Origin of the sequence: Nocardioides ureilyticus (assembly GCF_051280745.1) — a bacterium.
GTDB lineage: Bacteria > Actinomycetota > Actinomycetes > Propionibacteriales > Nocardioidaceae > Nocardioides.
In genome coordinates this window covers 1-55,076 of sequence record NZ_JBNCOG010000013.1, presented here as the reverse complement: position 1 = coordinate 55,076, position 55,076 = coordinate 1, and the positions used below count along the sequence as shown (strand labels likewise).

57 protein-coding genes and 1 riboswitch (1 of these 58 running past the window's edge) are annotated in these 55,076 nt (G+C 73.7%); of the genes, 30 read left to right on the top strand and 27 right to left on the bottom strand.

Translation table 11 applies throughout. The features are described from left to right. Positions 1-763, bottom strand: the 5' portion of a protein-coding gene (locus ACSMHG_RS09325) for a hemolysin family protein (RefSeq protein ID WP_435744023.1). Its footprint begins 560 nt before the window's first position; 763 of the gene's 1,323 nt are visible here — the first part of the coding sequence; it begins with the start codon at positions 761-763; its stop codon lies off the left edge, out of view. 117 nt (positions 764-880) lie between these two features. Between ACSMHG_RS09325 and ACSMHG_RS09320 the strand changes: the two genes are divergently transcribed. After that, on the top strand, positions 881-1,294 hold the full coding sequence (locus tag ACSMHG_RS09320; protein ID WP_435744021.1) for an Rv3143 family two-component system response regulator: 414 nt from the start codon (positions 881-883) through the stop codon (positions 1,292-1,294). Position 1,295: 1 nt separating this feature from the next. Then, positions 1,296-2,321, top strand: coding sequence for an anthranilate phosphoribosyltransferase (gene trpD / locus ACSMHG_RS09315; RefSeq protein ID WP_435744019.1), 1,026 nt, complete (start codon positions 1,296-1,298; stop codon positions 2,319-2,321). A 16-nt stretch (positions 2,322-2,337) separates the two neighbouring features. Here the strand turns inward: trpD and ACSMHG_RS09310 are convergent, their stop codons facing one another. From ACSMHG_RS09310 to ACSMHG_RS09295, 4 genes are read right to left on the bottom strand one after another with little or no spacing between them, the layout of a single operon-like run. Beyond that, positions 2,338-2,961 (bottom strand): hypothetical protein, encoded by a 624-nt coding sequence (locus ACSMHG_RS09310; RefSeq protein ID WP_435744017.1) that lies wholly within the window; start codon positions 2,959-2,961, stop codon positions 2,338-2,340. Further along, positions 2,958-4,364 carry a hypothetical protein gene (locus tag ACSMHG_RS09305; RefSeq protein WP_435744015.1) on the bottom strand — a complete coding sequence of 469 codons (1,407 nt, stop codon included), beginning with the start codon at positions 4,362-4,364 and terminating at the stop codon, positions 2,958-2,960. The genes ACSMHG_RS09310 and ACSMHG_RS09305 overlap by 4 nt, the downstream gene beginning before the upstream one ends. Before the next feature lie 27 nt (positions 4,365-4,391). Then, the gene (locus tag ACSMHG_RS09300) at positions 4,392-4,670 is read right to left on the bottom strand and encodes an Lrp/AsnC family transcriptional regulator (RefSeq protein WP_435744013.1); all 279 of its coding nucleotides are present in this window, start codon (positions 4,668-4,670) and stop codon (positions 4,392-4,394) included. 33 nt (positions 4,671-4,703) lie between these two features. Further along, positions 4,704-6,485, bottom strand: a complete 1,782-nt coding sequence (locus tag ACSMHG_RS09295) for a DEDD exonuclease domain-containing protein (protein WP_435744011.1) — start codon at positions 6,483-6,485, stop codon at positions 4,704-4,706. A gap of 107 nt (positions 6,486-6,592) precedes the next feature. On the opposite strand from ACSMHG_RS09295, the gene ACSMHG_RS09290 reads away from it, so the two are divergent. Next, on the top strand, positions 6,593-7,849 hold the full coding sequence (locus ACSMHG_RS09290; protein WP_435744009.1) for an NYN domain-containing protein: 1,257 nt from the start codon (positions 6,593-6,595) through the stop codon (positions 7,847-7,849). Here ACSMHG_RS09290 and ACSMHG_RS09285 read toward each other — a convergent pair. Next, a complete protein-coding gene (locus ACSMHG_RS09285; protein ID WP_435744006.1) occupies positions 7,821-9,173 on the bottom strand; it encodes a hypothetical protein in 1,353 nt (450 codons plus the stop codon). The two genes, ACSMHG_RS09290 and ACSMHG_RS09285, sit on opposite strands and share 29 nt — an antisense overlap. A 74-nt stretch (positions 9,174-9,247) precedes the next feature. On the opposite strand from ACSMHG_RS09285, the gene ACSMHG_RS09280 reads away from it, so the two are divergent. From ACSMHG_RS09280 to ACSMHG_RS09265, 4 genes are all read left to right on the top strand, one after another. After that, positions 9,248-9,454, top strand: a complete 207-nt coding sequence (locus ACSMHG_RS09280; protein WP_435744003.1) for a hypothetical protein — start codon at positions 9,248-9,250, stop codon at positions 9,452-9,454. A 148-nt stretch (positions 9,455-9,602) separates the two neighbouring features. Next, positions 9,603-9,769, top strand: a riboswitch (cyclic di-AMP (ydaO/yuaA leader). 12 nt (positions 9,770-9,781) lie between these two features. Then, the gene (locus tag ACSMHG_RS09275) at positions 9,782-10,771 is read left to right on the top strand and encodes a C40 family peptidase (RefSeq protein WP_435744001.1); all 990 of its coding nucleotides are present in this window, start codon (positions 9,782-9,784) and stop codon (positions 10,769-10,771) included. 40 nt (positions 10,772-10,811) lie between these two features. After that, entirely contained in the window at positions 10,812-11,990 is a 1,179-nt protein-coding gene (locus ACSMHG_RS09270) for a hypothetical protein (RefSeq protein ID WP_435743998.1), read from the top strand. Continuing rightward, complete coding sequence (locus tag ACSMHG_RS09265; protein ID WP_435743995.1) at positions 11,987-13,219, top strand: M48 family metalloprotease; 1,233 nt, start codon at positions 11,987-11,989, stop codon at positions 13,217-13,219. The genes ACSMHG_RS09270 and ACSMHG_RS09265 overlap by 4 nt, the downstream gene beginning before the upstream one ends. Before the next feature lie 40 nt (positions 13,220-13,259). Here ACSMHG_RS09265 and ACSMHG_RS09260 read toward each other — a convergent pair whose 3' ends face one another. From ACSMHG_RS09260 to ACSMHG_RS09220, 9 genes are all read right to left on the bottom strand, one after another. Beyond that, positions 13,260-13,475: a Flp family type IVb pilin gene (locus ACSMHG_RS09260; protein ID WP_435743993.1), complete on the bottom strand. Its 216-nt coding sequence runs from the start codon at positions 13,473-13,475 to the stop codon at positions 13,260-13,262. 179 nt (positions 13,476-13,654) lie between these two features. Then, positions 13,655-14,308, bottom strand: a complete 654-nt coding sequence (locus tag ACSMHG_RS09255) for a response regulator (protein ID WP_435743991.1) — start codon at positions 14,306-14,308, stop codon at positions 13,655-13,657. Beyond that, positions 14,305-15,873, bottom strand: a complete 1,569-nt coding sequence (locus ACSMHG_RS09250; protein ID WP_435743989.1) for a sensor histidine kinase — start codon at positions 15,871-15,873, stop codon at positions 14,305-14,307. The genes ACSMHG_RS09255 and ACSMHG_RS09250 overlap by 4 nt, the downstream gene beginning before the upstream one ends. Further along, positions 15,870-16,796 (bottom strand): type II secretion system F family protein, encoded by a 927-nt coding sequence (locus ACSMHG_RS09245; RefSeq protein ID WP_435743986.1) that lies wholly within the window; start codon positions 16,794-16,796, stop codon positions 15,870-15,872. Before ACSMHG_RS09245 ends, ACSMHG_RS09250 begins: the two co-directional genes overlap by 4 nt. 1 nt (position 16,797) lies before the next feature. Next, positions 16,798-18,705 (bottom strand): type II secretion system F family protein, encoded by a 1,908-nt coding sequence (locus tag ACSMHG_RS09240; protein ID WP_435743983.1) that lies wholly within the window; start codon positions 18,703-18,705, stop codon positions 16,798-16,800. Continuing rightward, complete coding sequence (locus ACSMHG_RS09235; protein ID WP_435743981.1) at positions 18,705-20,228, bottom strand: TadA family conjugal transfer-associated ATPase; 1,524 nt, start codon at positions 20,226-20,228, stop codon at positions 18,705-18,707. The genes ACSMHG_RS09240 and ACSMHG_RS09235 overlap by 1 nt, the downstream gene beginning before the upstream one ends. A gap of 4 nt (positions 20,229-20,232) precedes the next feature. Then, positions 20,233-21,432, bottom strand: coding sequence for a CpaE/TadZ family protein (locus tag ACSMHG_RS09230; RefSeq protein WP_435743978.1), 1,200 nt, complete (start codon positions 21,430-21,432; stop codon positions 20,233-20,235). A gap of 6 nt (positions 21,433-21,438) precedes the next feature. Beyond that, on the bottom strand, positions 21,439-22,179 hold the full coding sequence (cpaB, locus tag ACSMHG_RS09225; RefSeq protein ID WP_435743976.1) for a Flp pilus assembly protein CpaB: 741 nt from the start codon (positions 22,177-22,179) through the stop codon (positions 21,439-21,441). Positions 22,180-22,443: 264 nt separating this feature from the next. Then, positions 22,444-24,246, bottom strand: a complete 1,803-nt coding sequence (locus ACSMHG_RS09220; protein WP_435743973.1) for an AMP-dependent synthetase/ligase — start codon at positions 24,244-24,246, stop codon at positions 22,444-22,446. Positions 24,247-24,417: 171 nt separating this feature from the next. Between ACSMHG_RS09220 and ACSMHG_RS09215 the strand changes: the two genes are divergently transcribed. The 5 genes from ACSMHG_RS09215 to ACSMHG_RS09195 are packed head-to-tail and all read left to right on the top strand — an operon-like array spanning position 24,418 to position 28,459. Then, on the top strand, positions 24,418-24,864 hold the full coding sequence (locus ACSMHG_RS09215) for an SRPBCC family protein (protein ID WP_435743971.1): 447 nt from the start codon (positions 24,418-24,420) through the stop codon (positions 24,862-24,864). Between the two features lie 8 nt (positions 24,865-24,872). After that, a complete protein-coding gene (locus ACSMHG_RS09210) occupies positions 24,873-26,060 on the top strand; it encodes an ArsA family ATPase (protein WP_435743969.1) in 1,188 nt (395 codons plus the stop codon). After that, a complete protein-coding gene (locus ACSMHG_RS09205) occupies positions 26,057-26,512 on the top strand; it encodes a hypothetical protein (protein ID WP_435743967.1) in 456 nt (151 codons plus the stop codon). Before ACSMHG_RS09210 ends, ACSMHG_RS09205 begins: the two co-directional genes overlap by 4 nt. Further along, positions 26,509-27,450 (top strand): ROK family glucokinase, encoded by a 942-nt coding sequence (locus tag ACSMHG_RS09200; protein WP_435743965.1) that lies wholly within the window; start codon positions 26,509-26,511, stop codon positions 27,448-27,450. Before ACSMHG_RS09205 ends, ACSMHG_RS09200 begins: the two co-directional genes overlap by 4 nt. Before the next feature lie 19 nt (positions 27,451-27,469). Further along, positions 27,470-28,459, top strand: a complete 990-nt coding sequence (locus ACSMHG_RS09195; protein ID WP_435743963.1) for an ROK family protein — start codon at positions 27,470-27,472, stop codon at positions 28,457-28,459. A 22-nt stretch (positions 28,460-28,481) separates the two neighbouring features. On the opposite strand, the gene ACSMHG_RS09190 is transcribed toward ACSMHG_RS09195, so the two are convergent. Both ACSMHG_RS09190 and ACSMHG_RS09185 read right to left on the bottom strand, forming a co-directional pair. Beyond that, entirely contained in the window at positions 28,482-28,946 is a 465-nt protein-coding gene (locus tag ACSMHG_RS09190; RefSeq protein WP_435743961.1) for a hypothetical protein, read from the bottom strand. A gap of 10 nt (positions 28,947-28,956) precedes the next feature. Next, the gene (locus ACSMHG_RS09185; RefSeq protein ID WP_435743959.1) at positions 28,957-29,727 is read right to left on the bottom strand and encodes an alpha/beta hydrolase; all 771 of its coding nucleotides are present in this window, start codon (positions 29,725-29,727) and stop codon (positions 28,957-28,959) included. Positions 29,728-29,785: 58 nt separating this feature from the next. Between ACSMHG_RS09185 and ACSMHG_RS09180 the strand changes: the two genes are divergently transcribed. From ACSMHG_RS09180 to ACSMHG_RS09165, 4 genes are read left to right on the top strand one after another with little or no spacing between them, the layout of a single operon-like run. Further along, the gene (locus tag ACSMHG_RS09180) at positions 29,786-30,574 is read left to right on the top strand and encodes a lysophospholipid acyltransferase family protein (protein ID WP_435743956.1); all 789 of its coding nucleotides are present in this window, start codon (positions 29,786-29,788) and stop codon (positions 30,572-30,574) included. Then, the gene (gene macS / locus ACSMHG_RS09175; protein WP_435744142.1) at positions 30,571-31,737 is read left to right on the top strand and encodes a MacS family sensor histidine kinase; all 1,167 of its coding nucleotides are present in this window, start codon (positions 30,571-30,573) and stop codon (positions 31,735-31,737) included. The genes ACSMHG_RS09180 and macS overlap by 4 nt, the downstream gene beginning before the upstream one ends. Beyond that, complete coding sequence (locus ACSMHG_RS09170; protein WP_435743954.1) at positions 31,734-32,264, top strand: flavin reductase family protein; 531 nt, start codon at positions 31,734-31,736, stop codon at positions 32,262-32,264. Before macS ends, ACSMHG_RS09170 begins: the two co-directional genes overlap by 4 nt. A 17-nt stretch (positions 32,265-32,281) precedes the next feature. Continuing rightward, the gene (locus tag ACSMHG_RS09165; RefSeq protein ID WP_435744140.1) at positions 32,282-32,911 is read left to right on the top strand and encodes a response regulator; all 630 of its coding nucleotides are present in this window, start codon (positions 32,282-32,284) and stop codon (positions 32,909-32,911) included. Positions 32,912-32,940: 29 nt separating this feature from the next. Here the strand turns inward: ACSMHG_RS09165 and ACSMHG_RS09160 are convergent, their stop codons facing one another. Then, positions 32,941-34,140: an oxygenase MpaB family protein gene (locus ACSMHG_RS09160; protein ID WP_435743952.1), complete on the bottom strand. Its 1,200-nt coding sequence runs from the start codon at positions 34,138-34,140 to the stop codon at positions 32,941-32,943. Positions 34,141-34,198: 58 nt separating this feature from the next. Between ACSMHG_RS09160 and ACSMHG_RS09155 the strand changes: the two genes are divergently transcribed. After that, a complete protein-coding gene (locus ACSMHG_RS09155) occupies positions 34,199-34,804 on the top strand; it encodes a TetR/AcrR family transcriptional regulator (protein ID WP_435743950.1) in 606 nt (201 codons plus the stop codon). Between the two features lie 29 nt (positions 34,805-34,833). Next, on the top strand, positions 34,834-35,730 hold the full coding sequence (locus tag ACSMHG_RS09150; RefSeq protein WP_435743948.1) for a hypothetical protein: 897 nt from the start codon (positions 34,834-34,836) through the stop codon (positions 35,728-35,730). Positions 35,731-35,744: 14 nt separating this feature from the next. Here ACSMHG_RS09150 and ACSMHG_RS09145 read toward each other — a convergent pair whose 3' ends face one another. Together ACSMHG_RS09145 and ACSMHG_RS09140 are read right to left on the bottom strand one after the other, a co-directional pair. Continuing rightward, positions 35,745-37,220 (bottom strand): FGGY family carbohydrate kinase, encoded by a 1,476-nt coding sequence (locus tag ACSMHG_RS09145; RefSeq protein ID WP_435743946.1) that lies wholly within the window; start codon positions 37,218-37,220, stop codon positions 35,745-35,747. Continuing rightward, entirely contained in the window at positions 37,217-38,047 is an 831-nt protein-coding gene (locus ACSMHG_RS09140) for a DUF1028 domain-containing protein (RefSeq protein WP_435743943.1), read from the bottom strand. Before ACSMHG_RS09140 ends, ACSMHG_RS09145 begins: the two co-directional genes overlap by 4 nt. A 156-nt stretch (positions 38,048-38,203) precedes the next feature. On the opposite strand from ACSMHG_RS09140, the gene ACSMHG_RS09135 reads away from it, so the two are divergent. Then, entirely contained in the window at positions 38,204-39,232 is a 1,029-nt protein-coding gene (locus ACSMHG_RS09135) for a 6-phosphofructokinase (protein WP_435743941.1), read from the top strand. A gap of 10 nt (positions 39,233-39,242) precedes the next feature. Here the strand turns inward: ACSMHG_RS09135 and ACSMHG_RS09130 are convergent, their stop codons facing one another. Further along, positions 39,243-40,016: an endonuclease/exonuclease/phosphatase family protein gene (locus ACSMHG_RS09130; RefSeq protein WP_435743939.1), complete on the bottom strand. Its 774-nt coding sequence runs from the start codon at positions 40,014-40,016 to the stop codon at positions 39,243-39,245. 45 nt (positions 40,017-40,061) lie between these two features. Here ACSMHG_RS09130 and ACSMHG_RS09125 point away from each other — a divergent pair, with 45 nt between their 5' ends. The 4 genes from ACSMHG_RS09125 to ACSMHG_RS09110 all read left to right on the top strand — a co-directional run bounded on the left by ACSMHG_RS09125 (position 40,062) and on the right by ACSMHG_RS09110 (position 44,568). Continuing rightward, on the top strand, positions 40,062-40,625 hold the full coding sequence (locus tag ACSMHG_RS09125) for a nucleotidyltransferase family protein (protein ID WP_435743937.1): 564 nt from the start codon (positions 40,062-40,064) through the stop codon (positions 40,623-40,625). Positions 40,626-40,670: 45 nt separating this feature from the next. Then, positions 40,671-42,128, top strand: coding sequence for an APC family permease (locus tag ACSMHG_RS09120; protein WP_435743934.1), 1,458 nt, complete (start codon positions 40,671-40,673; stop codon positions 42,126-42,128). Positions 42,129-42,244: 116 nt separating this feature from the next. Further along, positions 42,245-43,561, top strand: coding sequence for a class II 3-deoxy-7-phosphoheptulonate synthase (locus ACSMHG_RS09115; RefSeq protein WP_435744138.1), 1,317 nt, complete (start codon positions 42,245-42,247; stop codon positions 43,559-43,561). A 14-nt stretch (positions 43,562-43,575) separates the two neighbouring features. Further along, positions 43,576-44,568: a threonine aldolase family protein gene (locus ACSMHG_RS09110; protein ID WP_435743931.1), complete on the top strand. Its 993-nt coding sequence runs from the start codon at positions 43,576-43,578 to the stop codon at positions 44,566-44,568. A 13-nt stretch (positions 44,569-44,581) separates the two neighbouring features. On the opposite strand, the gene ACSMHG_RS09105 is transcribed toward ACSMHG_RS09110, so the two are convergent. Genes ACSMHG_RS09105 through pknB form a run of 3 tightly spaced genes read right to left on the bottom strand, consistent with a single transcriptional unit; the run spans position 44,582 to position 48,467 of the window. Continuing rightward, positions 44,582-45,499 carry a DMT family transporter gene (locus ACSMHG_RS09105; protein WP_435743928.1) on the bottom strand — a complete coding sequence of 306 codons (918 nt, stop codon included), beginning with the start codon at positions 45,497-45,499 and terminating at the stop codon, positions 44,582-44,584. Beyond that, positions 45,496-46,389: a deoxyribonuclease IV gene (locus tag ACSMHG_RS09100; protein ID WP_435743926.1), complete on the bottom strand. Its 894-nt coding sequence runs from the start codon at positions 46,387-46,389 to the stop codon at positions 45,496-45,498. The genes ACSMHG_RS09105 and ACSMHG_RS09100 overlap by 4 nt, the downstream gene beginning before the upstream one ends. A 17-nt stretch (positions 46,390-46,406) precedes the next feature. Next, a complete protein-coding gene (gene pknB, locus ACSMHG_RS09095; RefSeq protein WP_435743923.1) occupies positions 46,407-48,467 on the bottom strand; it encodes a Stk1 family PASTA domain-containing Ser/Thr kinase in 2,061 nt (686 codons plus the stop codon). Positions 48,468-48,599: 132 nt separating this feature from the next. Here pknB and ACSMHG_RS09090 point away from each other — a divergent pair, with 132 nt between their 5' ends. Genes ACSMHG_RS09090 through ACSMHG_RS09080 form a run of 3 tightly spaced genes read left to right on the top strand, consistent with a single transcriptional unit; the run spans position 48,600 to position 49,725 of the window. Then, the gene (locus tag ACSMHG_RS09090) at positions 48,600-48,971 is read left to right on the top strand and encodes an Rv2175c family DNA-binding protein (RefSeq protein ID WP_435743921.1); all 372 of its coding nucleotides are present in this window, start codon (positions 48,600-48,602) and stop codon (positions 48,969-48,971) included. 20 nt (positions 48,972-48,991) lie between these two features. Further along, a complete protein-coding gene (locus ACSMHG_RS09085; protein WP_435743919.1) occupies positions 48,992-49,390 on the top strand; it encodes a guanyl-specific ribonuclease in 399 nt (132 codons plus the stop codon). Further along, positions 49,387-49,725, top strand: coding sequence for a barstar family protein (locus tag ACSMHG_RS09080; protein WP_435743916.1), 339 nt, complete (start codon positions 49,387-49,389; stop codon positions 49,723-49,725). The genes ACSMHG_RS09085 and ACSMHG_RS09080 overlap by 4 nt, the downstream gene beginning before the upstream one ends. Before the next feature lie 32 nt (positions 49,726-49,757). Here ACSMHG_RS09080 and ACSMHG_RS09075 read toward each other — a convergent pair whose 3' ends face one another. Continuing rightward, positions 49,758-50,825, bottom strand: coding sequence for a polyprenyl synthetase family protein (locus tag ACSMHG_RS09075; protein ID WP_435743913.1), 1,068 nt, complete (start codon positions 50,823-50,825; stop codon positions 49,758-49,760). 64 nt (positions 50,826-50,889) lie between these two features. On the opposite strand from ACSMHG_RS09075, the gene metF reads away from it, so the two are divergent. Then, on the top strand, positions 50,890-51,780 hold the full coding sequence (gene metF, locus ACSMHG_RS09070) for a methylenetetrahydrofolate reductase [NAD(P)H] (protein WP_435743911.1): 891 nt from the start codon (positions 50,890-50,892) through the stop codon (positions 51,778-51,780). A gap of 28 nt (positions 51,781-51,808) precedes the next feature. Here the strand turns inward: metF and ACSMHG_RS09065 are convergent, their stop codons facing one another. Further along, entirely contained in the window at positions 51,809-53,113 is a 1,305-nt protein-coding gene (locus tag ACSMHG_RS09065; RefSeq protein WP_435743909.1) for a phytoene desaturase family protein, read from the bottom strand. Between the two features lie 87 nt (positions 53,114-53,200). Continuing rightward, positions 53,201-53,674, bottom strand: a complete 474-nt coding sequence (locus ACSMHG_RS09060; protein ID WP_435743907.1) for a YbaK/EbsC family protein — start codon at positions 53,672-53,674, stop codon at positions 53,201-53,203. A gap of 65 nt (positions 53,675-53,739) precedes the next feature. On the opposite strand from ACSMHG_RS09060, the gene ACSMHG_RS09055 reads away from it, so the two are divergent. From ACSMHG_RS09055 to ACSMHG_RS09045, 3 genes are all read left to right on the top strand, one after another. Then, positions 53,740-54,189: a hypothetical protein gene (locus ACSMHG_RS09055; protein WP_435743905.1), complete on the top strand. Its 450-nt coding sequence runs from the start codon at positions 53,740-53,742 to the stop codon at positions 54,187-54,189. A gap of 110 nt (positions 54,190-54,299) precedes the next feature. Continuing rightward, positions 54,300-54,752: an SAV_6107 family HEPN domain-containing protein gene (locus ACSMHG_RS09050; RefSeq protein WP_435743902.1), complete on the top strand. Its 453-nt coding sequence runs from the start codon at positions 54,300-54,302 to the stop codon at positions 54,750-54,752. Between the two features lie 71 nt (positions 54,753-54,823). After that, positions 54,824-55,076: class I SAM-dependent methyltransferase (locus ACSMHG_RS09045; RefSeq protein WP_435743900.1), on the top strand; the 253-nt coding region annotated here is incomplete at its 3' end.

The window sequence follows — 55,076 nt, the reverse complement described above, 5'->3', positions numbered from 1 at the left end:
AGCTCTCGCCGGTCACCGGGTAGCGCGACCACGGGAGGTCGTGGATGCGCTGGGCCGCCTCGGCGAGGGTGAGGTCACCGTCGATGAAGGCGACCTCGCCGCGCGGACGCATCGCCTCCCGGACGTTGGTCCGCGAGGCTGCGAAGACCGCGCCGAGGAGGCCGCGCTCCTGCGCGTCCAGGGACTCGTGGGTGCTCACGATGTCGCGCAGCTCCTCCTCGGACAGCTCGTCGCCCGTCGCGGAGGGATCGCCGCCGAGCAGCCGGACCACGCCGTCGGTGGACTTCGACAGCAGCCAGATCACCGGCCGCATCAGGCTGGCGAAGCGGTCCAGCGGGGGGCCCACGGCCAGCGCGACCTGCGCCGAGCGCTGGAGGCCGATCCGCTTGGGCACCAGCTCGCCGAGGACCAGGGAGAGGTACGCGATGAGCAGCGTCATCGCCACGAGGGCGCCGGTGTCGGCTGCGGCCTCGGGAAGCCCCACGTCGACGAGGTACGGCGCCACGTCCGGGGCGAGGGTGGACCCGCCGTACGCCGCGGAGAAGAAGCCGGCGACGGTGACACCGATCTGCACGGCCGCGAGGAACCGGTTGGGGTCCCGGGCGATCGAGGCGACGCGGGCGCCGCGACCGCCGCGCTGCTCCAGCTGGTTCACCTGGCTGGCTCGGAGCGAGACGAGCGCGATCTCGGTGCCGGCGAAGAGACCGCCGACGATCACGAAGAGCAGGACGAACCCGAGGTTGACGAAGGTCTGGGCGTCCACGCGGAGAACCTAGCCAGGAGCCGGTGAGCCGGTCGCCGAGCGTGCGAGCCGGCGGTGTCGACGCCGCCGTGACGTGGGTCATGCGCGGGGGACGGCGCCGCGTCGTACGATCCCCGGGTGACCGACTCGAAGACCGCTCCGCTCAAGGTGCTCGTCTACAGCGACGACGTGAACACCCGCCAGCAGGTGATCCTGGCGCTCGGCCGCCGGCCGCACCCGGACCTGCCCGAGCTGGAGTACGTCGAGGTGGCCACCGAGCCGGTCGTCATCCAGAACATGGACGCCGGCCACATCGACCTGGCGATCCTCGACGGCGAGGCCGTGCCCGCCGGCGGGTTGGGCATCGCCAAGCAGCTCAAGGACGAGATCTACGAGTGCCCGCCGGTGCTGGTGCTCACCGGGCGCCCCCAGGACGCCTGGCTCGCGACCTGGTCGCGGGCGGAGGCGGCGGTGCCGCACCCGCTCGACCCGATCCAGCTCGCGGAGACCGTGGTGGCGCTGCTGCGCTCGCGGGTCCCCGCCTCCGCCTGAGGTGTCGAGCTGGGCGGAGGTCCTCGGCGCGCTCGTCGCGGGGGAGGACCTCGGCGCCGAGCAGGCCGCCTGGGCGATGGGCGAGGTGCTCGCCGGGGAGGCGACGCCCGCCCAGATCGCCGGCTTCGCCGTCGCCCTCCGGGCGAAGGGCGAGACGACCGCGGAGATCTCCGGGCTCGCCGAGGCGATGCTGGAGCGCGCCAACCCGATCTCGGTGCCCGGGCGGCTGCTGGACGTCGTCGGCACCGGCGGTGACCGCTCGTTCTCGGTGAACATCTCCACCATGGCGGCGATCGTGGCCGCCGGCGCGGGCGCGCGCGTCGTCAAGCACGGCAACCGCTCCGCCTCGTCGAAGTCCGGCTCCGCCGACGTGCTCGAGGCGCTCGGCATCCGGCTCGACCTGCCGGTCGAGCGGGTCGCCGAGGTCGCGGTCGAGGCGGGGATCACCTTCTGCTTCTCGGCGGCGTTCCACCCGGCGATGCGGCACGCGGCGGTGCCGCGGCGCGAGCTCGGCATCGGTACGTCGTTCAACTTCCTCGGCCCGCTCACCAACCCCTCGCGCCCGGCCGCCCAGGCGATCGGCTGCGCCGACCCACGGGTCGCCCCCGTCATGGCCGGGGTCTTCGCGGCCCGGGGCGTCGACGCGTGGGTCTTCCGCGGCGACGACGGGCTCGACGAGCTCACCACCACGACGACCTCGCGGCTGTGGCGGGTCCACGGCGGCCAGGTCGCCGTCGAGACGGTCGACCCCACGGCGTACGACCTGGCGCCGGCGACCGCGGAGGACCTGCGCGGCGGCGAGCCGGCGTACAACGCCGAGGTCGTGCGGCGGCTGCTGGCCGGCGACCGGGGGCCGGTGCGGGACGCCGTGCTCCTGAACGCGGGCGCCGCCCTCGCGGTGCACGGCTCGCCGGCCGAGCCGGTGTCCGCCTCGCTCGCCGCCGGCATCGCGCGTGCCGCGGAGGCCGTCGACTCGGGCGCTGCTGCGGACACGCTCGAGCGGTGGGTCGCCGCCACCGCCGCCTGAGCTGGCTGGAGTCGCCCTACAGCTCCAGCACGAACTGCCGGCCGTCGCGCCGGAAGCCGACGTGCTCGTAGTAGGCGCCGACCATGTGCGGGGAGGTGACGACCCGGCGGATCCCGAGGTCGCGCAGGACGCCGCTGCGGCGCCAGACGAACTCGCCGGGGGCGAAGTCGCGGTAGCGCGGGGTCACGTAGTCGAGCTGGACGTGGGCCGTCTCGCCCTCGACCCGGAGGACGACCACACCGACGGTCTCGTCGCCCTTGAGGACGACGAACGCGTGCTGACCAGGGGCCGGCGCGGGCTCGGCGTCCGGCTGGAACCGGCGGATGTCCTCGGCGTGCGTGCGGAGCACGTGCCGGAAGTAGGCGTCCTCCGGCCGCACCTCGACCACCTCGAACACCGCATCGTCGTGGCGCTCACGGAGCAGCCGCACGATCCAGTAGAGGTTGATGACGCACAGCACGGCGTTCATGGCCACCATCGGCCACACCGCGATCAGCGCGTTGAAGACGACAAGCACCACGCACGCCGCCAGGTTGAGGGTGCGGAACCGGAGCAGGCGAGCCTGCAGCAGCGAGTAGACGAGCAGCGCGCTCCCGCCCCAGCCGACGATGTCGAGCCAGTGCTCCTCCAACCAGGTCACCGGAGAAGGGTAGGGGCGCCGGTCCAGTCCTCGGGCGCGACCAGAAGCCGGATCTCTTCGGATGAGTGGACGACGTGCCACCCGGTCTGCTCCACGAGGGCGTAGGCGAGGGGAGCGTCCGGGGGCAGCAGTGCGTGCCGCGCGCCGGTCTGCCTGACCAGGTCGTCCCACCCGGGCTCGACGTCCCGGATGTCGCTGTTCCGCTCGAGCTCCTCCAGCGTGAAGGTGTCCGCATACCCGTGCGTCACGAGGTCGAGGTGCGGATAGCGCCACATGAGGTAACCGCCCGTGACCCAGTCGCTGAGGACGGGCGTCCCCGCTGGGAGCTGCGACAGCGCGGGATCCACCCAGGCCGGCTGGGTCGGCGCCATCGGCTGGGTCGTCGTCAGGGCGGCGAGGAGGCCGAGAGATGCGAGTGCCCCACCGGCGACCACGGCGCGGTCGACGATCCGGGGCGCGGCCGGTGGGCCGATGAGCCGTTGCAGCGCGGCTGCCGCGACCGGGGCCCCCATGGCGGCTCCGACGGGCACCGTACGGAGCGAGTAGAGCGCCCAGCCGGTGGCCAGGCCGAGCAGCAGCACGTCGGTCCACCGGTTCGGGCCGTGGCGGAGCATGACGAGGAACGCCGGGGCGAGCAGGGCGACGACCGCCAAGCCGCTGATGGACGTGAAGTCGGTCGGACCCCACTCCGAGAAGTAGTGGCTGCGCTCGCCCACCGCCGTCACGGCGCCGTAGACCCGGGGCCCCACGGGGGTGGCGGCCGGGACCACGGCCGCCAGCCCCACGACGACCAGGTGACCGCGGAGCTGCCGGATCGGCGTCCGCTCGAGGGCCAGGCCGACGACGAAGGCGCAGCCGAGCACCAGCCCGACCGGCCACATGCCGTGGCACATGGCCCAGAGCCAGACGAGGGGCACCAGGAGCCACGGGGGTCGCCCGCTCTCCCGGGCCCGGGTCCACAGACCCACCGAGACGACGACGAAGAGGTAGCTCAGGACCTGGGGCCGTCCGGACAGGAACGGCCACGACGCCAGCACGGTGAGCGCGGTGACCGCGGCGGCCGGCGGGGCATCGGCTCGCATCCGGGAGACCAGGTACACCGCGACGGCGAACACGATCGCCACGGCTCCGGCCAGCCATGCCACGGCCCAGAGCCCGAACGTCTCGGACGCCCACGCCATGACCACCTGCGGGAGCCACTGGGTCGGCACCCAGTCCTCGGTGGCGTACGGCGTGATGCTCCCCGGGTCGCGGAGGGACCAGCGCTCGATGAACTCGCGGCCGAAGCGGAGGTGGAAGTAGGTGTCGGCGTTGATGATGGGCCGGGCCGCCGTGCGGGCGACGGCGGCGAGCAGGACGAGGACGATCGCCCAGGGGACCCACCAGCGCACGAGGCGGGTCACCACGGGAAGGGACCTCCGCGCCGGTCGTCAGTCAAGACCGAGGGAGAACGCCGACTCCAGGTCGTGCTTCGAGTAGGCGCGGAAGGCGATGTGGGTCTCGGTCGCGGTGACGCCGGCGACCTTGTTCAGCCGGTCGGCAACGACGCCTGCGACGTCGTCGTGGTCGCGCACCCGCACCAGGGCGATCAGGTCGATCTGGCCGGTCACCGAGTAGACCTCGCTCACGCCGTCGAGGGCGGCGATCGCCTCGGCCACCTCGGGGATGCGGGCGACGTCGGCCTTGACGAAGACGATGGCGGTGATCATGCGGCTGACCTTAACCGGCAGGCGAGCGCGATCTCAGCGGGTCGGCTGGTGCGCCGGCGCGAGGGCGCGTCGGTCGTCGAAGGGGACGAGCTCCTGGCGCGACCGGGCGACCGCGTCGTGGACCGCGAGGTGCCGGGTCGCGCCGTTGAGCGGGCAGCTCCACTCGCCGTCGACGTCGACGAGGCGGACGCCCTCCGACTCCAGCCACCGAAGGATCCGCTCGGTCTCCTCGGCGGAGGCGGCTGGGACGGGTCCTGGGCCGCCGCCGACCGTCTCCGCCGCGGCGCGGAGCGAGGCGACGTACCCGTGCGCGTCGGCGCCGGGCGGGATCACGCCCGCCGCGGCCAGCCGCCCGTGACGCACGACGTGGACGGCCCAGCGGCCGTCGTCCTGGCGCCGGGCGGCGACCACCTCGGGGCAGCGGGTGAGGGCCGACAGGCGTTGGGTCCGGCTGGCGGCGCGGATGAAGGCGGCCAGCCGGTCGCGGTGGACCCCCGCCTCCTCGAACCGCTCGTCGTCGGCCAGCGCCTCCATCCGCGCGTTGATCCGCTCCACCACCCGGTCGGGCCGACGCAGGAGCGAGTCGCGCAGCTGGTGGACCACGGCGGCGTACGCGTCGTGGTCCACGCTGCCGTCGCACGGGGCCAGGCAGCGACCGAGCTCGGCCAGCACGCAGGCGGCGCGGGACGGCGTCCGGCCGAACCGGTCGGAGCACTGTCGCACGGGGAACGTCTCGTGCAGCGCGGCGAGGCACTTCTCCGCCACCTTCCGCGACGAGAACGGGCCGAGGTAGTCGGCCTCGTCGTCGAGGACGCGCGGGACGAGGGAGAGCCGCGGCCAGTGCTCGCGGGTGAGCTTGACGAAGGTGGTCTTCTCCGGGAAGCGCGAGCGACGGTTGTACTTCGGCTTGTGCTCGGCGATCAGCCGGAGCTCGCGGACCTCGGCCTCGAGCGCCGTCGCGCACTCGATGCCGGTGACCGCGCTGGCGAGGTTGACCATCTCGCCCATCCGGGACCGGGTCTCGGAGGCGGTGAAGTAGGTGCGGACGCGGGTGCGCAGGTCCTTCGAGGTGCCGACGTAGAGGACGCGCTGCTGCTCGTCCCGGAAGAGGTAGACCCCGGGTGCATGGGGGAGCCCCTCGGCGAGGTGGCGCTTGCGGCGTTGGGCGGTGGTGACCCGGCCGGAGAAGGTCTGCAGCTCCTCCAGGGTGTGCACCCCGAGACCCCCCAGCCGCTCCATGAGCCCGTGCAGGACGTCGACGGTCGCGCGGGCGTCGGAGAGCGCCCGGTGGTTGGGTGTGGTCGTCGACCCGAACGCCCGGGCGAGCGAGGCGAGCTTGCAGTTGGGCGCGTCGTCCCGGGTGATCACCCGGCGCGCCAGCTTCGCCGTGTCCAGCACCTCGAAGGCCGGCCAGGCGCGCTGCTGCTGCTCGCAGAAGTGGCGGAGGAAACCGACGTCGAACGGCGCGTTGTGGGCGACCAGGACCGTGCCCGCCGCGAACTCCAGGAAGGCGGGCAGGGCGGAGTCGATCGACGGCGCGTCGGCCACCATCGCGTTGCTGATGCCGGTCAGCACCGCGATGAACGGCGGGATCGCCTGGTGCGGGTTGACCAGCGTCTGGAACTCGCCCAGCACCTCGCCGCCGCGGACCTTGACGGCGCCGATCTCGGTGATCATCGAGCCGCCGGCGGCCGAGCCGCCGGTCGTCTCCAGGTCGACGACGGTGAAGGTGGTCTCCCGCAGCGGGCGCCCCAGCTGGTCGAAGGTGCGTTGCGACTCCCAACGGGACGTCGCGGCGGGGGCCGTGCTGCTCATGGGGCGGAAGGTACGTGCGAGCGCCGACAGTCCGGCGGCGACGCGCGGCACGTGCCGCCTTCCGCGCGGCATAGGCTCGTGGACGTCGTCCAGCAACCGTCCCGGAGGTGACCGTGGCCGCGCCCGCGTTCCCGGCGCTCCCCGAGCTCCCCGAGCCCGTGCGCGCCCGCGTGCTGACGGCCGCTGCCGACGTGCTCCCCGCGCTCGGGCAGCTGCCGCCGGCGCTGCGGCGGGTCGCGTCCTTCGCGCCCGCGCGCCGGGCCAAGCTCGGGGCGTCGGCGATCGGGGCGGCCCTGGCCGACGACGACCTGCGGGCCCGCGTGGGAGCCCAGGTCGCCGCACGCCTGCCGTCGACCGAGGCCCCGGTGGAGCGCGCTGTGCTGCTCTGGCTCGCCCGTCCCGAGGGTGGTGAGGGCGAGCTGGGCGAGCTCCTCGCCGGGCTCGCGGAGCCCGACCCGAAGCGGGTCGCCTCCGAGGTGGAGCAGCTCCGGGACCGGCTCACCGGCGCGGAGCGTGCTGCGCGTGAGCAGCGGGCGCTCCACCGTGCCCAGGTCGACGAGCTGAAGGCGGAGAACGCCACGCTCCGTCGTCGCCTGGGGGAGGCGCGGGCAGGGGAGAAGGCGGCGCGGGCCGCGGTGGGGGAGGCCGCCGAGAAGGCCGACGCCCTGCGGCGGGACGCCGAGGCCGCGGCGGCGAGCCTCGACAAGGAGGTGCGCCGGCTCCGGGCCCGGGTGGCCGAGCTCGAGGCGGACGTCTCGGCCGGGCGGCGTGCGGCGCGCGCGGACCGGGACGAGGCGACGGTGCGTGCCCGGGTGCTGCTGGAGACGGTCATCGACGCGGCGGCAGGCCTGCGGCGCGAGCTGGCGCTGCCGTCCGTCACCGGCGCACCCGGGGACCGGGTGGAGGCCGAGCTCTCGGCAGGCAGCGAGGGCGGCGGCCGAGCGCTCACCGGAGCGTCGGCGGGGCTGCTGGAGCAGTACCTCGCCATGCCCCGTGCCCGCCTGATCGTCGACGGCTACAACGTCAGCAAAGCGGTGTGGCCCGGCTCGCCGCTCGAGGCCCAGCGGATCCGGCTCGTCAACGGGTTGGCGCCGCTGGTGGCGAGGACCGGGGCGGACACGACGGTGGTCTTCGACGCGGCGAACGCGGCGACGCGGCCGGCGGTCGGGGCTCCGCGGGGCGTCCGGGTCTACTTCAGCCCGGAGGGCGTAATCGCCGACGACGTGATCCGCGACCTCGTCGCGGCCGAGCCGGCCGGCCGGGTGGTGGTCGTGGTCACGGGGGACCAGGCGGTGCTGAGCGACGTCACCCGAGCCGGCGCGCGTGGCGCCTCGGTCACTGCGCTCGCGGCGCTGCTGCACTGAGGCCGCGCGCCCGTGGGCTGGCCAGCAGCCGGCTGAGGAGCACGGCGTTGCCGACGGCGAGCGCCAGGACAAGCCACAGGGTCGGCGCCGCGTTCAGCGCCCGCCAGGCGCTGTTGGTCTGCCACGGCTCGTTGGCCGTGAAGCCCTCCGACACCGCGCCCAGGGCGATGACACACGCCTGGGCGGCGCACAGAGCGACCAGTAGCGCGCGTGGGGCCCGAGCAGACCGGAGGGCGACGGTCGCGGCCGGGACGGAGGCGGTGAGCACCTCCAGACCGTGCCGGTAGCCGTAGAACCCGTCGCCGCCCATGTAGGGGCTCACCTGGGCCTGGACCACGGTGTACACGAGGCCACCGGCGAGGAGCGCGACGGACCAGTCGGGCAGGGTGCGCCGGCTCCGGCCGATCGCGAGCACGGCGAGGAGCGCGACCGGCGTCCAGACGAACAGGCCGCGGTCGGGGGAGACCCACATCCCGAGGTGGTTGACCAGTGCTCCGGCGAGCCCGCCGACCGTCTCGGACGAGTTCTCCGCGTACGCAGCGACGTCGTAGGGACCGCTCGGGCGCCACGTCCCGTAGAGCCAGTGACTCCACGTGCTGGCGAGGACGACACCGACGGCACTGGTGCCTCCCACCTCCAGGCAGACCCGCCACGACCTGCGTCGCGCCGCGACGACCAGCCCCAGGGCCGCGACGATCAGGGCGCAGTGCGCCCGGCCCCAGATGGCGACCGCGCCGAAGAGCCCGGCGAGCACCCACCTGTCGCGTGCGGCGGCGTACGCCATCCCGGCGATGCCGACGATCGTGACCGTGTGGGTCCACATGCCGTCGGCGGCCACCGACCAGACGGGTGTGGCGAAGGCGAAGACGGAGGACCCTGCCAGTGCCGCGCCCCGGGACACCACGGTCGACAACGCGAGGAACAGCATCGCGACGGCACCGGCTGCCAGTGCCGCCGCGGTGAGCCGCGCCGGCAGGTGGCTCATCACCGGATCGTCCGACACCCAGGAGTAGACCGTGTACGCCGGCACCGCCGCAGCGACCACCCCGGGCGAGCGGCCGACGACCAGGTCGCCGTCGGGCTGCTCCACGAGCCACTCCTCGGGCGTCGAGAACCGTTCCTGGAAGCCCGCGGTCAGCAGTGCCGGATCGACGTCGTCGAGCGACGGATCCCCGGTCAGCCCGATGCGCCACGCCTGGACATGAGCGCCCCGGACGTCGTGAGAGGTGTCTGCGGCGGTCGTCATCGCGAAGATGCCGAAGCAGATCCCGAAGAGCACGCCGCCCTGGACGGCGAGGCGCTGCAGGGAGGAGAGATGGCGCATGGCTCACGATTCCGACGGGAAGCAGATCCGGTCCATTCAAGCCGTTGTCGGTGCGCTCTGTGATGGTCTTCGACATGACGACACGGATCGACTGCGACACCTGCGTGGTCCGCGGGCTGGCCTGCCACGACTGCGTGGTGACGGTGCTGCTCGGACCCCCGCCCGAGCTGACCTTCGACGACGACGAGCGGCGGGCGCTGGACGTGCTGGCCGGGAGCGGCCTGGTGCCGCCGCTGCGCCTCGTGCGACCGGTGGACGGCTACGACGCGGAGTCCGCCTGAGCCGGTCGCCGGGCACAGGGCGGGGCGGTGTGCCCGAGATCTCCGGGGACGAACCGGAGAAGTTTGGCCGCCGGCCCGGGCGACGACTAACCTGCTGCCTCAGGCGCTCGTCGCAGTGGACCACCCGGTTCGCGCGGGCGTCGCGTCGAGTTCCGACCCGCCTCGGTGGGCCGGGAGCCGGGGAACCACCGGCGCCGCCCGCGGCGCCACTGGGGTGAATCACCCGCGAGACGTCGCAGTGCGGCGGGGAGCGGGCGTAGGGCCTGTCGTGCCCGAACCCGTCAGCTCACCCGGTAGGCGTACGACACACGAGGAGACCGCCCGCCCGTGCTCAACGGCCGCAAGCGCATCGTCACCACCCTCACCGGGCTCACCCTCGTCGGCGCCATCGGCCTCGGCCCCTCCGGACCCGCCCAGGCCGAGCCGGACATCGACGACGTCCAGGCACGCGTCGAGCGGCTCTACCACCAGGCCGAGCAGGCCTCCGAGCGCTACAACGACGCGCGGATCGAGCTGCGTGAGCTCAACCGGGACCTGCGTTCGCTGGCGGCCGACGAGGACCGCCAGGACGACCGCCTCGAAGCCGTGCGCGAGCAGGTCGAGCGCTCCGTCGTCCGCCAGTACCAGGGCCAGAGCCTCTCCGCGGTCGGCCAGGTCCTCGTCTCCGAGGACCCCCAGGGCTTCCTCGCCGAGCTCTCGACCATGTCCGCCTTCGACGACCTGCAGAACCAGATGTTCGGCGACTACACCACCGAGCTGAAGGCCCTCGACATCCGGCGCCGGGCCACCGAGCAGCGCGCCGACGAGGTGGCCGACGTCGAGCAGCAGCTCGCCGACGAGAAGGCCACGATCGAGGCGAAGCTGCGAGAGGCCGAGTCCCTCCTCGGCCGGCTTGAGGAGGAGGAGCGCCAGGCGCTCGTCTCGCGCTCCACCACCCGCGACCCGGCGCCCGCCGACGTGCCCGCCTCCGGACGGGCCGCCGCCGCCGTCGCCTACGCGATGGCGCAGGTCGGCGACGCCTACGTCTACGGCGCCGCCGGCCCGAACGCCTTCGACTGCTCCGGCCTCACGATGATGGCCTGGGCGCAGGCCGGCGTCGCACTGCCGCACTCCTCCAGCGCCCAGTTCGCCTCCGGCGCCCGCGTCTCCGAGAGCGACCTCCAGCCCGGCGACCTGGTCTTCTACTACAGCCCGATCAGCCACGTGGGCATGTACATCGGCAACGGGATGATCGCCCACGCCGCCAACCCCGGCACGGGGGTCAACGTCGCCGGCCTCCACTCGATGCCGTACGTCGGCGCGGTGCGCCCTGGCTGAGCCCAGCACGGCCCGCGAGGCCGGCCACCCACGTCGCTGGGTGGCCGGCCTCGTGGCGTTCACGCTGGCTGCGGTGGCTCTCGTCGGCTGGTACGTCGGGCGTGACGACGCATACGTCGCCACGCCCGGTGGCAGGGGCCCGGAGGCCCTCGGGCGCGCGTCGGTCACCAGCGCCCTCGAGCGGCTGGAGGACGCCGTGACGGACCGCGACGTGGCGGCGGTCGGCGACCTGGGCGACGAGGAGCTGCTGGAGGCGGTGGTCCGCAACGCCGACCGGCTGGAGGTGGCCGACTTCTCGCTCCGGTACGTCGACGACGTCGCGCCCACGGAGGACGGGGCACTGGTCGCCGTCGAGGCGACCTGGCGGTTCGAGGGCTTCGACGAGCGGCCGGCCAGCACCGAGGTCGAGGTCCGGCTGGCCGCCGACGGCACGGAGGCCGACGTCGTCGACATCGGCGGCGGCTCGGGCCGGACCCCGTTGTGGCTCGACGGCCCCGTCGGCGTGCGCCGCTCGCCCGGCGTGCTCGTGCTGGGGGACCCCGACGCGGACCTCGACGCGGTGGCCGCTCGGGCCCGGGCCGCGGTGCCGGTCGTCCGCGACGTCCTCGAGGACTGGAGCCCGAGCCTCGTCGTCGAGGTCCCGTCCAGCGGAGGGGCGCTCGACCGGTCGCTGGGCGCCGAGCAGGAGCAGTACGCAGCCATCGCCGCCGTCACTGCCGCGCCGGACGGCTCCGTGGCGCCGGACGCGCCGCTGCACGTCTACGTCAACCCCGACGTCCTCGGCTCGCTGCGCCCGCAGGGTGCCCAGGTGGTGATCAGCCACGAGGCCACCCACGTGGCCACGCGTGCGCCGCTGAGCGACCTGCCGCTGTGGCTGCTCGAGGGGTTCGCCGACTACGTCGCCCTCGCGGGCGTCGACCTGCCGCTCTCGACCACGGCCGGCCAGGTGGTCGAGCAGGTCCGCGAGGACGGCCTCCCGACGGCTCTGCCAGGTCCGGCGGAGTTCGACACCGGCGACGCGCACCTGGGCGCGGCCTACGAGGCCGCCTGGCTCGCCACCGTCGTCCTCGCCGACCGGGTCGGGGAGGGCGGCCTCGTGCGGTTCTACCGGCTCGCGGAGCGGCGCGGCGTCGACGACGCCCTCCGAGCGGTCGCCGGATGGACCGAGGCCCAGCTCGTGGAGGCGTGGCGGCAGCGCCTGTCAGACTTGGCGGCGTGACACCCGCCGCCCGCCGTACCGCCTGGGTGATGGTGGTCGGCGGCGGCCTCCTCCTCGTCGCGCTGGCCTGGTGGCTGGTGCCGTGGGACCCGGTGCCCGGTGGGCCGGTCGAGCCGGTGCGCGCTGAGGACTACTTCACCGCCGACCACCTGGCCCGCGCGGAGGAGTACTCGCGGTGGGCCCGGCTGTGGAGCTGGTCGTCGCTCGCGGTCTCGATCGCGGTGGCGTGCTGGCTCGGCTTCAGCCGCCGCGGCCGGGCCTGGGCGGAGCGTGCGCCGGGACCGTGGTGGGTCCAGGTCGTCGTGCTCGTCGTGGCCGTCGAGCTCACCCGACGACTGGTCACCCTGCCGTTCGCCCTCGCCCTGGAGGACCATCGGCGCGACCACGGCCTCTCGACCCGGTCGTGGGCCGGCTTCGCGGCGGACCTGGTGCGCAGCGAGCTGCTCGGCATCGTCGTGATGTCGCTCGTGCTGCTGGTCGTCGTCGGGCTGGCCCGGCGCCTGCCGCGGGTGTGGCCCGCGGTGGTCGGGGGAGCGCTGGCGGTGCTGGTGGTGCTGGGCTCGTTCGTCTACCCCGTCGTGGTCGAGCCGGCCTTCCACGACTTCACCCCGCTGGCGGACGGGCCCCTCAAGGACGGCGTCATCGAGCTTGCCGACGAGATGGGCGTCGAGGTCGAGCAGGTGCTGGTCGCCGACGCGTCACGTCGCACGTCGACGCTCAACGCCTACGTCTCGGGCTTCGGCTCGACGCACCGGGTCGTCCTCTACGACACCCTGGTCGAGGACGTGCCGACCGACCAGGTGCTCTCCGTCGTGGCGCACGAGCTGGCCCACGCCGCGAACGACGACGTCCTGGTCGGCACCGCGCTCGGCGCGGTGGGGGCGCTGGTCGCCGTCGGGGCCCTGGGGCTCTGCGCCGGCGGGCTGGCGCGTCGGGGCTTCCCGGGGGCCGATCGGGCGGCCGTGGTGCCGGCCGCGCTGGCGCTCGTCGCGGTGGCGTCGTTCCTGGCGCTGCCTGTGCAGAACGGGATCAGCCGGCAGGTCGAGACGCGGGCGGACGTGGAGGCGCTCGAGGCCAGCGGCGAGGCGGACTCGTTCGTCAGCATGCAGGTCCAGCTGGCGACACGATCGCTCGCCGACGTGTCCCCGCCGACGGTCTCCGGTCTCTTGTTCGCCAGCCATCCCAGCTCGCTTGCCCGGCTCGCCGTGGCTTTTCATGTGCGGGGATGACGAAGGCCCCGGGGTATCCCGGGGCCTTCGACAGGTGGAATCAGGAGGAGCAGGTAGACGGGCCGGACGTCTTGGCAGCGACCGTCGTGCAGGTCTCGGTGAACGCCTCCTTGACGACCGGGCCGAGGGCGAAGACGGCGACGACGATGAGGGCGGCGATGCCGGCGATGAGCAGGCCGTACTCGACGGCGGAGGCGCCGCGCTCCTCCATCTGGGCGAGGCGGGCGTTGAGCAGGGTGCGCAGGTAGTCGACCATGATTGGTTCTCCTTGAGGACGTGACGGGGGTGGTTCTCCGGCGTGAGGCCGAAGAACCTCACAAGGAAAATCTTCCCGCAGTCACGCCTTTACCGGGCCGGAATCCCGTGTCGACCTGCATAGCCCGTTCGGACTACCCCGTCCCGGCGGCAGTCGTGACCCAGGTGGGCGTCGGCCCGTCAGGAGTCGGCGGGCTTGACGCTCGAGAGCAGCCCGATCCGCATGGCGGTGACCAGGGCCTGCGCCCGGTTCGCGGCGCCGAGCTTCTGGTAGATCTTCGCGATGTGCGACTTGGCGGTCGACTCGCTGAGGTAGAGCTTCTCGCCGATCTGCGCGGCGCCGAGGCCGTCGGCGAGGAGCAGGAGCACCTCGTGCTCGCGGTCGGAGAGCTTGGTGGACTCCGTGGCCTGCCGCCGCATCATCGCGCCCACCAGCCCGGTGCAGATGAAGGAGCGGGGCGAGACCGCGGCGTGCCGGGCGGCCTTGACGACCTCGCTCGACGGGGCGTCCTTGCCGACGAAGCCGGAGGCGCCGGCCTGCATGGCGGCGAAGATCTGGTCGTCCCCGGAGTGCATGGTCAGCACGATCAGGCCGGTGGTGTCGGAGGTCTTGCGGACGGCGCGGACGATGTCGAGGCCGGTGCCGTCCTGCAGCTGCAGGTCGGTGACGACGACGTCGGGGGAGAGCTCGTCGTACTTGCGCAGCGCCTCGGCGACCGTGGCGGCCACGCCGACGATGGACATGTCCTGCTCCATGTCGAGGACTCCGGAGAGCCCGTCGCGGATCAGCTGGTGGTCGTCGACCAGGAGGACGCGGGTGTGTCGATCGCTCATGCCTTCACCTTCTCGGGTTCCAGGTCGACCCCGGACGGGAGGTCGGTACCCACCGCCACGGTGACCATGAGGCCGCCGTCGGGGGAGGGGTCGATGGCCAGCCTGCCACCGATGAGCGTGGCGCGCTCGTGCATGATCTTCAGCCCGTGCGAGTCGCTCCGGGGAGCCTGCATCCCCCGCCCGTCGTCGGAGACCGTGATGATCGCCCGCGGGGCGTGCACCCGGCAGTGCACGTCGATGACCGACGCCTGCGCGTGCTTGATCGCGTTGTTCATCGCCTCCTGGGTGATCCGGAACAGCTCCGCCTCCACCTCCGGGCGCAGCCGCGTGGTGTGCTCCTCGAGCGTGACCTGGATCGGCACCCCCGACACCTCGCTGAGGTTCCGCGCGACGGAGCTGATCGCGGCACCGAGGCTCGGGCTCTCGCCGATGCTGGTGCGCAGGGTCAGCACCGACTGCCGGACCTCGCCCACGACCTCGGACACGCGGTCGCGCAGCATGCCGATCCGCTCGGCCTGCTCGGGCGAGGACGGCTGGGCGGCGAGGGCGTCGACGAGGTAGCCGAGGGAGGCGATGTCCTGGGCCACGCCGTCATGCATCTCGCGCGCCAGCCGGCGACGCTCGTCGGCGGTGGCGGCGTCGCGGAAGGAGGAGAACAGCAGGGCGGTGTCGAGGTGGACCGCACTCGGCGCCAGCCGCCGCTGGAGCTCGAGGATCCTGCTGGACAGGTCCAGCCGCGCGGGGTCGAGGCGGTCGGAGAGGATGCCCGCGACGACGGCGGCGTCGTCGAGCGGGATGGCGAAGGCCCCTCCGGCGACGACCGGCTCCCGGTTGGCCCACGCCTGGCGGGCGATCCCCTCGCAGTCGGAGCCGTCGGCGACCTCGAGGTTCTTCTCCACCAGGGGGGTCAGCTCCGGGCCCCGGGGCACGTACAGCACCAGGGCCGTGGTCGGCAGCTCGTCGCGTACGGTGCTGACGATGGCGCCGCCGAGGGCCGCCGGGTCGAGCCCGGAGCTCAAGCCCCCGGAGAGGTCGATCAGCTGCCGCAGCAGCGTCTGGGCGTAGTGGTAGGGGGCGAGCGGGTCCGCGGACCGCTCGATCGCCGAGTGCAGGAAGGTGGCGATGAAGCCGAGGCCGAGGCCGGTGATGCTCCAGGTGAACATGCCGATCGCCTGGTCGGCGTGCAGCCCCTCGTAGGCGAAGACGGACACACCGACGAAGGTGACCAGCTGCGCCGACATGGCCAGGACCACGCCGTGGATGCCCCGGTGCAGGCCGGCGGTGAAGGGCGGGACGGCCAGGGCGGCGAGGATAACGAGAACGTCCTGGGAGGTCAGGCCGCAGGCCAGGCCGACGACGACCGCGTCGAAGGTGGTGGCGACGAACGTCGAGACGCTCGGCCGGAACTCCGCGAGCTGGACCACGGCCCAGGTCGAGCCGATGGCCAGCAGGGCCAGCAGCAGGGTGACGTCGCGGGTGACGACGACCGGGACGAGGAGGGCGAGCAGGACGAAGCCGCGCGCCGCCAGGGTGAGGCGTGCGAACGGCAGGTCCGGAATGGTCACCCCATGTTCTCCATGATGGAGATCACGGCTGGTCCCATGACCGCGATGAAGAGGCAGGGCAGGATGCAGAAGATCAGCGGGACGGTGATCTTCACCGGCACCTGCTGGGCCTTGTGCTCGGCGCGCTGCCGCCGTTTGACCCGCATCTCGCCGGACTGCACCCGCAGCACCTGGCCGATGGGGATGCCGAAGGAGTCGGCCTGCACCATGGCGCCCACGAAACCCTTGAGGTCGTCGACGTTCGTGCGGTCGCCCAGCGCGCGCAGCGCGGCGGCACGGCCCTGCCCGATCTGCATCTCCCTCAGTACCCGGGAGAACTCCTCGGCCAACGGGCCCTCGGTGTTTCGTGCCACCTGCTGCAGCGCGGCGTCGAAGCCGAGGCCGGACTCCACGCTGATCGTCATCAGGTCGATCGCGTCGGCCAGCTCGCGCTGCATGCGCTCGGTGCGGTCGTAGGTCTTCTGGTACAGGTACAGGTCCGGGGCGAAGAATCCCGCGACCAGGCCGCCGGCCACCATCAGGATCTTCATGGGCAGGCCCACGCCGAGCAGCAGGCTGAATGCCAGCCCGACGGCGGCCAGCGCCAGGGCGCCGATGACCTTGCCGGAGACCACCCGGTCGACCGACCAGTCCCGCGGGTTGCCCGCGAAGTCGAGCTTCCGGCGGATGCGCTCGGCGGAGTCGGCCCCGGTCAGGCGACGTCCCACCTTCAGCGCCCGGGCCTGGAGCGGCTCGAGCACCCGCTCGGCGAACGGGCGGTCGAGCTCGTCGCGGAGCTCCTTCGGCGCGATCGAGATCGCCTGGATCGCCGCGAGCGAGCGGGCGACCCCGGAGGTGGCCGACTCGGCCGGCGCCAGCGCGGTCGCGAGGAGGACGAGGGCGACGACGACGAGGACGACGCCGAGGATCAACAGCAGCGTCATCTCACACCTCCACCTTGACCAGCTTGCTCATCCAGAACACGCCCACGCTGAGGATGACCCCCGCGCCGATGAGCATCAGTATGCCCAGCGGCTCGGTGAACATCACGATGACGTAGTCGCGCTGCGTGAAGAAGAGGTACAGCATGAACAGCGGCGGCAGCCCGCCGAGGACCCATGCGGACAGCTTCCCCTCGGCGGCGAGCGCCGCGACCTGGCGGCGCAGGTACTCCCGCTCACGCATGGTCGCACCGACCGTGTCGAGCAGCTCGCCGAGGTTGCCGCCGACCTGGCGCTGGATCTTGATCGCCATGACGACCCACTCGAAGTCCTTGGAGTCGAACCGCTCGGCGACGCCCTCGAGGGCGTCCTCCAGGGGGATGCCGAGCCGGGTCTCGACGAGCACGCGCTTGAACTCGGTGGAGACGGGGTCGCTGCCCTCCCGGACGATGGTGTCGACCGACTGGGCGAGGGACAGTCCGGCGGCGAGCGAGCCGGACATGAGCTGCAGGGTGTCCGGGAGGAGCGCGTTGAACTTCTTGCGCCTCCGCGACCGCCGCAGTCCGAGGTAGACCCACGGCCCGACCGCGCCCAGCGCGGTGAAGAGCAGGCCGATGACGAGGTTGCCGCCACCCAGCAGCAGCCCGACCAGACCGGCGGCGACGAGGATCGCCGCGTGCACGAGCAGCCACTCCGCGGACTTCAGCTCGCTGCCGGCAGCCTCGAGACGGTGGGTGATCCGGGCGTCGACGGACTTGTTGCGTCGCAACACGTTCGCCGCGGCGTCCTTGGCATGGGTGAGCGCCTGGTCGGTGTCGACCTTAGGGCCGGCGGGCGCGCCGCCGGCCTTGCTGCGTGCGGTGTACTCGGCGAGCCGCTCGAGCGGGTCCGGGCGGCCGGCGGGTGCCGGCACCAGCAGCACGGCGCCCGCGAGCAGACCGAGACCGAGGGTGCCGACCCCGGCGTACATCACCCAGTCCGGTGGCACCCAGCCGGCGTTGTCGACGACGGCCGGAGCCGCGGTCGGGGCGGACGGGACGGAGTCCTGCACGGTGGTGAAGGCGCGGGCGACGACCGGCCCGGCCCCGGTGGGCAGCGTGACCTCGACGCTGGCCTCGGTGGTGGTGACGCCGTCGGGGACCGACGTGCTCACGGCGACCTGGCGGGCCAGCGCGTCGGCCTCGGCCGAGAACGTCTCGGCCAGTGCCGTGCGGCTCGCCTCCACGACCCGTCCGGAGGCGGCGCCGGCCAGCTCACCCAGCGACGCGAGCGCCTCCTCGCGCTGCTCGAGCGCGACCACGTCGAGCAGCACGCCCGAGTCGGCCACCGCCGCGGTGACCTCCTCCAGCGGCGTTCCGGAGGTGTCCGCGCCGTCGGAGAGCACCAGCAGCGTGCGCTGGCCCTCGGCACCGGCCATGTCCACCGCGGCGAGGACGCCGTCGTACAGCCTGGTCCGGCGGCTCAGCTCGAGCGAGCGGATGACGTCGCGCGCCGCTCCGCGGTCGGTGGTCGGTGCGAGCGCCTCCTCGACGTCGCTGTCGAAGGTGACGATGCCGAGCTCGACGTCCTCCGGCAGGGTCCGGGCGAAGGTGAGCGCCGCCATCTTCGCCGACCCGAACCGGTCGCCGCGCATGGAGTTGCTCGTGTCGATCGCCAGCACCGCGGTGCGCTGCACGGCGGTGGACGTCCCGGCGGGGACGGCGGTCGCCGGGGCCTCCCGGCCCGCGATCGTGACGGTCACCCCGTCCAGGTCGACGTCGGCACCGGCGGGGACGGAGACGAGGACCTGGAGGCCCTCCTCGGTGGTCTCGACGTGCGCGACCGACCCGTCCGCGGCGGACGCGGCGGTGGGCGCCAGGACGGCGAGCAGCGCCGCGCCCAGGGCGAGCAGCAGGACGACCAGGCGGCGCATCAGATCCGGTCCGTCACGAACAGCATCGGGTCGACCGTGACGTTGGCGTAGGCCATCTTCTCGAGGAACTTCGGCCGCAGCCCGGTCGCGCGCAGCCGGCCCAGCGTCCGGCCCTCGGCGTCGAAGCCCGCCGTGTTGTCGAAGACGAAGATGTCCTGCAGCGTGATGACGTCGCCCTCCATCCGCTCCACCTCGGTGAGGTGGGTGATCCGACGCGAGCCGTCCTTGAACCGGGTCTGGTGGACGATGAGGTCCACCGCGGAGGCGACCTGCTCCCGGATGGCGCGCACCGGCAGGTCCATGCCGGCCATCAGCACCATCGTCTCCATGCGCGAGAGCGTGTCGCGCGGACCGTTGGAGTGCAGGGTGCAGATGGAGCCGTCGTGGCCGGTGTTCATCGCCTGGAGCATGTCGAGGGCGGAGGCGTCGCGGACCTCGCCGACGATGACCCGGTCGGGTCGCATGCGCAGGCTGTTCTTGACCAGGTCGCGGATCGAGATGGCGCCCTTGCCCTCGATGTTCGCGGGCCGCGACTCCAGGCGGACGACGTGGTCCTGCTTGAGCTGGAGCTCGGCGGCGTCCTCGATGGTGACGATCCGCTCGTCGTCCGGGATGAACGACGACAGCACGTTCAGGGTGGTCGTCTTGCCGGCGCCGGTGCTGCCCGAGACGATGATGTTCAGCCGGCCACGCACGCAGGCGTCGAGGAAGTCACGGGTCTGCGGCGTGAGGGAGCCGAACTTGACGAGGTCCTCGGCGGTGAGGGGGTCGGTGGCGAACTTGCGGATGGTGAGCGCGGAGCCGTCGACCGCGAGCGGCGGGACGACGGCGTTGACGCGGCTGCCGTCGGGGAGCCGGGCATCGACCATCGGGCTCGACTCGTCGACCCGGCGACCGATCCTGGAGACGATCTTGTCGATGGTCCGCCGCAGGTGGGCCTCGTCGACGAAGTGGGCGTCGACCGGCGTGAGGCGGCCGTTCTTCTCCAGCCAGATCGAGTCGTAGCCGTTGACCATGACCTCGGAGACGTCGGGGTCCCGCAGGAACGGCTGGATCGGCCCGTACCCGAGGATGTCGTCGCTGATCTCCTGGGTCACCCGGGCCCGGTCGCCGCTGCTCAGCGGCCGGTCCTGCGAGGAGATGACGTCGGCCAGGACCGTGCGGACCCGCTGGTCGAGCTCGTCCTGGTCCATCTCGGAGTCGTAGAGGTGGGGGCCCAGCTGCTGGAGCAGCTCGGCGTGGACGCTGCCCTTGAGCTCCTCGATCCGGTCGGTCTGCGAGCCGCCGAGCGTACGGCGGACCGGGGCGTCGGCCTTCTTGCGGGCGTTCGTCGTGGTCGGGGCGGCGTCCGCGGGCGGGGCGATCACCACCGTGTCGACGGTCCCGGAGCCGGCGGCACGGGCATCGGTCGGGACGTCGGCGCGGTGCTCGCCCGACCCGGTCGCGGGGTCCTGGGGCGGGGTCGGACCGTCGGCCGGGGCGGCGCGGCGGGCGGCGGCGATGCGGTCGGAAAGAGAGGTCATGGCGTCATCTCCGGAGGCGGAACCGGCGGGCGACCCGGTCGCTCTCGGTCGTCTCGACAGCGGTCTGGTCAGGGGTCGAGGCGGACGTCGGTGCCGCGACCGAGTCGCCCGCGAGGTGGGCGGCCAGCTCGCGGATCGCGGTGCTCGACTGGTGGGTGGGCTTCTCCAGCACGATCGGCGTGCCGGAGTTGGTGGCCGCGGCGATGTCGATCGAGCTCTCGACCCGGGCGGCGACGCCCATGCCGAGGATCGCCTCGACCTTGTCCGGCCCGATCCCGACCGCGTCGTCGGCCCGGTTCAGCAGCAGGTGCCGGTGGTCCTGGGCGATGTTGAGCATCTCCATCGTCTCCAGCGCGACCTTGACGTTCTTCAGCGTGGGCACATCGAGCGTGGCGACGATCACGCACTCGTCGGTCTCGTCGAGCGCCGTGAGCGTCTGCTCGTCGAAGGCGGGCGCGGTGTCGACGACGATGTAGTCGTAGTTCTCCCGCAGCGTCCGCAGCACCCGGGTGACCAGCTGTGCGCTCACCCGCTCCCGGACGTCGGGGTGGGGCGGCGCCGCCAGCACCATCAGCGACTCGTGGTGCCGGGTGAGCAGCCCCTCGAGCATGGCCACGTCGAGGCTGTCCTCCGCGCCCACGGCCTGCTCGATCGAGTGGGTCGGGAAGAGCTGCATGGTGATGGCGACGTCGCCGAAGGCGAGGTCCAGGTCGACGAGGCAGACCTTGCGCGCGCCCCGGTCGGTGAGGGCCAGCGCCAGGTTCACCGCCATGGTGGTCTTGCCGACGCCGCCCTTGGGGGAGAAGACGGTGACGACCTTGCCGACGTGTGCGGCGCCGGAGGGGCCCCGCAGCGCCACGTGCAGCTGGTAGGCACGGGCGACCGCGGCCTCGACGGCCGGCAGGTCCTCGGTCTGCGCCACGTCCCGGGCGCCGGCCTTCATGGCGCTCGTCAGGGTGGCCGTGTCGAGGGTGCCGCGGACCAGCACGACGCTCACGGTCGGCCGGGTGGTCCGCAGCGACTCGCAGACGCCGACGGCCTCCTCCAGCGAGACGTGCGGGCCGAGCACCACGACGTACTCGTCGCTGTGCTGGGTCAGCCAGGCCAGCATCCGGTCGACGGACCCGACTCCCTGGGCGCCGGTGGGCAGAGCCGCGAGCAGGGAGGCGAGGGTCTCGTTCTCGGGATCGACGACGACGGGCACGTCGACCTACCCGAAGAGGTTCTGGGTGGTGACGCCGGGCCCGCGCCGGACGGTGGTGTCCTCGCCGACCAGCGCGAACGCGAGCTCGCCGTTGCCCTGGGCGAACATGACCCGCTCGGCGTCGTCCTGGCTCAACGCCAGGGTGATGAGCGTGCGCGGGAGCTGCTCCACCGTCTGCTGACCCGTCTGGTCCGTGGTGGTGGTCGACACCGGGGTCGTCGAGCCGACGGCGAGCACCGTGGCCTTGGGCAGCAGCAGCCGGGTGAACGGTTGGCCGGTCGTCGGCTCGCTGCCGTTGAAGAACACGGCGACCTCGGACCCGGGGTTGACGAAGCCGGCGACCCGCGCGGTGTCGGTGAGGTTGACCGTGGCGGTGACCTGGCCCTTCTGCAGCTGCAGGCCGGTGTCGGCGGAGACCGCCGTGGCGCCGCCGAACTTCGACGGGATCAGCTGCTCGCCCGGGTAGATCGGCACGAGCGCGAGCTGGCCCTCGATGGTGGACGTCTCGGTGAGCGCGCCGGGCAGCAGCTGGTCCTGCGCGACGGGCTGGAGGACCACCTTGCCGCCCGCCAGCGCGTCCTCGATCGACTCGCCCTTGGCGATCGGCGTGGTCACGCGCAGCACGTCCGTGGTCTCGAAGCGCTCCTGCGCGCGGGTGTCGGCTCCGCGCACGTAGAGGAACACCAGCACCACACCGAACGTCGCGACCAGCGCGGCGGCGATGAGGAGGATCCTTCGTCGGTCCATCAACAGGTTCCCGTCTGTGGGGACCGTCGGTTGCTCCCCCGGCGGCCCGGCCAATTCCCATGCGGCCGCGGCCGGTCTTCCCTCCCGAGCCGGTCGCAGCGGACTCTCATGCTAGGGACGGTGCCGGGTGTTGCGGCTGGGATTGGCCGAACCGCCCGGCTTGTCACCCGAAGGGTGGACCGCGTAGTCCGAACGGGTGGTATGGACCACCGACCACCGACCAGCGGGCGACCCGGCCGATGGGCCGGCTGGCAGGCGGGTGGCTCAGCCGTACAGCGCCTCGACGTCGTCGCGGAACTGCCGCATGACGACGCTCCGCTTGAGCTTGAGGCTCGGTGTCAGCTGGCCGCCCTCCTCGGTCCACTCGGCGTCGAGGACGCTGAACTTGCGGATGGACTCGGCCTGGGACACCGCCTTGTTGGCCTCGTCGACGGCCGTCTGGAGGGCCGCGCGCAGGTCGGCGTCGTCGACCAGGTGCGCGGGGTCGGCGCTCTTGCCGTGAGCCTCGGCCCAGGCCGGCAGCGACTCGCGGTCGAGCGTGAGGAGCGCCCCGATGAACGGCTGGCCGTCGCCGACCACGAGGCACTGGTCGACGAGCGGATGCGCCCGGAGGCGGTCCTCGAGCACGGCCGGGGCGACGTTCTTGCCGCCGGCGGTCACGATGATCTCCTTCTTGCGCCCGGTGATCCGGACGAAGCCCTCGTCGTCGACCTCGCCGACGTCGCCGGTGTGGAACCAGCCGTCTGCCTCGAGCACCTCGCGGCTCGCGTCCTCGTTCTCCCAGTAGCCGGCGAAGACCTGCCCACCCCGGAAGAGCAGCTCGCCGTCGTCGGCGATCCGCACCGCGGTGCCGGGCAGCGGGCGGCCGACCGAGCCCACCTTCTGCGCGTCGGGGAGGTTGACCGTGAGCGCCGCCGTCGTCTCGGTGAGGCCGTAGCCCTCGAGGACGGTGAGGCCGATGCCGCGGTAGAAGTGGCCCAGCCGCTCGCCGAGCGGCGCGCCTCCGGACACCGCGAACCGGCACTCCCCGCCGAGGGCGGTGAGCAGCTTGCCGTAGACGAGCCGGGCGAAGAGCGCGTGCTGGGCCCGCACGGCGAGCGACGGGCCGCGGCGGCGGTCCTGCCCGCGGGACCAGGCGATCGCCACGTCGGCGGCGCGGTCGAAGATCTTCCCGCGCCCCTCGGCGGTCGCCTTCTGCGAGGCGGTGTTGAAGACCTTCTCGAAGACGCGCGGGACCGCCAGGATGAACGTCGGGCGGAAGGCCTGCAGGTCGGGGAGGAGGTTCTTGATGTCGGCGCTGTGGCCGAGCCGGGTCCGCGACTTCACGCAGCCGACCTGGATGATCCGGGCGAAGACGTGCGCGAGCGGCAGGAAGAGCAGCGTCGAGGAGTCCTCGGTGTCGAAGAGCCGGTCCAGCTCGTCGACCGCGACGCCCAGCTCGAACATGAAGTTGCCGTGGGTGAGCATGCACCCCTTCGGCCGCCCGGTCGTGCCGGAGGTGTAGATGAGCGTCGCCAGGTCGAGCGGCGTGACCGCGCTCCGCCGCCGCTCGAGCTCGTCGTCACTGACGTCGGCCCCCAGGCGAACGAGGACGTCCACCGCGTTGTCGGTGATCGACCAGACGTGGTGGAGGTCGTCCAGCCCGGCTCGCGCCTCGCTGACCCGGGCGACGTGCTCCGCGGTCTCCGCCACGACGGCGCGCGCGCCGCTGTCGCGCAGGATCCACCCGACCTGCTCGGCGGAGGAGGTCTCGTAGACGGGGACGGTGACGGCGCCGGCGAACCAGATGGCGTAGTCGAGCAGGGTCCACTCGTAGCGGGTCTTGGAGATCAGCGCGACCCGGTCGCCCGGCGCGATGCCGGCAGCCAGCAGGCCCTTGGCGACGGCGGTGACCTCGGCGAGGAACGCCGCCGCCGTGACGTCGGTCCAGCCGTCCTCGCCGGCCTCGGTCGACGGGCGGCTGAAGACCACGGCGTCAGGCGCTTCGGCGGCGTTGGTCACCACGTCGTCGGTGAGGTTCCCGGTGGCCGGCACCTTGATCGTCAGGGGCGTGGAGAACTCCCGCACGCTGTCTCCTCCAGGCATGCTCGCGGAACGCCCCGGGCGGGCGCACCGCCGCAGGCTACCGCCGCCCGGAGGGCCGCTTCCCATCCGGTACGCTGCCGATCCGACCGGGCCGGCCGACGTCCGCGCGGTCACCAGCCGTCATCCGACCCGGCACGCGAGGGGGCCTCCGCCATGGCCGAACAGACCACGTCGTCGATCACGGTCGACGCCGCGCCGGCCGACGTGATGGCCGTGATCGCCGACTTCGAGTCCTACCCACGGTGGGCGAAGGGCGTGCAGACCGCTGACGTGGTCTCCACCTACACCTCCGGTCCCGCGGCCGGTCGGGCCGAGCGCGTCTTCTTCGCGCTCGACGTCTCGCCGATCAAGGACGAGTACACGCTGGAGTACCAGTGGGACGGCGACCGCGAGGTCACCTGGACCCTCGTCGAGGGCAAGATGCTGCGCGCCCTCGACGGCGCCTACGTCCTGCGTGACCTGGGCGGCTCCACCGAGGTCACCTACCGGCTGGCGCTCGACGTCTCCATCCCGCTGATCGGCATGCTCAAGCGCAAGGGCGAGAAGATCCTGATCGACACGGCGCTCAAGGGCTTGAAGAACCGCGTCGAGTCGCGCTGACGCGACGGATGCGCATCCTTCTCCTGACCGGCAAGGGCGGCGTCGGCAAGTCCACGCTCGCGGCCGGTACGGCGGCGCTCGCGGCCACCGCGGGCCACCGCACCCTGGTGCTCTCCACCGACGCGGCGCACTCGCTGGCCGACGCCTTCGGCGTGCCGGTCGGAGCCGGGCCGACCAGGGTGGCGGACCGGCTCTTCGTCCAGCAGGTCGACGCGCAGCTGCGCTTCCAGGAGTCGTGGGCGGAGATCCAGCGCTACCTGCTCTCCGTCCTCGAGGTGGCCGGGGTCGACCCGCTCGCCGCCGAGGAGCTCACCGTGGTGCCGGGCGCCGAGGAGGTGCTCGCCCTGCTCGAGCTGCGCGCCCAGGCACTGTCGGGGGAGTGGGACGTGGTCGTGGTCGACTGCGCGCCGACCGCGGAGACCCTGCGCCTGCTGGCCCTGCCCGAAGCGCTGGGCTGGTACATGCAGCGGGTCTTCCCCGTGCAGGCGCGGGTCGTCAAGAGCCTGCGGCCGGTGCTCAGCAGAGCCGCCGGGGTCCCGATGCCCGGGGGGAGCGTCTTCGAGGCGGTCGAGCGGCTGCACGGCGAGCTCGACGAGGTCCGTGCGCTGCTCCAGGGACCCGACGCGAGCGTCCGGCTCGTGCTGACTCCCGAGGGCGTCGTGGCGGCCGAGGCCCGACGCAGCTGGACCACGCTCTCCCTGTACGGCTACCGCGTGGACGGTGTGATCGCCAACCGTGTCTTCCCCGCCGCGCAGGGCGACGACTGGCGCGCGGGATGGGTGGCGGCGCAGGAGCAGGTGCTCGCCGAGGTCGACCAGTCGTTCGCGGGGCTGCCGGTCTGGCGCTCGCTCTACCGGCCGGCCGAACCGGTGGGGGTCGCAGCCCTCGGCGCGCTGGCCGCCGAGGTGTACGGCGACGACGACCCGCTCGCCGCGCCGACCGGGGACGCGGCGTTCCGGGTCACCCGCACCACCGGCGGCGCCGTGCTGCACCTGCGCCTGCCGTTGGTCAGCCGGGACCAGGTCGACCTCGCGCGCAAGCACGACGAGCTCGTGGTGACGGTCGGCTCCTACCGCCGGTTGCTCACCCTGCCCGCCGGGCTGGCGCGGCTGGAGGTGGCCGGCGCCCGGGTCGAGGACGGTGAGCTCCAGGTCCGGTTCCGCGAGCCGGCCGCGGCGCAGGAGGAGCCGGCATGAGCGACGACCAGCGTCCCGACGAGCCGCAGGCCGACCCCCGGTCGGACCAGGTCGGCAGCGTCGGCGAGGAGGCCGCGAAGCTGTTCGGCGCGATCTCGGACTGGGCCGACCAGCAGGGCACGGGCCTCGCCGGCCTGGCCGGGCAGGCCGCTGCCGCCGCCCGCGAGGTCGAGGAGCACCTGACGGCCGAAGCCGGAGCGACGGCCACCCAGTGCAGCTACTGCCCGATCTGCCGCACCGTGCACGCGGTGCGGCAGACGAGCCCGGAGGTGCGCAGCCACCTCGCCAACGCCGCCTCGTCGCTCCTGCAGGCCGCGGCCGGGATGCTGGCGACGACGGTGCCGCCGGAGCGCCGCACCGGACCTGGCGGCGCCGGGCAGCCGAGGCCGCCGGCCTCCGGGGGCGTGCAGCACATCGATCTCGACGAGGACTGGCCGGAGGACGAGGGATGACGCTCACGTGCGGGGTGGACGTCGGTGGCACCAAGATCGCCGGCGGTGTCGTGGACGAGCGCGGCACCATCCTCGAGGAGCTCCGGGTGGAGTCGCCGGCGACCGACGTCGAGGCCATCGAGGACGCGATCGCTGGCCTGGTCGGCGAGCTGGCGACGCGCCACGAGATCGCGGCGGTCGGCGTCGGCGCGGCCGGCTACGTCGACAAGTCCCGGTCCGTGGTGATGTTCGCGCCCAACATCGCCTGGCGCAACGTCGATCTCCAGGCGGGGCTCGAGGCGCGCGTCCACCTGCCGGTGGTCGTGGAGAACGACGCCAACGCCGCCGCCTGGGGGGAGTTCGTCTTCGGTGCCGCCCACGACGTCGACGACCTGCTCCTGGTCACCGTGGGCACCGGTGTCGGCGGAGGGCTGGTCCTCGACGGCCGGCTCCACCGCGGGGCCTTCGGGGTGGCGGCGGAGATCGGCCACATGCGGGTGGTCCCGGACGGGATCCGGTGCGGGTGCGGCAACCGCGGCTGCTTCGAGCAGTACGCCAGCGGCAGCGCGCTCGTCCGCGACGCCCGGGCCGCCGCGGTGGAGGGCTCGCTGCTCGCGCGGGACCTGCTGGACCGCGCCGGCGGTGACCCGCTGGCCATCACCGGGCCGCTGATCACCGAGGCCGCCCGCGAGGGCGACGCGTTCGCCGTCGAGCAGCTGGCCGAGGTCGGCCGCTGGCTCGGCGAGGGCATCGCCTCGCTCACCGCCGTCCTCGACCCGGCGGCCGTGGTGATCGGGGGAGGCGTCAGCGAAGCCGGTGAGCTCCTGCTCGGGCCCGTCCGGACGGCCTTCGCGGCGCAGCTCACCGGCCGGGGCCACCGGCCGAGCCTCGAGATCCGCAAGGCCCGGCTCGGCAACCGTGCCGGCCTCATCGGCGCCGCCGACCTCGCGCGGCACTGAGGGTGGCGTCCGGGCAGCGATGAGCAGCGACACCCACACCGACCCCTCCACCGACTCCTCCACCGACCTCTACATCGGCGTCGACGTCGGCGGCACCAAGGTGCTCGCCGGCGAGGTGGATCCCGACGGCGGCGTCCGGCGTACCGCTCGTCGGGCCACGCCGGGCCGGCGGGTCGAGGTGGCGCTGGTCGAGCAGGCGCTGACCGAGGCGGTCGCCGAGGTCGCCGCCGGACGCCGGGTCGCCGGCGTCGGGATCGCCGCGGCCGGCTTCGTCGACGCGGTGGGAGAACGGGTGGTCTTCGCGCCGCACCTGCCGTGGCGGGGGGAGGAGGTGCGGGCGCGCCTGCAGTCGCGGTGGGACGTGCCTGTCGTCCTCGACAACGACGCGAACTGCGCCGCCCGGGCCGAGGCGACCCTCGGCGCGGCCCGCGACGAGCCGGACTTCCTCCTCGTGACCATGGGCACCGGCATCGGTGGCGGGGTGGTCCTCGGCGGCCGGGTGCACCGCGGCCGCAACGGCATGGCGGGCGAGTTCGGGCACATGCAGGTCGTCCCGGACGGACGGCCCTGCGAGTGCGGGGGCGAGGGCTGCTGGGAGCAGTACACCAGCGGCAACGCCCTCGTCCGCGCCGCCCGCAGCCGCGTCGGTCGGGTGCCGACGGCGCTGACCGCGGCGTGCGGCGGCGACCCCGAGGCACTGACGGGGCCCATGGTGACCGAGGCCGCGAGCGGTGGCGACCGTGCCGCGCTCGAGGCCTTCGGCACGGTCGGGGACTGGCTGGGGGTGGGAGTGGCCAACCTCGTCGCAGCCTTCGACCCGCCCCTGGTGGTGGTCGGGGGCGGCGTGTCGGCCGCCGCCGACCTGCTGCTGGACCCGGCGCGGGCCGCGCTGGCCCGCTCGCTCGTCGGCTCCGAGCACCGCGACCTGCCCGAGGTGGTCCGGGCCCACTTCGGCGGCGACGCCGGCATCGTCGGCGCGGCGCTGCTCGCCCGTCAGACCCGCGCCTGACCGGCCTCGGACCACGAGACGGTCAGAGCTTCGCGCCGTCGTCCCACGGGTCGCGGGGGCCTCGCGGCATCGTCCACACCAGGTAGACGAAGCCGCCGACGAACCAGGCGACCAGGGCCTGCACGACCAGGTCGGGCAGGTCCACGCCCAGCACCGTGAAGACCAGGAGCACCGCCGGCGCGCCGAGCACGCCGGCCCAGGCGACGGCACGCAGCCCGCGGGGGCGGGGCAGCGGCGGAGCCTGGGGCGGGATGAACCGCTCCCCGTCGGCCTTCCCCAGGTCCGAGTCGACCTCGTCCGGGTCCTCCGGGTGTCCCGGGTGGCCGGGGCCCGCGGCGCCGGTGACGTCCGCGGGGTCGGGCGCCGGGTCGTCCGCCGGAGGGGTGGGGCGCTCGCGGGCAGGCGGCGGCTCGTCGTCGATCTGCGGCCGCTCGCCGTAGTTCTCGACGATGGAGCGCCAGGCGTCGTCCTCGTCGTCGCGCTGCACGGGACCGAGGCTACGCCGCGCCCACACGCCGCACGAACGCCACCGTCTCCTCGTTGATGCGCGGGGCGTCGTGGTCGAGGGTCGCCACGTGGTAGCTCTGCTCGAGCGACACCTCCGTGACGTCGCGGGAGGAGACCCGGGAGACCACGAGCGGCTGGGTGAGGTCGTCGACCACGTGGTCGACGGTCGAGCGCAGGTAGAGCAGCGGCGCGGTGACGCGCGGCAGGTCCGCGACCAGCGCCGGCCAGGCGCGGAACATGGAGTGCGCCGCGCGGAGCGGGGTGCGTGCGTAGCCGTGCTCGTCGGCACCCGCCCGCTTGATGTCGTTGGTGATCCCGGGGAAGGAGGGCACCACCCGCTTGAGCAGGGGCAGCAGCCGCACGTCGCGTCGACGGGTCGCCAGGGCGGGGTTGACGAGCACCACGCCGGCGACGCGGGCGCCCTGGTCCGCGGCCAGGCGGAGCGAGAGGGCGCCGCCCATCGACAGCCCGCCGACGACGACGGCGTCGTGCTCGCGCGCCAGGCGCTCGAAGACACCGGCCAGCTCGGCGTACCAGTCGTCCCACGTCGTGGTGTTGCACTCCTGCCACGACGTGCCGTGGCCGGGCAGCCGCGGCACCTCCACGGCGTACCCGTGCTCGGCGACCGCCGCGCCCCACGGCTTGACCGAGGCGGGCTGCCCGGTGAACCCGTGGCTGAGCAGCACCGCGACGCGGCGCCCGCCCGTCAGCTCGGGGCGGGCGGGGACCGAGAGCGGCGACGCGAGCGGGTGGATCGTCATGGGCGCAGCGTAGGTCTACTGTTGGCCCGTCCGGGCGGGGTCGTGGAAGGTGCGTGGCGTGTTCTATTGGTTCCTCAAGTGGATCGCACTCGGCCCGCTCCTGCGGGTCGTCTTCCGTCCGCACACCGAGGGCGCCGAGCACGTGCCCGAGGAGGGGCCGGCCATCCTGGCCAGCAACCACCTCTCCTACGCCGACTGGCTGTTCATGCCGCTCACCCTCCCGCGTCGGGTCACCTTCGTGGCCAAGGCGGAGTACTTCACCAGCCCGGGCATCAAGGGCTGGTTCCAGAAGCAGTTCTTCTCCGGCGCCGGCCAGGTGCCGATCGACCGCGGCAGCGCCTCGGCCGCGGAGGGTGCCCTGACCGCGGCGAAGCGGATCCTCGGCGAGGGCCACCTCTTCGGGATCTACCCCGAGGGCACCCGCAGCCACGACGGTCGGCTCTACCGCGGCAAGACGGGCGTCGCCCGGCTGGCGCTCGAGACCGGTGTGCCCGTCATCCCCGTCGCCGTCGTGGGCACCGACGTGGTCGCCCCTCCGGGGAAGACGTTCGGGACCTTCACCCGCCCGGTCGTCCGCTTCGGCCGACCGCTCGACTTCTCCCGCTACGAGGGGATGAGCAACGACCGCTACATCCTGCGCTCGGTGACCGACGAGATCATGTACGAGATCATGCGTCTCTCTGGGCAGGAGTACGTCGACATGTACGCCTCCCGCGCCAAGGAGGAGGCCAAGAAGGCCGAGAAGGCCGAGAAGGCCGAGAAGGCCGAGCGCGCCGAGAAGGCCGACAAGGCGGACCGGGCCGAGCAGGCGGACGCGGCGTCGGACGAGCGGAAGAAGGCGTCCTGAGGGACCTCCTCCGCCCGCTGTCGCGGCGCAGCGGAGCGGCCGTCGCGGTCGAGGGTCGCCTGCACCAGGCGCTCGCTGTGCTGCGTGCCGTCACCCTGGCGAACGCGGTCGGGCTCAACCTCTACCGCGCGGAGAACTTCGAGCGGCCGCTCGCGGGGGTCGCCTGCGTGGTCGCCATGGCGGTCTGGACCCTCACCGCGGTCGTCCTGTACGCCGACCCGCGCCGCCGCCGGCTCCCGCTGCTGCTGGCGGACCTCGCGGTGGCGGTCGGGCTGCTGCTCGTCACGCCGCTGGTCAAGGGGGAGGCCTTCAACGCCACCGTGCCCGGCTTCTGGATCGCGGGCGCGCTGCTGGCCTGGGCGGTGCACTACCGCTGGGTCGGCGGCCTCGTGGCCGGCGCCGTCCTCGCCGCGACCGACCTGCTGGTCCGTGACGACGTCACGCAGGCCAACTACGGCAACGTCTTCCTCATCCTCATCGGGGGCCCGATCGTCGGCTACATGTGCGGCTCCCTGCAGCAGATGGCCGCCGAGCGGGACGTGGCCGAGCGACGCGCCGCGGCGGCCGCGGAGCGTGCCCGCCTGGCCCGCGCGGTGCACGACGGCGTGCTCCAGGTGCTGGCACTGGTGCAGCGGCGGGGCGCCGAGCTCGGCGGCGGAGGAGCCGAGCTGGGACGCCTGGCCGGGGAGCAGGAGCGGCGGCTGCGCACCCTGATCCGCACCCAGGAGGCCGTCGGCGAGGACGGCCGCGACGCCGACGACCCCGGTCCCGTGGACCTCCGTGCCGGGCTGACCGGGCTGGAGGCCGGGCCGGTCAGCGTGGTGACGCCCGCCGGACCGGTCGAGGTCCCCGCACCGGTCGCACGGGAGCTCGTCGCCGTGGTCCGCGCCTGCCTCGACAACGTCGCGCGGCACGTCGGTGAGGACGCCCCGGCGTGGGTGCTCCTCGACGCCGTCGGCGACCGGGTGGAGATCTCGGTGCGCGACGAGGGGCCGGGCATCCCCGACGGGCGGCTGGAGGAGGCCGCGGCCGAGGGACGGCTCGGCGTGAGCGGGTCGATCTGCGGTCGGGTCGCCGACCTGGGTGGCACCGCCACCCTGGCCACCGGCCCGACGGGCACCGAGTGGGAGATCATCGTCCCCGTGAGGCAGGAGGCGCCGTGACCATCCACGACACCCACCCGTTCCCGAGCGAGCCGGACCCGGTGCGTCGCTTCCGCGGCCGACTGGGTGGCACGGTGACCCTCTGGACCGCCGGTGGCGACGCCGGGGTCGAGCCCGCCGGCCTCACCGTCACCTCCCTGATGGTGGCGAACGGGCCCGACCCCCAGGTGCTAGCGCTGCTCGACCCCGACGCCGACCTGACCGACGCCCTGCGCGACACCGGCCGCGCGGTGGTGCAGCTGCTGGCCTGGCCGGACCGCGGGCTCGCCGAGATGTTCGCCGGCACCGCACCGGCCCCCGGTGGTCCGTTCCGGCAGGCCGACTTCGTGGCGACGGCGTACGGCCCGCGGCTGGCGACGGCGACCACCTGGGCGGGCGTGGAGCTGGTCGAGGAGGCCCCCGTCGGTTGGTCGGTGCTGGTCACCTGCCGCCTCGTCGAGGCCCGGACCGGGGACGACGAGGCGGGTGCGGACCGCGACGCGCTCGGCCACCGCCGCGGGCGCTGGCTGCGGCTGGGGTCTGCGTGAGCGCGCCGCTGCGGCTGATGGTCGTCGACGACCACCCGATGTGGCGCGACGCCGTCGAGCGCGACCTCGTCGGGGCCGGCTTCGAGGTCGTCGCCACGGCCGCGACCGGCGGCGAGGCGGTGACCAGGTTCAAGGCCGCCCGGCCGCAGCTCGTGGTGCTCGACCTGCAGATCCCTGAGCCGGACGGCGTGGCGGTGACCCGGGAGGTGCTCGCCCACGACCCGTCCGCGCGGGTGCTGGTCCTGTCGGCCTCGGGGGAGCAGACCGACGTGCTCGAGGCGGTCAAGGCCGGGGCGACCGGCTACCTCGTCAAGTCGGCCTCACGCGCCGAGCTCCTCGACGCCGTACGACGGGTCGCCCGGGGTGACACGGTCTTCACCCCCGGCCTGGCCGGTCTCGTCCTCGGCGAGTTCCGCCGGCTCGCCGACCCGGCGACGACCGACCCCAGCCGGCCGGAGCTGACCGAGCGCGAGACGGAGGTGCTCCGGATGGTGGCCAAGGGACTGTCGTACAAGCAGATCGCCGAGCGCCTGGTGCTCTCCCACCGCACGGTGCAGAACCACGTCCAGAACACCCTGCGCAAGCTGCAGATGCACAACCGGGTCGAGCTCACGCGGTGGGCGATCGAGCAGGGGCTCGACGACTGACGCGACCTGTGCCGCCCCATGCCGCCCCGTCAACCGCGGGCGGGGTGTGCCTTCCCGCCGCCGGGCGAGGCGTCGACCAGGTCGTGCTGGACGCCGTACCGGCTGCGCAGCCGCGCGTCCTGCGCCTCGCGGTACCGCTCGCCCCGCCGGTTCCGGGGACCGAGGGTCGCGGGCACCCGGTCGAGCGTGGCGTTGACCGCGCCGATCGCCGGGCCGACGGCGCGGACCACGTGCTTGAGGCGGGTGTCGGCGATGCCGAGCTCGTCGGCGATCTGGTCGCCGATGAACACCCGCTCGAGGGCGGCGACCAGCCGCGGGGCGGTCCGGTGGAGACGGCGCGGGGTGATCTGCTCGATCTCCGGCACGAGGAACTCGCTGTTGATGGCGGCGACCAGCTCGCGGCAGTAGTCGTCGACCGGCGGGCGGGTCAGCAGGTAGATGCCCTCGAGCGCCTCCTGCTCGGCCTCGTCGCGGGGGAGGAGCCGTGGGTCGATGCCGAGCAGGTGGCCGACGTAGCGCCACTGCGCGTAGTAGGCCGCCACCTCGTGGGGGCGGTACGGCGCGCCGATGGCCCGCATGCCGCGCAGCGGGATCAGGCAGAACTCGACGAGGGTGTAGGCCAGGTAGGACTGGCAGATCGGGACTCCCCACGCGGGGAGGTCCCAGGCCTCCGAGCGCAGCAGGGCGTGGCGGACCAGCGCGTGGATGATCCGGACGCGCACGGTCAGCTCGAACCCCTCGGCGTGCCGCCGCAGGCCGCCCTCCTGGTTGACCGCCACGAGCCACGACCCGACCTCGATGGTGCGCATGCCGGCGTTCTCGATGTAGCGCCCGGTCATCTCCAGCGGTCGGGACGCCGCCGAGTTCGCGTACCCGCTGACGAGCGAGGCGGCGCCGAGGACGATGCCGGCCTGCCGCGTGTAGCGGCCCAGGTGGGCGGTGTCGCGGTCGATGGCGTCGAGGTCGACCCACTCCGGCACCGCGTCGAGCTCGGCGAAGAGGTCGCGCAGGGACGCCGGTGCGTCCGGCACGGCGTCGATGCCCTGACGGCAGGCGGTGCGCAGCATCCGCATCGCCTTGCCGTGCCCGATGCGCTCGACGTCTGCGACGAAGGCGTCCGCGAGCGGGTCGCCGTCCCACATCGCGGCGAAGTACGTCGACGCGAGCTCGCCGTACCGCTGCTCGGCGAGCTCGCGGTGGCGCAGGGTGGTCGGCAGGTCGTGTGGCATGCTGCCAGGGTAGAAGTGAGAATGTCTCATCTTCTATTCACTTCTGCGAGGGGTGTCAATGGCCCAGAAGCAGCGGGCGCGGCCGACTCAGCGGCGGGCCGTCGAGATGCGGAGGACGCTCCTCGATGCGACCCTTCACCTTCTGGCGGAGCGCGGCGCCGAGCGGCTGACGACGACGGCGATCGTCGAGCGGGCCCACGTGAGCACCGGCACCTTCTACCGCTACTTCAATGACAAGGCCGAGATCATCACCGCGCTGCGGGACGAGGCCGTCGCCGCGGTCGACCGGGACCTGCGCGATGCGGTGGTCCGCGCCCTCGACCTCGACCTCGAGGGTGCGGTGCGCGAGATCGTCGTGACCCTGGTCGACGGGTTCGAGCGGCACGGCCCGGTGGTCGCCGCGATGGTCGACGCCCAGCCCGGCGGCAGCAACGCCAACGTCCTGCCGGAGATCGAGCGTGACCTCTTCCAGGTCGCCGCCGTCATCCCGCGGCGTCACCTGCCCGGCGCGAGCCCCGAGCGGCTCGAGGCGCTGGTGTTCATGACGATGGGCGTCGTGGTGGCGACCTGCCTGCGGATCGCGCTGCACCGACCGCCCGAGGTGGACCGCGCGGAGCTGGTCGAGGTGGCGACGGCGATGATCGTCGCCGGGCTCCGTTCCTGAGCGGCCGGCGAGCCAGTAGGTTCCCGCGCATGGCCGACGACGGGGAGGAGCTGCTCGCGATCGCCGACGAGCTCTACGGGCTCGACCTCCCCACCTTCACGCCGACCCGGGACGCGGTCGCGAAGGAGCACCGGCGCACGGAGCTCGGCACCCGCGTGAAGTCGCTGCGCAAGCCGTCGACGGCCGCGTGGGTGGTCAACCTCCTGGTACGCCGCGAGGCCGAGCAGGTCGAGCAGGTGCTGGAGGTCGGGGCCGCTCTGCGGGAGGCGCAGGCGTCCATGTCCGGCGACGAGCTGCGCGCGCTCACGCGGCAGCGCCGCCAGCTCACCGCCGCAGTGACGACCCGGGCGAGGGCGGTCGCCAAGGAGCACGGCGTACGGGTCACCGCGGCCGTCGCCGACCAGGTCGAGGCGACGCTGACGGCCGCCATGGTGGACGAGGGCTGCGCCGCCGCCGTCCGCAGCGGCCTGTTGACCACCTCGATCGAGGCGACCGGCGTCGACGAGGTCGACGCCGCGTGCGTCGTGGCGGTCCCGGAGGCGATCGGCTTCCGCGCGGCGCCGCACGAGGCGCCGACGCCCGGGCGGCCCACCTTGGCGGTCGTCGCCGACCCCGACGCCGAGGCGAAGGCCCTGCGCGCTGCGGAGGAGGAGCTGGCGGCCGCCGACGAGGAGCTCGACGAGGCGGCGGAGGCCCTGGAGGCGGCGCGCGAGGAGGTCAGCCGGCTCCAGGCCCGGGGCCTGCAGCTCCAAGCCGAGGTCGAGGAGCTCCGGTCCCGCATCGCCGCGCTCGAGGAGGAGCACGACGAGGTCGACGAGGAGCTGGCGGAGGCGGAGGACGCCCGCACGGAGGCCGAGGACCAGGTCGCCGACCTCACCCGAGCCCGTGACGCCGCGAAGGCCGCCCTGGAGAGGCTGCGCGGTTGAGGCCCGGCCACCGCTCAGACCAGCGCCCAGCCCTTCGACCGCTCGACGGCCTCGCGCCACCGGGCGTGCGCGGCGTCGGCCTCGCCCCGGTCGCCGCCCGGCTCGAAGGAGCGGTCCAGCGACCAGGTCTCGCGCAGGTCGTCGGTCGACGCCCAGACACCGGTGCCCAGGCCGGCGAGGAAGGCGGCGCCGAGCGCCGTCGTCTCCACCAGCTGCGGCCGCTCGACCGGTACGCCGATCTGGTCGGCCTGCAGCTGGCAGAGCAGGTCGTTCGCCGAGGCCCCGCCGTCGACGCGGAGCGACGACAGGGCGGCCGGCATGGTCTCGAGGACGTCGCGGACCTCGAAGGCGATGGCCTCGAGCGTCGCCCGCACCAGGTGCGCGCGGGTCGTGCCGCGGGTCACGCCGATCACCAGGCCCCGGGCGTGGGGGTCCCAGTGCGGCGCCCCGAGCCCGGTCAGGGCCGGGACGAACACGACCCCCTCGGAGGACGGCACCGTGGCGGCGATCGCCGCCGTCTCGGCGGCCGACCCGACGATCTGCAGGCCGTCACGCAGCCACTGCACCGCGGCGCCGGTCACGAAGATCGCGCCCTCGAGCGCATAGGTCAGCTCACCGTCGGGGGAGCGCCATGCCGCGGTGGAGAGCAGGCCCGCCTCGGAGCGCTCCAGCGACGTCCCGCAGTTGGTGAGGATGAAGGAGCCCGTGCCGTAGGTGCACTTGGAGTCGCCGACGTCGAAGCAGGTCTGGCCGAAGAGGGCGGACTGCTGGTCGCCGACCAGCCCCGCGATCGGCAGCGACAGGTCGAGGAACGACCGCGGGTCGGTGGTGGCGATCTCGCCCCAGTTGGGGACCAGCTCGGGGAGCGCGTCCCGGGGGACTCCGAAGAGCGAGCAGAGCTCCTCGCTCCAGGTGCCCTCGGCGAGGTCGAGCAGGAGCGTGCGGCAGGCGTTCGAGACGTCGGTGACGTGGTGGAGGCCGCGGGTCATCCGGGCGACGAGGTAGGAGTCGACCGTCCCGACGGCGTACCGCCCCTGCTCGACGAGCGCCCACGTGTGCGGCTCGTGCTCGGCGATCCAGGCGAGCTTGGTGCCGGAGAAGTACGGGTCGAGACGCAGGCCGGTGAGCTCGCGGACCCGGTCCTCGTGGCCGGCGTCGCGCAGGCGGCTGCAGATGTCGGCCGTCCGCCGGTCCTGCCAGACGATCGCCCGGCGGGGCGAGCCGAGGGTCTCGCGGTCCCACAGCAGCACCGTCTCGCGCTGCGTCGTGATCCCGATGCCCTCCAGCTGCGCGGCGTCGACCTGCCGGACGGCCGCCCGGCAGGCCTCCAACGTGGCCTGCCAGATCTCCTCCGGGGAGTGCTCGACCCAGCCGGGGCGGGGGAAGTGCTGGCCGAACTCCTGGTAGCCCCTGGCCGAGATCCGTCCGTCGGCCGTCACGACGACGGCCGTCACGCCGGTCGTGCCGGCGTCGATCGCGAGGATGCTCACGACGCCGCCCGGACGATCGCGAGGATCTTCTCGTCGATCCACGCCAGGTCGGGGTCGACCCGCATCTCGTAGTTCTCGGTGCCGACCCAGGCGGCGACGTCGCGGTGCCCGCGTTCGCGGGCGTAGGTCTCGAGTTCGCGGCGCAGCTCGTCGTCGACCGGCACCTTCTCCTCGTCCGTCGAGGCGGTGAGGTAGAGGTCGTTGAGGTCCAGCAACCTCGCGATCTCCGCGACCGGGTCGTCCCCGCACGACGCGGCGTCGTCGACCCGCAGGTCGACCTCGATGTCGTCGTTGCCGCCGTAGCCGGCGCCCTCGCGCACCACGAGCAGCGCGGCGGACTGCCGCCCCCGCCGGTCACCGCCGGCCGCGTCCCCGGCGGCCAGCGCGGCCAGGAGCCGGCGGCCCAGCGGTGCGGCCGGGTCCGAGCCCTCGTACGCCGCGCGCATCGCCTCCACCACCTCCGGCCCGGTGAGCACGTTCCCCTGGATCGCGAAGCCGTCGCCGACCACGCTGCCGGCCCAGTCGAGGCATGCGACGCCGGTGTGGCTGGCCGCCCCGCCGTCGACGTCGACGATGCCGACCTGGCGGTCGTCGCGACCGGGGTCCTCCTCGAGCAGCCGCTCCAGGGCGACGGGGGCGGTGGCACCCTCGTCGAGGTGGGAGAGGGCCAGCCCCTTGTAGGCGACGTTCGCGTCCGCCTGGGTCGCCACGGCCCCCACCTCGGCGACGGCCGCCGGCACGACCGCGCCGACCGCGAGGAACTTGGAGGCGACGGCGACGCCCCATGACTCACCGTCGGCGGAGCGGGCCACGATCGAGAACGTCATGCCGGGAGGTTAGCGAGCGGACGGCGCCTGGCGGTGCGCCCGGCCGGAACCGTTGGCCGCTCAGCGTCGGACGACTAGGGTCGCCACGTCTGGATCGATCCAATCCATCTCTACGACACCCTCTCGAGCCACTTCTCGAGCCAGCAAGGAGGCACCATGCGCGTCGGAGTGCTCACCGGAGGCGGGGATTGCCCCGGCCTCAACGCCGTCATCCGGGCGGTCGTCCGCAAGGGGGTCCGCGAGCACGGCTTCGAGCTCGTGGGCTTCCGCGACGGGTGGAAGGGGCCGCTCGAGGGGTTGACGATGGAGCTCGGCATCGAGCAGTGCCGAGGCATCCTGCCCCGCGGCGGCACCATCCTCGGCTCCTCCCGGACCAACCCGTTCAAGGTCGAGGACGGCGTCGAGCGGATCAAGGAGAACCTCGCCGCCCAGGGCGTCGACGCGCTGGTCGCCATCGGCGGGGAGGACACGCTGGGTGTGGCGACGAAGCTGGCCGACCTCGGCGTGGACGTCGTCGGCGTCCCGAAGACGATCGACAACGACCTCTCCGGCACCGACTTCACCTTCGGCTTCGACACGGCGGTCAACATCGCCACCGAGGCGATCGACCGGCTGCACACCACCGCCGAGTCGCACCACCGGGTGCTCGTCGTCGAGGTGATGGGCCGCCACGCCGGCTGGATCGCCCTCCACGCGGGCATCGCGGGCGGCGCCAGCGCGGTGCTGATCCCTGAGCAGCCCTTCGACATCGAGAAGGTGTGCGCGCACGTCGAGAGCCGCTTCGAGTCGGAGTACGCCCCGATCATCGTGGTCTCCGAGGGCGCCGTGCCGCTCGAGGGTGGCGGCATGACGCTGCAGTCGGGGGAGAAGGACGCCTTCGGGCACGTCCGCCTCGGCGGCATCGGCGACCGCCTCGCCCAGGAGATCGAGCAGCGCACCGGCAAGGAGGCCCGCGCGGTCGTCCTCGGCCACGTCCAGCGCGGCGGCACGCCGACCGCCTTCGACCGCTGGCTCGCCACCCGCTTCGGACTGCAGGCGATCGACGCCGTCGCGGACGGTGACTTCGGCACCATGATGGCGCTGCGCGGCACCAAGATCGTCCGGGTGCCGCTGGTCGAGGGGACCGGTGAGCTGAAGGTCGTCAGCCCGGAGGAGTACGCCGAGGCGCAGGTCTTCTTCGGGTAACCCCGGCCGGTCAGAGCTCCAGGTCCACCACGAGCGCCCGGTGGTCGGAGAGGGGCAGCTCGCGTGCCTCGGTGGACCGGACGCGCATCCGTCCGTCCGCCAGCACGTGGTCGAGCTGCTCGACCGGCGCGTGGGCGGGGAACGTCGGCTGGGTGGTGACCCCACGCAGGCCGGAGATCCGGCCGGCGCGGTCGCCGTCCATGTTGAGGTCGCCGACCACCGCGAGCGGACGGGGTGAGGCCTCGAGGGAGGAGACCAGCGAGCGCAGCTGCCGACCGTTCCACCACGGCACGAACGACAGGTGGGTGTTGGCCACGGTGAGGCAGCCGCCGCCGGCCTCCCCGTCGACCTGCACCTGGGCCGCCACCCCGACCCGCGGCTCGTCGCGGACCATCGTCGGCACCCGGCTGCCGCGGAACCACATCGGCACCCGGGTGCGCAGCACGGGGAGCCGCACGATCTGCCAGGCGCTGACCGGCCGGCGGCTGAGCAGGGCGATGCCGTACGCCGCGGCGTCCGGCTGCTCCTCGCCGGTCGCGGCGACCCAGGTGGCGCCCGGGCTGCCGCTGAGTGCGGCCACGAACCGGTGGTCGACGGCGCCCATCGCCTCCGCGGCGACGGCGGTGAGGTCGGCCCGCTCGGACCTCGGCTGGTTGCGGTCGACCTCCTGCAGGGCCAGCACGTCGGCGTCCAGCGAGCGGACCGCCTCGGCGAAGGCGGCCACGTCGACGTGGTCGTCGGCGGGGTGGCGGCCGTTGAGGATGTTGAAGGTGACCAGGCGCATCGGCGGGCCGTGTACCCGCGGTGCCGGTCGGGTACACCGCTCCCCGTGAGCCATGGCGACGTCGAGCAGAATCCACTCCGCGAAGCGCTGAAGCTGGTCGCGGTCACCCTCAAGCAGGGTGACGTGCCCTTCGCGCTCGCCGGGGGCTACGCCCTCTGGGCGCGCGGCGGGCCGGAGCCCGAGCACGACGTCGACTTCGTCGTCGCCGAGGAGGACTCCGCCCGCGCCGCCGAGCTGCTGGCCGAGGAGGGGCTCGACGTGGTGCAGCCGCCGGAGGACTGGCTGTTCAAGGTCTTCGTCGACGGCGCGATGGTCGACGTCCTGTTCCGGACCAACGGGATCTCGGTCACGCGGGAGGTGCTCGCGGAGGTCGACCCGATCGAGGTGGAGTCGGTGCAGATGCCGGTGCTCTCCACCACCGTGCTCATGGGGCACAAGCTCAACGCGCTCGAGGAGCACGCCTGCGACTTCAGCAAGACCCTGCCGGTGGCCCGCGCCGTGCGGGAGCAGGTCGACTGGGACCACGTCCGCGAGGCGACGGCGGAGAACGACTTCGCCGTCGCCTTCCTGGTCCTCCTCGAGCGGCTCGGGGTCATCGAGTCCACGTGAGCCCGGGGACGTTTCGCCCGTTCGGGGGAGGGCAACTTCTCCTCCATGACCGCCTCCAGCACGGCGCCTGACGTCGACGACCCTGGTTCCGGACCCGCCCTCAAGCGGGTGATGGGCCCCCGGCTCCTGCTGTTCTTCATCATCGGCGACATCATCGGCGCCGGGATCTTCGCCATCACCGGCGACGTCGCGTCCGAGGTCGGCGGCGTGGCGTGGTTGCCGTTCCTCGTGGCGTTCGCCGTGGCCTCCCTGACCGCGCTGTCCTACCTGGAGCTGGTCACCGAGCACCAGCAGGCCGCCGGGGCGGCGTTGTTCGTGCACAAGGCGTTCGGCCTGCACTTCGCGACGTTCCTCGTCGCCTTCGCCGTGGTCTGCTCCGGCATCACCAGCGCGTCGACCTCCTCGGGACTGGTCGCCTCGAACCTCCTCCTCGGCCTGGACGAGGTGATCGGGGGCGTGCCGACGGGAGAGACCGCGACCCTGCTGGTCGCACTCGGCTTCATGGTGCTGCTGGCGGCGGTCAACCTGCGCGGCGTGGGCGAGAGCGTGCGGTTCAACCTGGTCCTGACGTCAGTCGTGGTGGTGGCGCTCGGCGTGATCATCGCCATCGGGGTCTGGGCGATGGCGAACGACGGTGACGTCGGCCGGGTGGTCGTCTTCGAGTCGCCCGGGGACAAGAACGTGTTCGTCGCCGTCACCGTGGCCACGACCGTCGCGTTCTTTGCGATGGTCGGCTTCGAGGACTCGGTGAACATGGTGGAGGAGGTCAAGGACCCCGCGCGCACGTTCCCGCGGATCATGCTCACCGCCCTCGGCATCTGCGCGCTGCTCTACGTCCTCGTCGCGATCGCCGTGGTGGTGGTGATCCCGCCGGGCGACATCGCCGATCCGGTCAACCCCGAGGCGGGCATCCTGCTCGACGTCGTCCGTGTCGGGGCGCCGGGCCTCCCGATCGACACCGTCTTCCCCTTCCTCACCGTCTTCGCCGTCGCCAACACGGCCCTGATCAACATGCTGATGGCCAGCCGCCTGGTCTACGGCATGGCCAAGCAGGACGTCCTGCCGCGTGCGCTCGGTGCCGTGCTGCCCACCCGCCGGTCGCCGTGGGCGGCCATCACCTTCACCACGGTCCTCGCCCTCGGTCTCATCACCTACGTCCGCCTCCAGTCGGAGAGCGACGTGGTGGTCGCCCTCGCCGGCACCACGGCGCTGTTGCTGCTCGGGGTGTTCACGGTCGTCAACGTCGCCTGCCTGGTCCTGCGCCGGCGCCCGGACGCGAAGCCGTCGTTCCGGGCGCCGGCCTGGACCCCGTGGGCTGGCGCGGTGACCGCGGCGTTCCTCGTCGGACCGTGGGCACGCGACGAGGAGGACCACATCCAGTACGCCATCGCCGGGGCGCTCCTGCTCATCGGCGTCGGCCTGTGGGCGCTGACCTGGTTGGCCAACCGTGGCCTCCGGGCCCAGAAGACGGGCTTCCGCGACATCGAGAGCCTCGACGACTGACTCCGAGCGCGCGGACCGAGGGGCGCGTCTCGGCTCCGTGCGCTGATTCCGGGCACGCACCGGTGCGCGCGTACGCTTGACCGGTGAGCATCCCCGACCTCGCCACCCTGCACGCCATGGGCCCCGCCCAGCAGCCGACGTACCCCGACTCCGAGGCGGTCGACACTGCCGTCTCGAAGCTGCGGACCCTTCCGCCGCTGGTCTTCGCCGGTGAGTGCGACGAGCTCAAGGACAAGATCGCGGCCGTCGCCCGCGGCGAGGCGTTCCTGCTCCAGGGCGGCGACTGCGCCGAGACGTTCTCGGGCGTGACGGCCGACAACGTGCGCAACAAGCTGCGGGTGCTGCTGCAGATGGCCGTCGTGCTGACGTACGCCGCATCCGTCCCGGTGGTCAAGGTGGGCCGGCTGGCGGGCCAGTACGCCAAGCCCCGCTCCTCGGACTTCGAGACCCGCACGCTGGCCGACGGCCAGCAGGTCACGCTCCCGGCCTACCGCGGCGACGCGGTCAACGGCTACGACTTCACCGCTGAGTCGCGGGTCCCCGACCCGCAGCGGCTGGTCGACGTCTACAACAGCTCCGCGGCGACCCTGAACCTGATCCGTGCCTTCGTCACCGGTGGCTACGCCGACCTGCGCCAGGTGCACGCCTGGAACACCGACTTCGTGCGCGAGTCCCCGGTGGGCCAGCGCTACGAGGCCGTGGCGAGCGAGATCGAGCGCGCGCTGACCTTCATGGCCGCCATCGGCGCCGACCCGGTCGAGTTCCACCGGGTCGACTTCCACTCCAGCCACGAGGCGCTGGTGCTCGAGTACGAGCACGCCATGACCCGCATCGACTCGCGCACGCAGCAGCCCTACGACGTGTCCGGCCACATGGTCTGGATCGGCGAGCGCACCCGCCAGCTCGACAACGCCCACGTGGAGCTGCTCAGCCACATCCGCAACCCGATCGGCGTCAAGCTCGGTCCCACCACCACGCCCGACGACGCGCTCGCGCTGGCCTCGCGGCTCAACCCGCTCAACGAGCCGGGCCGGCTCACCTTCATCACCCGGTTCGGCGCCGGGCGGATCCGCGACGGCCTGCCGCAGCTGGTGGAGAAGGTCGCCGCGGAGGGCGTCGAGGTCGCGTGGGTGTGCGACCCGATGCACGGCAACACCTTCGAGGCCAGCTCGGGCTACAAGACCCGCCGCTTCGACGACGTCATCGACGAGGTGCAGGGGTTCTTCGACGTGCACCGCTCGCTGGGCACCTGGCCCGGCGGCATCCACGTGGAGCTCACCGGTGACGACGTCACCGAGTGCGTCGGCGGCGGCGACAACCTCACCGACGTCGACCTCGCGCACCGCTACGAGTCGGTCTGCGACCCGCGCCTGAACCGGGTGCAGTCGCTGGAGCTGGCGTTCCTCGTGGCAGAGATGCTGCGCAAGGCCTGAGGACGGGCCCCGGCGTGATCGACCTCCGCTCTGACACCCTCACCCGACCGACGGAGGAGATGCGTCGCGCGATGGCGCGCGCCGAGGTCGGCGACGACGTGTACGGCGAGGACCCGACGGTCCGGCTCCTGGAGGAGCGGGTCGCGGAGCTGTTCGGCCACGAGGCCGCGCTGTTCATGCCGACCGGGTCGATGGCCAACGTGCTGGCTGTCCGCGCGGTCGTCGCCCCCGGCCAGGAGGTGCTCTGCGAGGCCTCCGCGCACATCGCCCGCGCGGAGCTCGGCGCGCACGGCGCGTACAGCGGGGTCACCATGCGCACCTGGTACGACCCGCGGGGCCAGGTCGACCTGCCGATGGTGCGGCGGATGTTCGCACCCGACCTCGGGCCCTTCTTCGTCCGGACCGCCGCGATCTCCGTCGAGTGCACCCACAACTTCGCCGGCGGTGCGGTGCTGCCGATCGGTGACCTGCAGGACCTGCGGGAGCTGGCCACGGCGGCCGGCGCCGCGGTGCACGTGGACGGCGCCCGGATCTGGAACGCCCACGTCGCCACCGGCACCCCGCTCGCCGAGTACGGCGCGGTGGCCGACGTGATGGCGGTCTGCCTCTCCAAGGGGCTCGGCGCGCCGGTCGGCTCGCTCACCCTCGGCACGGCCGACGTGATCGCCGAGACCCGCGTGTGGCGCAAGCGGATGGGCGGCGGCATGCGCCAGGTGGGGATCCTCGCGGCGGCCGGCCTGCACGCGCTGGAGCACCACCTCGAGCGGCTGGCCGACGACCACGCGCACGCGCGGCTGCTCGCCGAGGCCTGCGGGGTCGATCCCGACAGCGTCGACACCAACATCGTCGTGGTTCCCCGCACCGACGCGCCGGACTTCGTGGCGCGGGCGGCGGACGCCGGCGTCCGGGTCGCGATGGTCGGCCCCACGACGGTCCGGCTGGTCACCCACCTCGACGTCACCCGCGAGGACGCCGAGAAGGCGGCCGCGGCCCTCGCCGCGCTCTGACCTGGGCCCCGGCTCAGACCGCGAGGTGCTGGACCTCGCCCTCGAGCTTGCGCCGGGGCGCGAGCTCGACGGCCAGCATGGCGGCCAGCACCATCGCGCCACCGAGGAACATCCGGCCGGTGAGCGACTCGCCACCGAGGAGGACGGCGAAGAGCGCCGCGAAGACGGGTTCCATGCTCATGATGATCGCCGTCCGGGTCGGTGGCAGGTGCGCCTGGGCCCAGGTCTGACCGATGAGGGCCGCCGCACCGGCGAAGAGCGCCATGTAGAGCACGGAGAGCCAGTCGATCAGCGTCGGCGGGAGCACGATCCCGTCCGGCGCCGTGGCGACCAGGCAGATCACCGCGATGACGAGCAGCTGGACGATCGACATCCCGAGCGCCTCGCGGGCGTTCGACCAGGCACCGAGACCGACGATGTGCAGGGCGTAGAGCACCGCGCTCACCAGCGTGATCGCCTCGCCGTACCCGACGCTGAACCCCTGCAGCGTGAGCACCGCCAGCCCGGCGGTCGCCAGTGCCACGGCGCCCCAGGTGACGGGCGTGGTCCGGCTGCGGAGCAGCACGGCGGCGAGCACCGGTGTCAGCACGACGTACATCCCCGTGATGAATCCCGAGACCGACGCCGCCGTGTGCGCCAGGCCGGCGGTCTGCAGGATCTGGGCCAGGCCGTAGACCCCGCCCAGGACGACCGCCTGTCGCCGGGAGGCGGGGGAGAGGAGCCGGACGGCGCGCGGCGCGACCGCCACCATCACCACTCCGGCGATCGCGAACCGCACGGCGAGGAAGTCGAGGGTGGGTACCCGGTCGAGCAGGTCCTTGATGAGGAAGAACGTCGAGCCCCAGCACGCCGTCATCGCCAGCAGCGCGGCGGTCGCCAGGAGCGTCGTACGTCGGTCGGTGGCGGCGTGGCTGCTCTCGGTGGCGCTCATCCCAGTGCCTTGCTGCGCAGCTCCTGCAGCAGCTGCACGTCGCCGCCGTGGTCGCGGGAGCCGGGGGTCTCGGCGATGAGGGGGACGCCCTCGGTGGCGGGGTGGGCGAGCAGCTCGAGGAAGGGCTCGACGCCGATGTGGCCGGCCCCGATGTTCTGGTGCCGGTCCTTGAACGCGCCGCGCACGTCCATGGAGTCGTTGGCGTGCAGCAGCCGCAGCCGACCCGGACCGCCGATCTCCACGATCCGCTCCAGCGTCGCCGCGGCGCCGCCGGGCTCGTTCAGCGGCGCCCCGGCCGCGAAGACGTGGCAGGTGTCGAGGCAGATGCCGGCCTTCGGGTGGTGGTCGAGGGCGTCGAGGTACGCCGTGAGGTCCTCGACCCCCGCGCACAGCGACCGTCCCTGGCCGGCCGTGGGCTCGAGGAGGAGCCAGGGCGCGTCGTCGTCGGCGACGGCGTCGAGCAGCGGCAGCAAGCCCTCACGGACCTGGCGCAGGGCGGTCCCGAGACGCTCGGTGGTGTCGTCGGCCGCCACGTAGGAGCCGGTGTGGACGACGACCCCCTCGGCTCCGATCTCGGCGGCGCGCCGGAGGTTGTGCGCCACGCTGGCGACCGAGCGCTCGAAGGTCTGCGCGGTGGGCGAGCCGAGGTTCACCAGGTACGGCGCGTGGACGAAGACGCGCATCTCCCGGCGCTCGAGCTCCGCGCGGAACGCCGCGTCCTCGGCGGGTCTGCCCTCGCTGAGCGCCCACCCGCGCGGGTTGCCGCAGAAGACCTGGAACGTCTCGCAGCCCAGCGCGTCGGCCTGGGCGAGCGCGCCGGCACGGAGGCCCTTGCCGACGTTGAGGTGCGTCCCGATCGGGTTGCGGAGGACCGGGTCGGGCACGAGCACCCGCGGAGGCTACCCGTTCAGATGATGCTCAACGTGATCGTCGAGCCCCGGGGCACCAGCTCGCCGGGCTCCGGGTCGGTCGAGAAGACATAACCCAGCCCGAGGTGCCCGCCGGCCTTCCGGGTCTCGACGACGAAGCCCAGCGCCTCGAGCTCGAGGGTGGCGGCCTCGACGCCCGACGCGCGGACGTTCGGCACCGCCACCAGCTCCGGCCCCAGCGAGACGACGAGCGCGACCCGGTCGCCCTTGAAGAGCTGCCCGGAGGCGGGAGTCTGGCTGATCACGCCGCCGGCGTCGACGGTGTCGGAGTACTGTTCGTCGACGACCTCGACGACCAGGCCCTGCCGCTCCATCCGTGCCTGCGCCCGGTCGGCGTCCTTGCCCGTCCAGTCGCGCACCTCGATCGGCCGCCGGCCCTTGCTCACCACGAGGTCGACCACGGAGCCCGGGCGCAGCGTCGTGCCCGGCTTCGGGTCGCTGGCCATCACGACGCCCTCGGGGACCTTCTCGGAGAAGCGCCGCACCGAGCCGCCGAACTCCAGGCTCAGCTCGGCCAGCGCGTCCTGCGCCTCGTCCTCGGTCTTGCCGCGCAGCTTGGGTACGTCGTAGAGCTCCTCGCCCTTGCTGATCACCAGCGTCACCGTGCCGCCGTCCAGCACCCGGTCACCGGCGGCCGGCTCGGTGCGCATCACCTCGCCGGCGGGCACCGTGCGGGAGAACTCCCGCGACGCCAGCTCCGCCGCCAGCCCGGCGTCCTCGAGCTCGGCGACCGCCGCCGCCCGGTCGAGCCCGATCAGCCCCGGGGTGGTGGTCCAGCGCGCGACGCCGTACCACCAGGCGCCGGTGCCGAGCCCGGCTGCGAGCAGCAGCGCGACGAGCAGCGCCACGAGCCCCCTGCGTGACCGCGGGGGGTGGCCGGGGCCGGGGTGGGCCGGGGCGGTGCGCGTGGTGGTGACACCGGGGTCGCCGGCGGCGCGGGGGTGGACGCTCGGGTGGCCGGCCGGGTGGTCGGCCGGGTGGTCGGTGGAGTCCTGTCGTCCGGCCGGGAGCCGCAGCTGCGTGGTCTGCAGGCCGGGCGGCAGCAACGGCTGGGTGAGCTCGCCGGTGTCGCCGCCGAGGACCGGGCGGGGCCGCAGGTCCGCCTCGAGCTCGGGATCCTCCCGGACGCCGGTGTCGACGGCGTGCGCGACCCGGTGCAGCTGGTGCAGCAGCACGGCGGCGTCCGCCGGGCGCTGGGCCCGGTCCCGGGCGGTCGCCCGGGCGACCAGCGCGTCGACGTACGCCGGGATGCCGGGGACCGCGGCCGAGGGTGCGGGCACGTCCTCGTGGACGTGCTTGTAGGCGACCTGGATCGGCGACTCGCCCTCGTGGGGCTTGCGCCCGGTGAGCAGCTCGTAGAGGAGGACGCCGGCCGCGTAGACGTCGGCCCGGGCGTCGGCGCGCCCGTCGACGACCAGCTCGGGTGCCAGGTAGGAGACCGTGCCGATGAGCACGCCGCCGGTCGCGGTGTGCTGGGTGTCGGCGCTGACCGCCTTCGCCAGCCCGAAGTCGGCGACCTTGATCCGGCCGTCCGCGGCGACCAGCACGTTCTCCGGCTTGACGTCGCGGTGGATCAGGCCGGCGCGGTGGGCGGCGGCGAGCGCCGAGAGGACCGGCTCGAGCAGGGCGAGGGCACGCCCCGTCGGCATCGGGCTCTCCTTGGCGATGGTGTCGCGCAGGGTGTGGCCGTCGACGAGCTCCATGGCGAGGAAGACGGTGCCGTCGTCGTCGCCCTGGTCGTAGACGCCGACGACGTTGGGGTGGGAGAGACGGGCAGCGGCTCGGGCCTCGCGGACGAACCTCGCGGCGAACTCGTCGTCGTCACCGAGGCCCGGGTGCATCACCTTGACGGCCACCGTGCGGTCGAGCCGGATGTCGGTGGCCTCGTGGACGCTGGCCATGCCGCCGCGGGCGATGCGCGGCCCGACCCGGTAGCGCCCGTCGAGCAGCCGGCCCTCGAGGCGCCACTCGGACCGGCGGTCCGCGGGGTCGTTCGTGCGCACGTCGGTGCCCGACCGGGCATCACCACGTGGCGTCACGGCGACCCTCCTGCGTGCCGGAGGGGGAAGTCTCCGACGGCGACCATGGTACGAAGCCCACGAGCGGAGAGTGGGGGAGCGCACGTCCACGGCGTGGCGCGGCCGCGCGCGGCCGGGTGGGAGGATGGTGGCATGACCGACATCCCGCTCGCCGACCACGATCTCGCAGAGCTGGTCCCGGAGTGGCTGGACTGGGCCGAGGCGGCGCGTCGGCTCGACGTCACCGTGGCCAAGGTCCGCACGATGATCCGCGACCACGAGCTCGCCGCCGCCGTGCCCACGCCCGGGGCGGGCCAGCAGGTGCCGGCCGACTTCATCCAGGACGGCTTCCCCGTCAAGGGCCTGCCCGGGCTGCTCACGGTGCTCCACGACGGCGGGTACGACGACCGCGAGTGCATCGCCTGGCTCTTCCTCGACCAGGAGCTCCCGGGCCGCCCGATCGACGCGCTGCGCGAGAACCGCGGCTCCGAGGTGAAGCGGCGCGCCCAGGCGATGGCCTTCTGAGCGGCGTCCGGGGGCCCTCGGTGGGTGCGCGCACGAAGGCGGTCGCCGCCGCAGCCGCCGCGATCGTCCTGGTGGTGCTGGGTCTCGTCCTCGGCGGCGGTTCGCTCGACGGGGCGCCGGACGCTGACCGTGGGCGCAGCGGGCTCCCGACCGTCCTCCTCGACGAGCTGCCGCCCGAGGCGCGCCGGACGGTGCAGCGCATCGAGGAGGGCGGGCCGTTCCCCGAGGACGAGGACGGCACGGTCTTCCACAACTACGAGGACCTGCTCCCCGACCGGGACGACGGCTACTACCGGGAGTACACCGTCCCCACGCCCGGCCTCGGGCACCGAGGTCCGCGGCGGATCGTCGAGGGGGCGCCCGGCGAGTGGTACTGGACCGCGGACCACTACGCCTCGTTCGCCGAGGTGGTCCGGTGAGCGACCCGACGCCGCTCGCCGCGGCACTGACCGGCACCCGGTGGCGGCTGCGCCACGCCGACACCGTGGCCGACCCCACGAAGGCTGCGGTCCTCGAGGCGCTCGGGGACGCCCTGGGGTTCCCGGACTGGTGGGGGCGGAACCTCGACGCGCTCGCCGACTGCCTGGGCGACATCGAGGCGCCGTCGCGGACGCTGCTGCTCTGGGACGGCTGGGCCGGGTTCGCGGCGGACGACCCTCGGGGCTTCGGGCTGGTGCGGCGACTCCTCGCCGATGCCGGGCTGGCGGTCCTGCTGCGCGGCGACGGGCCCGCGCTCGGCGGGCCTCCGGCCTGACCGCTCCCGGGCGGTCCGGCTCCGGCGCCCGCTCAGACGGTGCGCTGCGTGGCAGCCTCGGCGAGCGCTCGGAGGGCGTCGCGGGCCCCCGCCTCGACCGGCGCCTTGTCGAGCGCGGTGACGGCCAGCTCGGACAGGTGCTCGATGACCGCCTCGACCTGGCTCCGGGCGCCCGAGGCGTCGATCACCTCGCGCAGCCGCGCCACGCTCGCCTCGTCGAGCGGCGTGCCCAGGGAGCGGTCGAGCAGGGCCGCGTCCGCCGGAGGCGCCGCGTCCAGCGCGAGGGCCACGAGCACCGTCCGCTTGCCCTCGACGAGGTCGTCGCCCGCGGGCTTGCCGGTGGTCCCGGGGTCCCCGAAGACCCCCAGCAGGTCGTCGCGGAGCTGGAAGGCCTCGCCCAGCGGCAGGCCGAAGGCCGACAGGGACTCGAGCACGGCCGGCCCGGCACCGGCCAGCGCGGCACCGATGTGCAGCGGCCGCTCGATCGAGTACTTCGCGGACTTGTAGCGCAGCACGGTCATCGCGGTCTCGACGTCCGCGCGCCCCCGGGCTTGCACCGACACGTCGAGGAACTGGCCGGCGACGACCTCCGAACGGCACAGGTCGAAGACCTCCAGCGCGGGCGCGACCTCGGTCAGGGGAAGTCCGCAGCGCCGCAGGAGCTGGTCGGACCAGCTGAGCAGCAGGTCGCCCAGGATGATGGCGCCGGCCTCGCCGTACTGAGCGGGGTCCCCGCGCCACCCGGCGGCCCGGTGCTCGCCCTCGAGCTGGCGGTGGGTGGCCGGACGTCCGCGCCGGGTGTCGGAGGCGTCCATCACGTCGTCGTGCACCAGCGCGCTGGCGTGCAGCAGCTCCAGTGCGGCGCAGGCGCGCAGCACGGCGGTCTCGTCCGACGCGGGAGCGACGGCGTGGTGCCCCCACCAGCAGAACGACGCGCGCAGCCGCTTGCCGCCCCGGACCGTGGTCCGCGCCTCGGCCAGCAGCCGGGCCGCGTCGTCGCCGAGCGGTGCGAGCTGGGCCGCCCGGGTGTCGAGGAAGTCGTCGAGGACGACCTGCACCCGGTCGCGGAACCCGGCGCTGTCCCACCCGTTGCTCTCCACCCGCCCGAGACTAGAGGGTGGACGCGTGCCGGCTCGGGCCGGGAGCGACCGTAGGCTCTCCGTCATGGTGACCGGTCGTGGGCGCTCGCTCGGGGAGACGATCCGCGAGGGCGGGAAGTCCTTCTCGTTCGAGTTCTTCCCCCCGAAGGACGAGGCCGGGGAGCAGCAGCTCTGGGAGGCGATCCGCGCGCTGGAGCCCTACCGGCCGACGTTCGTGTCGGTCACGTACGGCGCCGGTGGCTCCACCCGGGACACGACCGTCCGGGTGACCGGCCGGATCGCGCGGGAGACGTCGCTGATCCCGATGGCCCACCTGACCTGCGTGGGGCACACCCGCACCGAGCTCGAGGCGATCCTCGACGCCTACCACGAGGCCGGCATCCACCACGTGATGGCGCTGCGGGGAGACCCCGCAGACGGCCCACGGGCGCCGTGGACCCCGACCGAGGGCGGGCTGAGCTACGCGACCGAGCTCGTCGAGCTGGCCCGGTCGCGGGGCGACTTCCGGGTCGGCGTCGCCGCGTTCCCCGAGGGCCACCCGACCGCGGAGTCGCTCGACCACGACGCGGACGTGCTCGTGGCCAAGGCCAGGGCCGGCGCCGAGTTCGCCGTCACGCAGATGTTCTTCCGCGCCGCGGACTACTTCGGCCTCGTCGAGCGCGTGCGCGCGCGGGGGGTCGACATGCCGATCCTGCCCGGCATCATGCCGATCCTGAACCTCGCCGCCATCCGGCGGCAGGGCGAGCTGATCGGCGCCGACGTGCCCGAGGAGGTCGTGCGGCGGATCTCGGCGCGCGAGGGCGATCCGGCCGCGGTGCGCGCCGAGGGCATCGCGATGGCCGCCGAGCTGTGCGAGGAGCTGCTCGCCGGCGGTGCGCCGGGGCTGCACTTCTACACCCTCAACCGGTCGAAGGCGACGCTCGAGATCTTCGCCCGGCTCAACGTCTCGGTCTAGCCCCGGTCGAGTCCATCTCGGAGCCTCGTCAGGCCGGCCCGACGGCCTGCGCGACCAGGGCGGCCGAGAGCCCGACGTACGGCAGTCCGGCGCCCGGCGTCGCGTGCGCCCCGGCGGCGTACACCCCGGCGACGGGTGTCGTCGGACCCAGGCGGCGGTGGACGGTGCCCCGCCCCTGCCACAGCACGCCGTACGGCGACCCGCCCCAGCGCTCGACGAGGTCCCGGGGGCTCCGGTCGACCCGGGCCACCACCGCGTCGCGCACGTCGATGCCGTGCCGGGCCAGCGCCACGAGGAGGTCCTCGGCGATCCGTCCCCGCCCGTGCACCGTCCAGGCCCGGGCGCCGGCGGGTGCGCGGCCGCCGGTGCGGACCACCAGCAGCGGGTCGCCGTGGAGGACCACCTCGTGCGGGAGGTCCGGCAGCTCCCCGGTGAGGCCGACGTGCACGACGACCGGTGGCATGGCCGGCATGGTCCGCTCCACGAGGGGAGCCAGGGTGGGCAGCCGCCGGGGGTCGACCGCGACCACGACGACCTCCGCGTCGAGCTGCTCGCCACCGTCGAGCTCGGCCGCCACCACGCGGCCGCCGCGGACCACGAGGTCACGCACCCCGGCGCCGGTCAGCACGGTCACCCCACGGGTGGCGAGTCGCCGTTCGAGTGCCTCGGTGAGCCGTGCCATCCCGTCGGCGACCGTCCACGCGCCGAACCGCTGCTCGACGTACGCCGTCACGCCGGCCCAGGCGGGCACGTTGCGCAGGTCGTGCCCCTCCGCGACGGCCGGGTGGCCGGCCACGAGCTCCAGCCGCTCGTCGCGGAAGGTGCGCCGCAGGCGACGGTGGAGGCTCTGCCGGCCGTCCAGCACCTGCTCGAGCCGCCGGGGGAGCGAGCCGGGGGTCCAGGGCACCTCGAGGTAGTCGCGGCGCAGCGCCTCCCACACGTCGGTGTAGGAGGCGACGTGCGCTGCCCAGCGCTCGCCCAGCCCCCGGCCGAGCTCCTCGAACGCCGCGACCTGGGCGGCGCGGGAGCCGCCGGGCACCGCCACCCGTGTCCCGTCGGCGAACCGGTGCTCGCGGAGCAGGTCGAGCGGCACCAGGTCCAGCTCGCGCTCCAACGGGCGGCCGCTCTTGCGGAACAGGTCGCGGACGACCGCCGGCAGCGTCGTCCACGTCGGGCCGGCGTCCCAGGCGAAGTCACCGGCGGTCACCGTGGTCAGGGCGCCCCCGGGAGCGGCCGCGCGCTCGACCAGGGTCACCGCGTGCCCGAGCTTCGCCAGCCGCGCGGCTGCGGCGAGGCCGGCGAAGCCGCCGCCCACCACCACGACCGTCGCCACGGTTCGAAGCCTAGGCGAGGTGGCTCAGCGCGTGGCGCGGGCGGGTACAGCCAGGTCTCGACCGCCGTGGTCGCTGCCCGTGTCGGGTCACTCCACGTCGATCTCGGTCGCGCCGGTGAGGGTGAGCAGCTCGTCGTAGCTGGTCCGGAAGACCGCGGCCGGGTGCCCGGCGGCCGCCCAGAGCACCGGGTGCCGGGCCAGCCACCGGTCCAGGTACGTCGGGACGGGCGCGGGATGGCCGACGGGGGAGACCCCGCCGATGACCTGACCGGTTGCCTCGCGCACGAGCTCGGGCGTGGCACGGCGCAGTCGCCGTACGCCGACGGTCGCGGCCACCTTCTCGGTGTCCACCCGGTGGGCCCCGGAGGTCAGCACCAGGACCGGCGCCCCGTCGCCGTCGAAGAGAAGGCTGTTGGCGATGGCGCCGACCTCGCACCCGAGGGCGTCGGCCGCCAGTGCCGCTGTGTGCGCCGCGTCGGGCAGAATGACCACTTCCCCCGTGCCTCCCAACCGTGCGTGCTCCTCGCGGAACCGGGTGATCGACGGGTGCTCGGTCGTCATGCCGCGACCTTAGGGCACACCGGGAGGAACGGACCCGCACCCCACTGCACTGCCCAGGAGAGCCCATGAGCCAGCGCCCCACGACCGTCCGGCGAGCGGTGCAGCTCCTCGTCGGACTGGTCGCCCTCGCCGCCGTGGCCATCCTGCTCGCCGCGGTGCTGCCCGACTCGGTGCTCGACGGGTGGACCGGTGGCCGCTCGGCCGACGCCGACATCAAGGAGCCGGCCTACCTCCCCGTGGCCGTGGTGCTCTTCCTCGTCTTCGCCGGGCTGGTCTGGGTGCTGATCCCCTTCCTGCGCGCGGGCGCGAACTGGGCGCGGCACTCCATGGCGATGGTGGTGGCACTGGTGGCCGTCGCGACGCTGGCCGGGCTGCGCACCGACCCGCCGGCGCCGTTCGTCGTCGTCGCCGTCCTCTCGCTCGCGCTGGACGCCGCGGTGCTCGTCCTGCTCTGGCACCCGGACACCACCGGCTACATCCGCCGGCGCGAGGGCCGGGTGCCCACCTCCGTCTGACCCGGCGCACGCCGCTACCTCGCCCGGCGTCCTTGACGGACTGTCGGTGGGCCGGTGTACCTTCGAGGTGTTCGAACACGTGTTCGAGACCCGACAGTCAGGTGGTCCTCATGGAGCAGTCCGGATTCCAGCAGCCCAGCCCGTACGCCCTGCCGGCGACGACCCATGCCTACCTCGCCCGGTCCGCGGAGTCGCTGAGCGAGGCGATGGCCGCCAGCGACGTCCCCGAGCGGTACGCCCACGCCCACGTGGCGGCGCTCCGTGCCGCGGCCGCGCTGCTCGCCGCCCGTGCCCGGCCCACCCCGACCCGTCGACGGCCGCAGAAGAACGCCTGGGTGCTCCTGACCGAGGTGGCGCCGGAGCTCGCCGAGTGGGCGACCTTCTTCGCGGCCGGGGCGGCCAAGCGGGCGGCGGCCGAGGCCGGGTCGCGGCGGGCGGTGAGCGAGCGCGAGGCCGACGACCTGGTGCGCGACGCGGACCGGTTCCTGGCCGTGGTCGAGCAGGCGCTGGGTCTGGTCCCGCACGCCCCTGCTCGGCTGCACGTCGTGCGCCGGGCGGGCTGAGCTCGCGCGCCGGGCGGGTTCCGCGTCGGGTGCGGGCGCCGAAGGCGGGTGGCGCACCCTAGGGTGGCCCCATGGCAGCCACGGACCGCCCGCACGAACGCACCAGCGAGCGCCGCGGGGCCGCCCGTACGGCGGTCGTCTGGGCGGCGTTGCGTCCGGTGCTCGAGGGCGCCTCCCTCGACGTGCTGGACATCGGAGGGGGGACCGGCGGCTTCGCCGTCCGGGTCGCCGAGCTCGGCCACCGGGTCTCCGTGGTGGATCCGAGCCCGGACGCGCTCGCCGCGCTCGGGCGACGAGCCGACGAGGTGGGCGTCGACGTCGACG

Excerpts from the sequence above, each read along its gene's own strand:
- ACSMHG_RS09300 (WP_435744013.1), bottom strand. The coding sequence starts at position 4,670 with ATGATCACCGCCATCGTCTTCGTCAAGGCCGACGTCGCCCGCATCCCC.
- ACSMHG_RS09295 (WP_435744011.1), bottom strand. The coding sequence starts at position 6,485 with ATGAGCAGCACGGCCCCCGCCGCGACGTCCCGTTGGGAGTCGCAACGC.
- ACSMHG_RS09285 (WP_435744006.1), bottom strand. The coding sequence starts at position 9,173 with ATGCGCCATCTCTCCTCCCTGCAGCGCCTCGCCGTCCAGGGCGGCGTG.
- ACSMHG_RS09280 (WP_435744003.1), top strand. The coding sequence starts at position 9,248 with ATGACGACACGGATCGACTGCGACACCTGCGTGGTCCGCGGGCTGGCC.
- ACSMHG_RS09260 (WP_435743993.1), bottom strand. The coding sequence starts at position 13,475 with ATGGTCGACTACCTGCGCACCCTGCTCAACGCCCGCCTCGCCCAGATG.
- ACSMHG_RS09255 (WP_435743991.1), bottom strand. The coding sequence starts at position 14,308 with ATGAGCGATCGACACACCCGCGTCCTCCTGGTCGACGACCACCAGCTG.
- ACSMHG_RS09245 (WP_435743986.1), bottom strand. The coding sequence starts at position 16,796 with ATGACGCTGCTGTTGATCCTCGGCGTCGTCCTCGTCGTCGTCGCCCTC.
- ACSMHG_RS09240 (WP_435743983.1), bottom strand. The coding sequence starts at position 18,705 with ATGCGCCGCCTGGTCGTCCTGCTGCTCGCCCTGGGCGCGGCGCTGCTC.
- ACSMHG_RS09235 (WP_435743981.1), bottom strand. The coding sequence starts at position 20,228 with ATGACCTCTCTTTCCGACCGCATCGCCGCCGCCCGCCGCGCCGCCCCG.
- cpaB (WP_435743976.1), bottom strand. The coding sequence starts at position 22,179 with ATGGACCGACGAAGGATCCTCCTCATCGCCGCCGCGCTGGTCGCGACG.
- ACSMHG_RS09215 (WP_435743971.1), top strand. The coding sequence starts at position 24,418 with ATGGCCGAACAGACCACGTCGTCGATCACGGTCGACGCCGCGCCGGCC.
- ACSMHG_RS09210 (WP_435743969.1), top strand. The coding sequence starts at position 24,873 with ATGCGCATCCTTCTCCTGACCGGCAAGGGCGGCGTCGGCAAGTCCACG.
- ACSMHG_RS09205 (WP_435743967.1), top strand. The coding sequence starts at position 26,057 with ATGAGCGACGACCAGCGTCCCGACGAGCCGCAGGCCGACCCCCGGTCG.
- ACSMHG_RS09200 (WP_435743965.1), top strand. The coding sequence starts at position 26,509 with ATGACGCTCACGTGCGGGGTGGACGTCGGTGGCACCAAGATCGCCGGC.
- ACSMHG_RS09195 (WP_435743963.1), top strand. The coding sequence starts at position 27,470 with ATGAGCAGCGACACCCACACCGACCCCTCCACCGACTCCTCCACCGAC.
- ACSMHG_RS09185 (WP_435743959.1), bottom strand. The coding sequence starts at position 29,727 with ATGACGATCCACCCGCTCGCGTCGCCGCTCTCGGTCCCCGCCCGCCCC.
- ACSMHG_RS09165 (WP_435744140.1), top strand. The coding sequence starts at position 32,282 with ATGGTCGTCGACGACCACCCGATGTGGCGCGACGCCGTCGAGCGCGAC.
- ACSMHG_RS09160 (WP_435743952.1), bottom strand. The coding sequence starts at position 34,140 with ATGCCACACGACCTGCCGACCACCCTGCGCCACCGCGAGCTCGCCGAG.
- ACSMHG_RS09155 (WP_435743950.1), top strand. The coding sequence starts at position 34,199 with ATGGCCCAGAAGCAGCGGGCGCGGCCGACTCAGCGGCGGGCCGTCGAG.
- ACSMHG_RS09150 (WP_435743948.1), top strand. The coding sequence starts at position 34,834 with ATGGCCGACGACGGGGAGGAGCTGCTCGCGATCGCCGACGAGCTCTAC.
- ACSMHG_RS09140 (WP_435743943.1), bottom strand. The coding sequence starts at position 38,047 with ATGACGTTCTCGATCGTGGCCCGCTCCGCCGACGGTGAGTCATGGGGC.
- ACSMHG_RS09135 (WP_435743941.1), top strand. The coding sequence starts at position 38,204 with ATGCGCGTCGGAGTGCTCACCGGAGGCGGGGATTGCCCCGGCCTCAAC.
- ACSMHG_RS09130 (WP_435743939.1), bottom strand. The coding sequence starts at position 40,016 with ATGCGCCTGGTCACCTTCAACATCCTCAACGGCCGCCACCCCGCCGAC.
- ACSMHG_RS09120 (WP_435743934.1), top strand. The coding sequence starts at position 40,671 with ATGACCGCCTCCAGCACGGCGCCTGACGTCGACGACCCTGGTTCCGGA.
- ACSMHG_RS09115 (WP_435744138.1), top strand. The coding sequence starts at position 42,245 with ATGGGCCCCGCCCAGCAGCCGACGTACCCCGACTCCGAGGCGGTCGAC.
- ACSMHG_RS09105 (WP_435743928.1), bottom strand. The coding sequence starts at position 45,499 with ATGAGCGCCACCGAGAGCAGCCACGCCGCCACCGACCGACGTACGACG.
- ACSMHG_RS09090 (WP_435743921.1), top strand. The coding sequence starts at position 48,600 with ATGACCGACATCCCGCTCGCCGACCACGATCTCGCAGAGCTGGTCCCG.
- metF (WP_435743911.1), top strand. The coding sequence starts at position 50,890 with ATGGTGACCGGTCGTGGGCGCTCGCTCGGGGAGACGATCCGCGAGGGC.
- ACSMHG_RS09060 (WP_435743907.1), bottom strand. The coding sequence starts at position 53,674 with ATGACGACCGAGCACCCGTCGATCACCCGGTTCCGCGAGGAGCACGCA.
- ACSMHG_RS09055 (WP_435743905.1), top strand. The coding sequence starts at position 53,740 with ATGAGCCAGCGCCCCACGACCGTCCGGCGAGCGGTGCAGCTCCTCGTC.
- ACSMHG_RS09050 (WP_435743902.1), top strand. The coding sequence starts at position 54,300 with ATGGAGCAGTCCGGATTCCAGCAGCCCAGCCCGTACGCCCTGCCGGCG.